We start from the raw sequence: 56741 nt of genomic DNA, 5'->3' as shown, positions 1-56741 counted from the left end.
ACTGGCGATCGACGATGGGTTTCGATTGTCGAATCAGCTGGTACAGGCGCTGCTCTGTCACTGCACCTTCGCCCTTTTCATTGACGTCGATGCCGTAAGCCGTGCCTGGTGGCTGTCCGTCGATCAGCACGCGAAATCTCACGGACGTTCCCGGCGATGTCGGACCCATGACCAGATGAAGGTCGCGTGCGTGGAAACGGTAGACGATGCGGCCGTCGGGCTTGTTCAGTACGGCGTTTTCTTTCCTTACCGTCCAATCGCCCGACAGCCCCCACTCATTCAGGCGTAACCGCGCCGGCAATTCGTAGGCATGCGGCTCGTCCAAGACCAGCTCGCCGCTGGATGCAAAATTCTGGGTGCGTTCATATCCGGAATAGTTCTCCGGAGACTTGAGGCTCTCCCAATCGGCCGCCGCTTCGATGCCGCGGGCATCCACCGATACAGGCTCACGATCGAATCCACCAGCGCCAGCCTCGGCCAGCAATTCCTGGATGACCATTTCCGATTGTTGGTATGACCCCTCGCCAAAATGATGATACCGGACACGTCCCCGCGAATCGATGAAATAGAGTGCCGGCCAATACTGGTTGCTGAAGGCCCGCCATATGAGATGGTCGTTGTCGACGGCGATCGGATAATCGATCCGCAGGTCTTTCGCCGCCCGGTGCACGTTGTTCAGGTCTTTTTCGAATGCGAACTCCGGGGCGTGGATTCCGATCACCACCAGACCATGCTTCCGGTATTTCTCGTCCCAGGCCTGAACGTAGGGAAGCGTGCGCAGCCAGTTGATGCAGGTGTAAGTCCAGAAATCGATGAGGACGACCTTGCCATGCACAGCCGACGCCGTCAGCGGCGGTGAATTTATCCACTCGTGCGCCGTTTCGAGCGAAGCAAGCTCCGATTTTTCCTCAAGCCGATAGGCAGAGAGTTCGTGAAGAAACGGAACCCGCATTGGTGTGGAGATTATGGACTGCGCCACGTTCGTGCCTCCTAGAAAACCGGCAATCGGAGCCCCGATTGCCATTGCGAGCGCCGCGGCGACCAGTACCTTGGTTGCTTTCATCAACGACGCCTTTTGGTTCGATCGATGTCGCCGCGCGGACGGTTCGAATGCGCACTGCGTGCCGAACCCTTCACAGCGGAAGCTCGTTGCCAGCCTGCTCAGCCACCATGTATTTCGCGTACCAGTCCGGCCAGTTCTCATCGCGCCGACCGCCGTTGCGCTTCTCGTGCTCGCCGTGGGCCTCCGACGCGCGTCGCAGCGCGGAAGCAAGATCCGCCTCGGAAGCGTAGGTCGTGGTGCTGGAGTCGATGCGACCGGGAAACCGGCTGGTGATTTCCTGAAGCAACCATTCGTTGCCGTCCGGATCTTTGAAGGTAGCGAATGAAGAGTAGCTGCGTCGCTGGGGATCGCGGCCTTTCACCGTTGGCTTGCCGGGGCCTTCGCGATGAAACGCCTCGCTGACCTCGACGCCGCGGCCGATAAGCTCGGCGCGAGCCGATTCAATGTCCGAAACGACAAGATAAAGTCCGCTTGCAGAGCCGGGCGCGACCGTCGTGATCCCGGTGCCGAAGTGTATCGAGGCCGGCGAGCCGGGAGGTGTGAACTGTATCCCACGGAACGTGTCTCCAACGACAAAGTCAGCGTCGAGTCTCCAGCCCAGCCCTTCGTAGAATTGCTTGGCGCGCTCTACATTCGAGACGGGAATGACAACAACTTCGAGCTTCATGTCGAGGATCGCGGCCGTTGTGTCTCAACTGCGATACTGCTGACGGTGCTAGTGATGTCCATATCTACCTCCTGCGTTAAGTTGCGTGAGAAGCTCGTCTCGCGTGCGGCTCGGGACAGAAGCCCGCTCCGCTCGTTTGAGATACATTTGTCGGAGCCGCCAGAACTCCATCATCAAGGCGTAGGACGTATTGCCATCGTGGCACCACGCAGCGTGTGTCGAATGCCGCGTGTTCTAGCCAGGTAAGCGCCGGCGACGCTGTCCGTTCAATCGAAGTACTCATGGCGGAAGCGGTTGGCCGGCGTGCTCCGCCACCATGTGCTCGGCGTACCACTCCGGCCAGTTCTCATCACGCTGGCCGCCTGTCCGCTGCTCGTGCCCGCCATGAGCCACAGATGCACGCCGAAGCGCGGCTGCGAGCTCGGCCGACGAGACAAATGTGGCGCCGTCAGCGTCGACGCGGCCTGGCGCTCGCGCAGTGACCTCCTGCAAGAGCCAGTTGTTTCCGGCCGGGTCGCTGAAGGAAGCCCACGAGGCGTAGCTGCGTCGTTCCGGATCGGGCCCGCTGACGCGCCCTTTGTCACCGGCATAGTGATACACTTCGCTTACGTCGACCCCGCGATCGGCGAGTTCGGCGCGTGCTGACTCGATGTCCGACACGACGAGTTCACCAGCGGTTTCGAGGATGTCGAGCTCGATACGAGCATAAGGACCCGGTGCAACGCCTGAGCCGAAGACAACCGAACACTGGGAGCCAGGAGGCGTAAACTGGATGATATGAAATTCGTCGCCTATGAGGTCGGCGTCCAGCCGCCAACCCAAGCCTGCATAGAACAGCTTGGCGCGGTCGACATCGGAAACTGGAATGACTACGACCTCGAGCTTCATATCGTGGGATCGTGGTTTTTGCGTCTCGACTGCGGTATTGCTGCGGGTAGTGGCAATCGTCATGTCTGCCTCCTCCGTTGAGTTTGATGGGAATGCTTCTTTGTGCCCTCCGGTCAGTTCAGTTTCTTCGCCGCAGCGACCTGAAGGCAGCGCGCAACTCGGCGGAGAAGAGCTCCGGCTGCTCCCACGCGGCGAAGTGGCCGCCCTTGTCGACCTCATGGAAGTAGATCAGGTTGGGGTAGGCGCGCCGGGCCCACGTCTCGGGGGCCTGATAGCCTTCTCCCGGAAAGACCGTGATGGCGACCGGCAGCGAGACTTCGTTGGTCTTTTCAGGGTCGGCAAAAACGGGACTGCGGCCGCCGCCGTACTCCCAGTAAATTCGCCCGGACGAGGTGGCGGTGTTCGTCAACCAGTACAGAGTTATGTCGTCCAGCACCTCGTCCGGCGACTTTTCAGGGTCGCTATCGTCGTAGGTCCAGCCTGAAAAGCCCGGATGCCCGAGCATCCACGCTGCGAGCCCCGCAGGGGAGTTATTGATGGCGTAGCCTATCGTCTGCGGTCGGGTGCCCATCATCGTGGCGTAGGATCTATTCCCCATCTTGGCGGCCATGCTGAGCGCGTCGAATGCCGTGCGCTCCTTACCCGTCAGGCCTGCCGGCACTGGTCCGCCGGTGGCGAGCACAGCGGCTATCTCAGGTGGTACGACAGCCGGCAGGTTGACATGGATGCCAAGAAGTCCTGCAGGGGCCAGGCGGCCCATTGCATTCGAAACGGGGGAGCCCCAGTCGCCGCCTTGGCCGACGTATTCTGTGTAGCCGAGGCGCTTCATCAGCTCTGCCCAGGCTCGCGCAATGCGCCCTGTACCCCAGCCGGTCTCGGTTGGCTTGCCGGAGAAGCCGAAACCCGGCAACGACGGCAGTACGAGGTCGAACGCGTCCTCAGGACTGCCGCCATGCGCGGTGGGATCGGTGAGCGGGCCGACGGTTTTGAGCAGTTCCAGCACCGAGCCAGGCCAGCCATGCGTCATGATCAGCGGCAGGGCATGGGGATGTTTCGAGCGAACGTGGATGAAGTAAATGTCCACGCCGTCGATCGTGGTCATGAACTGAGGCAGGGAATTCAGCTTCGCTTCCGCTGTCCGCCAGTTGTAGGCCGTGCCCCAATACTCGACGAGCGGCCTGATCTTCGCGAGCTGAATGCCCTGCGACTGGTCATCTACGGTCTCCCGGTCGGGCCACCGTGTTTCTGCGATACGGCCGCGAAGATCGTCGAGCGCTGTTTGCGGCACCTGAATTTTGAAGGGCCGGATCGAGCGATCCTCGACCGGATTTGCGAAGGCGGGCGCGGAGAGGGTGCAAAGCCCGAACACCAGCGCAGCCGCCAGTTGGTAGAGACTCATGGCTGCACCTTCTTGTCGGGAGTGTGGAACGTCATTGTTTGTTTAGTGAAGACATTGCCTTCGGGGTCCACCACCTCGATCAGGACCTTGTGCTGGCCGCCGGGCATGCCCACCAAGATGATGGTGTTGCTCTGACCGTAATCCGCCCACGCCCAAGGCAGGTCGTCGACAGTGACGTGCAGATGCCCGAGACGCGGAGACACGTTACTTGCGGCCGACCCACCCACAGGCAGGATGCGCAGATTCTCCACCCGGTACGGGATGAACACGACGCCGCCGGCCATTGGGCCCGGAAGCGGCGGCTCCACGATCAGCTTCGGCGCCGGCTCGTTGTCGAAGGGAACGACCGTGCTCTGGGCGAGCGCAGCGGTAGCGAGCACGGTGCAAGCCACAGCGGCGGCAAGCGTCTTGATGAGGGGGTTCATTGCAGTCGCTCCCTTCGGAAGTTCGCTACGCAGCTACCGCATGGCGGAAGATGACACACGTCCGGTGCGCCATCCTCCGCCAACACGTCAGGTCTGCAACGTCTTGAATGTTGCGCGCACCTCATCGGTGAAGATCTTCGGCTGTTCCCAGGCCGCGAAATGGCAGCCCTTGTCTGTGCGGCCGTAATGCAGAAGCTTCGGGAACGCGCGTTCAGTCCAGCTCTTCGGCGCTGTGTAGATCTCGCTGGGGTTCGCAGTGGCGCCGACAGGAATTGTGATGCCCTTGGCGTCGAAGAAGCCGGCCTTCGCCGTTTGCGAGTGTTCCCAATAGAGACGCGCCGACGAGATCGCCGTGTTGGTCAGCCAGTAGAACGTGATGTTGTCGAGGATGTCGTCGCGGGTAAGGCCCTCCGGCTCTCCGTCGAAGGAGCGGGCGATCAGCGCACAGCTGTCCGCATCGTGATCGAGGATCCACGCCGCCAGGCCGGCCGGTGAATCGACGATCCCGTAGAGCGTTTGCGGACGAAGCGCCATTTCGTTGGCGTAGCCCAGGCCGTTCTTGTAGAAAAACGCGACCTGCTCGTAGGCGCGCTTCTCGTCGGGACCGAGATCGGCAGGGGGCGGGCCGCCAGAGGCAAGCGCCTTCACGATCTCGGGCGGAATGGTCCCCGGCATGTTCGTGTGGATGGCGGCCAGTTCGGGAGGTGCGATCAGAGCCATCTGTTCGGTGATAAGTGCTCCCCAATCGCCACCCTGCGCGACATACCGGTCGTAGCCGAGGCGCTTCATCAGCACGATCCACGCCCGCGCGATGCGCGCTGGATCCCAACCTGTTTCGGTTGGCTTGCCGGAAAAACCGTAGCCCGGCATCGACGGGATCACCACGTCGAACGCGTCGGCCTCGGCACCGCCGTGCGCGGTGGGATTGGTGAAGGGATCGATGATCTTCAGGAGTTCGATGACCGAACCGGGCCAGCCATGCGTGATGATGACAGGCAGGGCGCCCTGATGCTTGGATTTCACGTGGATGAAGTGGATGTCGAGGCCGTCGATCTCGGTGACGAAATTCGGCAGCGCCTTCAACCGCGCCTCGCATCTACTCCAATCATATTCCGTTCCCCAGTACTTCATGAGCTTCTGCATCGTGGCGAGTTGCACGCCCTGCGTTGGCCCTACCGTCGCCGGGGTCGACCAGATCCGCCGGGAGGCTTCGTCGGATACGAGCTCGCGCTCGGGCCAGCGCGTAGCGACGATGCGCCGGCGAAGCTCGGTGAGCTCTTCCTGCGGGAAACTAACGGTGAAGGGGCGGATGCCATCGCTGGTTGATGCGGCGGCCTTTTGTGACGGGAGCAGGCTCGCGGCGCCTGCGGCGGCGATGCCGACCGCGGCAGCGCCCAAAAATCGCCGGCGATCCTGGTCGATTGTTTCGGAGGTTCTGGTCGTGTCCATGTGACTCTCCTAGGGTTGATGGATGCGATTTGCGCTGCTTGACGTACCCCCGGGAGATGGGATTAGCCCGTTATGCGTCGTGAGCTCTTGTTAGTCGCTGCCCCCCTGCCGCTTTTTTGAGCAGATAGGAGGCGCCAGACAGTGGAGACTCCCTATGGTGCGGGAGCGCTCCTTGACCTAAAGTAAAGCGCTGGGTGCAGGCGGCTCCCAAAAGCAGAGACGCCATGACGACAACGGCAAGTCAGGCCAAAGACAGATTGTCGTTTGGCCCTTTCTATTTGGCTGCGGGTGAAAGGCTCCTGACAAGAGAAGGCGCTCCCGTAGAGTTGGGCTCGCGCGCCCTTGAAATTCTCATCGTCCTGACTTCCGCGCCGAATGAAGTCGTCAGCAAGAAGGATCTGATGGCGCGCGTTTGGCCGGATGTGGTTGTCGAGGAAGGCAGCCTGCGGTTCCACATGACGGGACTGCGCAAGGCGCTGGGCGACGGAAAGGATGGCGCGCGTTACATCGCGACGCTTCCGGGGCGCGGCTATTGCTTCGTTGCACCGGTCTCGCGATTAGGCAGCCCACACGATGAAGCCCCGTTCGTCGCCGCCGGGTTTCCGCATGCGAATCTTCCAAACCGCTTGAGCAGAATGGTCGGGCGGGATGAGGACGTTCTCAAGCTGTCGGCGCAGCTGAATGCTTCGCGGTTCGTCACCATCGTTGGCGCCGGCGGTGTCGGCAAAACCACCGTCGCGATCGCAATCGGACATCATCTGATCGACGCATTTTATGGGGCAGTTCTGTTCGTCGATCTGGGAATGATCGGTGATCCCGGTCTGGTGACGACAGCCGTCGCCTCGATGCTTGGGCTATCCGTTCAAACAGAAGATGCCACGCCCAATCTGATCGCTTACTTGCGCAACAAGCGGATTCTCTTGATCCTCGATACCTGTGAGCATCTCTTGGATGCGGTGGCGCCTTTGGCAGCAAGCATTGTCGATGCGGCGTCACAGGTCCACATCCTGGCGACGAGCCGCGAGGTGCTTCGGGTCGAAGGCGAGCATATCTATCGGTTGGATGCGCTTGCCTATCCGCCCGACGAACCTGGCCTGACTGCGGCCGTTGTCCAGACCTTCCCGGCCACCCAACTGTTCGTCGAACGAGCGGTGGCAGGCGGCGCTCGTTTGGACATCAGCGATGCGGAGGCCCTGCTCATCGCAAGCATCTGTCGAAAGCTCGACGGAGTGGCGCTCTCCATCGAACTGGCGGCCAGGCGCGTCGAATCCTATGGGCTGCAACAGACCGCCGCACTTCTTGATCAACGCCTGACACTGCTGTGGCTCGGTTCGCGGACCGCGCCGCCGCGTCAGCAAACCCTGCAGGCGACGCTGGACTGGAGCTTTGGGCTCCTGACCGACCTTGAGCGCGTGGTGTTGCGCAGGCTCGCCGTATTCGTCGGTCATTTCACGCTCGATGCCGCGCTGGAGGTGGTGACGAGCACGCCCCTCGATCGATCGACCGTCCTGGGCGCCATGGACAGTCTCGTCGCCAAATCGATTGTGGCGACGCGTCCGGCCGGAGCGATGATGCGCTACCGGCTCCTCGATACCACGCGCGCCTACGTTCTCGATATCCGGATCGATGATGCCGAGGCTGCCGATCTGGCAGTGCGCCACGCCGCCTACTATCGGAGATGGCTGGAGCAAACAGGGATCGGATGGCCAAAACTGGGGACCGGTGAGGAACGGGCTCCTCACTTCGCCGCCATCAACAATGTTCGGGCTGCCCTGGAATGGTGCTTCGGCAACAACAAAAACACCGACATCGGCATCGGACTCGCCATCGCTGCCGCGCCGGTTTTCCTGGCGATGTCCTTGTTGCCGGAATGTCATCGCTGGTCCGAAAGAGCAATATTGGCTTTCGACGGTGCCGCCCTTGGCGGACTTGACGAGATGCATCTTCAGGCAGCTCTCGGCGTATCCTTCATGTTCATGCGGGGAGGACGCGACAGGGCGCGTGTAGCCCTGCAGAGAAGCCTAGCGATCGCCGAGGAGCGCGGCGATCCGCTGGATCAGGTGCGCCTGTTAGGTCCGCTCAATATGTTCCATCTGCGGACGGGCAATTTCGTAACCGCCCTCGAATTTGCAAGACGTTGTTCAGCCACAGCCGCCGGTCTGGAGGATTCGGTCGCGATCGCGCTTGCACACTCGATCCTGGGCATCTCGCTTCACCTGCGGGGTGACCTAGCGGAAGCGCGCGCCGAGCTGGAGGCGGCGCTCGACCGTGGGCCGCGCTCTCAGCGGACCACGACGATCTATCTGGGCTTCGAAGGCAAAATCCTGGCCAGGGCAATTCTGGCGAGGAACCTTTGGCTGCAAGGCCATCCGGATCAAGCCATGGCACATGCTCGGCAGGCAGTCGAAGAGGCTGCCGCCATGGATCATTCTCTAACGCTGGCGATCGCGTTGATCTGGGCGATATCGGTCTTCCTGTGGACGGGCGACCTGAAGAGCGCCGAGGCGTACATCGACATGCTCATCGCCCGCGCGGAATCCCATTCCATGACTCCTTACCTGCTGGTCGGTCGGGGATTCAAAAGCGAAGTCGCGATCCGTCAGGGCGATGCAAAAGGCGGTGTCGAGGACCTGCAGACGTCTCTTCAGAAGCTGCACGCGGCACCTTACGAATTGCTCACGACTCCGCTCAACCTCTCGCTGGTCAGGGGATTGTCCGCGATCGGTCAGGTCGATGAAGCAACTGCGCTGATCGACGAGTCGCTTGGCCTCGTCGAAAAGAACGGCGACCAATTGTACCTCCCGGAGTTGCTGCGGATGAAGGGAAGCCTCCTTCTCCAGTCGCAACGCAACCGCGACGAAGCTGCCGCCTACCTCATGCAGGCACTGGAGTTGAGCCGCAGTCAGCACGCGCGGGCATGGGAGTTGCGAACCGCAATCGACATGACGACGCTGATGGCCCAGCTCGGGGAGATCAATAGCGCTCGCGAACTCTTGCAACCGGTTGCGGCGCATTTTGTGGAGGGCCTGAATACGGCGGATGTCAAGGCTGCCGAACACCTGCTGGCGACGCTCAGGTAGAAGCTTCAATGCCACCGCCCCCATTGGTGTCGTCCGCTGTCGGCGCATTTCGACGGTGGCTCAGAAAATCGAATTCGTGATGGCCTTCACCGGCCCGCCTGAGCGATCAGCTACGTCGTGCAAACGCGCCAATGCTGTTAAGCAGCGGCTGTTGGTCGCCGACCCAGAACCAGTGATCGTTGCCGGCAACCTCAATGAACTTCGCGCCTGGGATGTTGGCCGCGAGGAAGCGCCCGGCTTCGATGCGAACGGCGCGGTCGCCGGAGCGGTGCAGAACCATCGTCCTTGCCGAAACCTTTGCAAGGAAATGACGGACATCGGTATCACGCAGCGCTTCCAGGAGGCCCGCGACCGCGCCGGGACTGGAGGCTGCCCTGAGCAACCCAGCCCACCAGGTCTGCGCCTGGCGGTCTGCGGCCAGGCTGGGGGCGAAAGTTTCGATTTCCGCCGGGCCACCCCAACTGGCGAGCAGTCGTTGCTTCCACAGATCGTATTGCGCGACGGTCAGGGCAAAAGGATAGTCGGGTGCGCGGCTGCCTTTCGCAAGGGAACCCCACAGAACAAGACCGATCAGGCGATCGGGGTGGTTTACGGCAAAACGGACACAACCCGGCCCACCTTCTGACGCGCCGATGAGCAAGGCCCTACGGCTACTGGCCGCGTTCATGACCGCCAGAATATCCTGCGCCGTCGCTTCGACGGTCGGGCGGGCACCGACACGATCGGAAAGTCCCATTCCTCGCCGGTCGAAAAGGATCAGGCGGCCGAGATGCGAAACCGCGGTGATCCAGGCGCGGCAGCTTCTGTCTTCCCAGATCCGCTCGACATGCGAAATGAAGCCCGGAACAAGCACGATATCCATCGGACCGCTGCCAACGATCTGGTAGGCGATATGGATGCCGTCCACCTCGACATAGCGCGTTCTGGGCACGTCCGGGGCGGCATCGTGAGATGGCTCACGCAGCAGGGCAAGCGTGGCTGGGTCCGGCGCTATGCCGAGTTCTTCCCGCAGCAACCGAACACAGGTGTCCCTTTGGCGCTCGGCTGCCGCCCTGTCCCCGGCCGCCAGGTGGGCACGGATCAGGTGACGGTGCGCACTTTCACTCAAAGGGTCCAGTCCCGTCAGGCGCGTCGCATGCACGACCGCGCTGCGAGGCTCACCGGCGGCGATCTTCGCTTCGATGAGCCGCTCCAGCGCCTGCACGAGCCGGCTGCGCAGGGCCTCGCGCCTGAAGAAGACCCATTCCTCGAATTCCGGACAATCAGGGACGGAGAAGCCGGCGAGATAGTCGCCCTTTAGCATGTCGGCTGCCTCGTCGAGAGGACCGACATTGCAGGCATGCTCGAAGACCTTGGAGTCGACCTCAACGGACAGCGCCGGGTGCAGGCTCAGGGATGTTCCGCTGGTAGCGATAACCTCACTACCGAACGCGATGCGGATTTTATACAGCGTGCGCCGAAGGCGTGCGCGTGCGGCTTCCTCGTCGGTTTCGGGCCACAGAAGCGTGGCTGCGACCTCACGCGCCACGGGCCCGGTGGCCTCGGCGAGGTAGACCAAAAGCGCTGCCGCCTTGCGCAACGCAAGTTCCACCCGCCGCCCGTTCAGACGGAACTCAGGAAAACCCAGAAGTCGGAACTCCAATCGCTCCATCGATCCGTATGCGGCCGCGCGGGGACGTTGAGGGGACGCCGGCCTTCTATCCACCCCAGGAGGTCGGGCCGATTGGGCCCAATCAGGAGACTTCCCTTGGAGCGAGAAATGTTACCGGTCAATACTCTCACCCATCATCGCACGTCCGAGGCTGTTGCCAGGGACGGCATCTCTATCGCCTACCAGGACCTCGGTCGCGGCGAGCGCTCGTACTGCTGCATGGCGTGACCGAAAACAGCGAGTCCTGGTACGAGGCGGGTTACGTCGACCAGCTGCTGCGGCGCGGGCGCCGGCTGATCCTCATCGATTGCCGCGGCCATGGCCGGAGCGGAAAGCCTCACAACCCGATTGCCTATTCCGGGCTCAGGCGGGCAGCAGATGTCGTTGCCGTGCTCGACAGAGCCGGCGTCCAGCATGCTGCACTGATGGGACATTCAATGGGCGGCGTGGTCGCGCTGGCCGTGGCTCTCTACCACCCGGACCGCGTCAGCGCGCTGATCGTCAATGGCGCGCATCCGTACGCGGAGGATCTCACCTCCCTCCGAGCGGCGCTCAAGAATGACTTCGAGACCTGGCTCGCCTCCTTGACGCAACTGGCCCCCGACCTTTCGCAGGCCGCAAGCCGGCGGATCCGGGCCAACGATCTCACCGCTGTTCGAGCAAGCCTTGCCAAGGACAGGCTAGATTTCTCGGCCGCCTTCGCGGGGCTGGGGATACCGGTGTTGGCAATCAGCGGCACGCTTGATCCCCGTTGCGACCCCGTCCGGAATTTCGCGGAACTGGCGGGCGGCGAGTTTCTGCCGCTCGCGGGCAAGAACCATGTCACCGCCTTCCTCGATGTCGACACCGTGGCGCCGGTGGTCGACGCTTTTCTGGACCGTGTCGGTGCTCAGAGCACAAGGCAAGGAGGATAGGTCATGTGCCAAACCTGTCTCTCCTGGTATGCACGCTGCATTGCTCCCTACGTCGTCCACGCCGGCTGTTCGGCCAACACATTCGCACACATGCGAAGGCGAATGATCCCGCGGGCAGAGGGCATTGTCGTCGAAGTCGGCTTCGGGTCCGGCCTGAACCTTCCCTATTACGACGCTGCCAGGGTCGAGCGGCTGATCGGCGTCGATCCCGACGGCACGATGCTCGGCCTGGCCGCACCGAAGAGCCGCTCCTTGCCGTTCGATGTCGAATGCCTCCGGGCCAGCGGCGAAAGCCTACCGCTGGCCGATGCTTTCGCCGACACGGTTGTCGTCACCTATGCCTTTTGTACCATTCCGGACCCTGAGATGGCGCTGACCGAAATCCGACGCATCCTGAAGCCGACGGGCCGGCTGATCTTTATCGAGCATGGTCAGGCCGAGGAGCCGCGTTGCCGCAGATGGCAGGAGCGCCTGAACAGGCTGTGGGGGCGGATCGCCGGCGGCTGCCACCTCAATCGCGATCCGTTGCTCTTGATCCGCGGGGCGGGCTTCAGTCTCGTTGAAGAGGAGCGCGGGCGGTTCTCGCTGCCCTTCTGGCAATTGGGAAGCCACTACGCCGGCGTCGCGGCACCCCCGACAGGTTGACGGCCTTCTGCAAAACCTGCACGTCCGAAAATGCGCACGATGCTCGCATGGCTCTTCCGCCACGCACCCCGCGGCTCAGAAAATCGAATTCGTGATGGCCTTCACCGGCCCGAGCAGGACCGATCCGTCCGGCACGCCGGCGTCGATCGGAATAGCCCGGCGGTTGGCCGTTGCCACCATTGGCTGGCTGACATCGCTGGTCACGATCACCGGTGTCTTCGAAGGCACGCGGTCGTAGAGATCGATGATGTCCTGGTTCATCAGGCGCACGCAGCCTGACGAGACCGACTTGCCGATTGACTTCCATTCAGGCGAGCCGTGTAGGCGGTAGAGCGTGTCGACGTCGCCTTGGAAGAGGTAGAGAGCGCGCGCCCCGAGCGGATTCTTCAGCCCGCCCGGCATGCCGCCATTTTCGGCGCTGTATGGCTTCAGTTCCGGCTGCCGGGCGACCATTTCATCCGGCGGCGTCCATTTCGGCCATTTCTGCTTCCACTGGACGACGGCGTCGCCGGACCATTCGAAGCCGGCGCGGCCGAGGCCAACGCCGTAGCGGATCGCCTGGCCGCCCTGGCGCACGAGATACAGATGGTGCCCGGTCGTGTCGACGATGATGGTGCCGGGTTTCTGTCCCGTCGGATCGGGGACGATCTGGCGCAGGAACTGCGGATCGATCCTCTCGAACGGTATTGGCGGAAGGTCGAAGCCGCCGTCGCTGACGGCCGCGTACATCGTCGCATAGTCGGGCAGCGGCGGCTCGACATAGGTTGGCGGCGGTGGCGGCTCGACCGGTTCCGGCCCGGTGGTGGCGCATGCGGAAACCGCGATCGAAGCGGCGCCCAATGCAGCGGCGTTGAGAAAGCCGCGACGGCTCAGGCGAAAGGATTCGATTTCGGCTATGGACATGGTTGCCTTCTTTAGGTGTCAAATCGCAACAAAGGTTGAAACGCCGACTGCTGCGTGGGTGTCTGACAACACCCGGCGCGATAGGCGGTTCCGATTCTGGCCCGAACGTGGACAAACAAAGGCGAAGCTGTGACTGCGCCGCCACTGTGGCGTCAGAGACACAGCTTTGCAACCTAGCTGCCGGGCACCAATGCTTCGAGCGATGGCAGGATCAGGGCCGGTGGAAAGTCCCGGTACTCTTCCAGCTGGTTGGAACGGTTGATCCAGACCGTGCGAAAGCCGAATTTGGTCGCACCGGCGATGTCCCAGCGATTGGAGGACTGGAAGGAAACCGCGTTGGGATAGAGGCGCCAGCCGGTGGTGACCATGTCGTAGACCGCCGGATCGGTCTTGAAGCGCCTGACCGTATCGACCGAATAGATGTCGTCCAGAACCTGATCGAGCGCGGCGGACTTGACCGCTGCCTGCAGCATCTCGGGCGAGCCGTTGGACAGGATCGCCAGTTTCGCTCCCGAAGCCTTGAGCGCCTTGAGCACGGCCGGCACTTCGGGATAGCAATCCAGCCGCCAGTAGGCGTCCAGCAGTTTGGCCTTGAGGCCAGGATCGGCCGAGGGAACCTTGCGCAAGGCGAAATCGAGCGCCTGTTCCGTCAGTTGCCAGAAATCGGCATAGGCGCCCATCAGTGTACGCACCCAGGAGTATTCGAGCTGTTTGGCGCGCCAGATTTCGGACAACAATTGGCCGTCCGGGCCAATCTGGTCGGCATGACGGCGCACGGCGGCATGGACGTCGAACAGCGTGCCGTAGGCATCGAAAACATAGGCGGCGTATTGCATGGCAACAGTTTTGAGGCGAGGCACGACAAGGTGCAAGCTTTGATTGCACCGCGCTCGCCGCTGGCCTCAACAAAACTCCGCAATGCCGGTTGACGGCGCCCGCCAAAGCATCTTCCAATGGCTGTCACACGAGATTGATCGGGACGGGACAACGCGATGACACTGGCGGCTGAGGCACTATCTGCGACATGGACTTTCGTCGATGGTGATTGGCACGAGGGCAATGTCGCCATTCTGGGGCCGCGCAGCCACGCCATGTGGCTTGGCACCAGCGTGTTCGACGGCGGCCGCTGGTTCGAAGGCGTTGCCCCCGACCTCGACCGCCATGCCGCCAGGGTGAATTCCTCTGCGATTGCGCTCGGCCTCAAGCCGTCGATGACCGCCGACAAGATCGTCGGGCTTACCTGGGACGGGTTGAAGAAGTTCGATGGCAAGACAGCCGTCTACATCAGGCCGATGTACTGGGCCGAGCATGGCGGCTATATGGGCGTGCCGGCCGATCCTGCCTCGACCCGTTTTTGCCTTTGCCTCTATGAGTCGCCGATGATCCCGCCGACCGGCTTTTCGGTGACCGTATCGCCGTTCCGGCGCCCGACCATCGAAACCATGCCGACCAATGCCAAGGCCGGCTGCCTTTATCCCAACAACGGCCGTGCCATTCTCGAAGCCAAGATGCGCGGGTTCGACAACGCGCTGGTGCTCGACATGCTGGGCAACGTCGCCGAGACCGGAACCTCGAACATCTTCCTGGTCAAGGATGGCCATGTCCTGACGCCGGCCCCGAACGGCACCTTCCTGTCCGGCATCACCCGCTCCCGCACCATGACGCTGCTCGGCGAGTATGGCTTCAAGACTACCGAAAAGACCCTGTCGATACGGGATTTCCTGGAAGCGGACGAAATCTTTTCGACCGGAAACCATTCCAAGGTGGTGCCGATCACGCGCATCGAGGAGCGCAACCTGCAACCCGGGCCGGTGGCCAAGAAGGCGCGCGAACTCTATTGGGATTGGGCGCATTCGACGTCGGCTGGCTGACGCGTCCGGCCTGGCTTTTTGTCGCTGCGCGGTTCGTCGTCGGAAAACCGTGTGACAGTTTTCCGCTACCCGCCTAGAAAGGGAACCGGCGCTTCATTCCGGAGTTGTCCGAGCTCAATCCAGACCTATCTTAGTCCGGTATCGACACCGGATTTTCCACGAGGGAGTACTACCCATGGCTTTTGAATTGCCCGCTTTGCCTTACGACTATGAGGCCTTGCAGCCTTACATGTCGAAAGAGACGCTGGAATATCACCACGACAAGCACCACAAGGCCTATGTCGACAACGGCAACAAGCTGGCCGCGGAAGCCGGAATGGGCGATCTGTCGGTGGAAGAGGTGGTCAAGCAGTCGTTCGGCAAGAATGCCGGCCTCTTCAACAATGCCGCCCAGCACTACAACCACATCCATTTCTGGAAATGGATGAAGAAAGGCGGCGGCGGCAACAAATTGCCCGGCGCCCTGCAGAAGGCAGTCGACAGCGATCTTGGCGGCTACGACAAGTTCAAGGCCGATTTCATCGCCGCCGGCACGACGCAGTTCGGCTCCGGCTGGGCCTGGGTTTCGGTCAAGGACGGCAAGCTGGCGATCTCCAAGACGCCGAATGGCGAAAACCCGCTCGTCCATGGCGCGTCGCCGATCCTCGGCGTCGATGTCTGGGAGCATTCCTACTACATCGACTATCGCAACGCCCGGCCGAAATATCTCGAGGCGTTCGTCGACAGCCTGATCAACTGGGATCACGTGCTCGAGCTCTACGAAAAGGCCTGATGCATGTCGCCCAAAAGTGCACAGCGGTTTTGGGACCACAAGGTGCACGAAAACAAGGGGCCAACCGCATCGTTCGGGTCCCTTTTGGCGCGACGCATTTGATGTCCTGATCGATCTGCAGAAAAGCCCCGGCACCCCGGGGCTTTTCTTTTGCTGTGGCGCAGCAAATTCATCCGAGGCGAAGGGAATATTCCGCCAGTCGCATCCGTTAACGTCCTGTCCCGAAATGCCCTCATCCCCAAAATTCCTTCATCATGGAGCCAATTGAATGAGAAAGCTTGTCATCGCCATCTCAATGCTCGCCCTCGCGGCGTCGGCGGCCTTTGCCGACCCGATCCTCGATCGGCAGGCTCTGATGAAGGAGCGTGGAAAGATCGTCGGCGGCATTTCCAAGGTGGTAAAGGGCGAGGAGCCTTTTGATGCCGCGGCTGTGCTGACGGCTCTGCAGGCACTGCAAGCGAATGCCGAGAAGGTCGATGTCGACGCGCTGTTCCCGGCCGGCAGCGACACGGGCGACACCACGGCTGCGCCGAAGATCTGGGAAGACATGGCCGGCTTCAAGGCGGCCAACGACAAATTTATCGCCGACGTCAAGGCAGCGACCGCTGCCCCTCCCGCAGACGTCGACACGTTGAAGGCGCAATTTGACACCATCGCGTCCAACTGCGGCACCTGCCACCAGACCTATCGAGTGAAAAAGGGCTGATAGCGGGCCATGCCCTGGCTGAAAAAGCTCGTCGGCACCCTCGTCGTTCTGGGCGGCGTCGGCGCGGTTGCCGGGTGGGTCCTGTCGGCGCCGGTGAGGCTCGACAGCGAGACCCTGGCTAAGCTCGGCCCCGGCGACGTGGCCAGGGGCAAGCGCATTTTCTATGCCGGCGGTTGCACCTCGTGCCATGCAAAGCCGGGGTCGCAAGGCGATGCCCGGCTTCAGCTGGTGGGTGGCCTCGCGCTCAAGACGCCGTTCGGCACCTTCGTGCCGCCCAACATTTCGCAGGACCCCAAGGACGGCATCGGCGCGTGGTCGGTCGAGGACCTCGCCAATGCCATGCTGAAAGGGGTGTCGCCGTCGGGCGAGCATTTTTATCCGGCGTTTCCCTATGCGTCCTACGCACGCATGAAACCGGCTGACATCGCCGACCTCTATGCCTTCCTGAAAACGCTGCCGGCCGTCGCCGGCAAGGCGCCCGGCAATTCGCTGACGTTCCCGTTCAACATCCGCCGCGGCATCGGCCTTTGGAAACGGCTTTATCTCGGCGATCAGCCGGTCGTTTCGCTTCCCGAAGGCACGCCTGATCCAGTGATGGCTGGTCGTTACCTGGTCGAAGGGCCGGGTCACTGCGGCGAATGCCACACGCCGCGCGACTTTGCGGGCGGGACGAAGAAGAACGAGTGGCTGGCGGGCGCCGTGGCCGCCGAAGGCAGCGGCATCGTGCCCAACATCACACCGGGCGAGGGCGGCATCGGCAACTGGTCCGAAGCCGACATCGCCAATTACCTCGAGACCGGCTTCACGCCCGATTTCGATGCTGTCGGCGGCGCGATGGTCGACGTGCAGAAGAACATGGCCGAACTGACCGCGGGGGATCGTGCGGCGATTGCCGCCTACCTCAAGGCGATCCCGCCGCATCCAAACGGCTATCCGGCGCGCAAGAAGACCGCGAACTGACGCATGCCGCCCAAACTGCTCAGCGGTTTGGGTCAACGACGTGCATAAAAACAACAGTTGAAGCGCCGCGCGCGGCTCTCGTCAGGTGCGACGCTTTCAGTTGTCGGACGCCGGGTGGCGGTCGCCCAGAAAGTCGAAGCCCGTCTCGAAGAAATGGTTGTAGTTGCAGGTCAGCTCCTCGCCGGGTGCGATGTCGCGCAGCGCAAAGCTCTCCTCGGGCGAGGAGACGTCGCAATTCGGCTCGTCGGCATGGTTCATGTAGCGCGCATCGTCGGCTTCGAAGACGATGAAGTTCGGGTCGCGCCTGTCGGGATAGGAATAGCGGTCGAGATAGCTCTTCACCGACCCGCTCTCGCGCTCATAGGTCTCGACCTTGATGAGCCGGTCGAACCTCGGATCCAGCTTCCAGATCCGCGTGCCGCGGGGAATGCGGTTCCTGGCAAAGACGCCGATGCCCTGGATGGGCGATTTGTCGAGATAGACGTCGACGAGCAGCATAATGGACCTTTACGCGATTGGGGCTGTAGTGGCCTCACAGAAGCCGTGCACTGGGTAGCGCGCAGCCATTGCAATTGCGAGCGGAAAATCCGCTTCACATGGCTGGAACAGAAGCGTCATAAGGGACCATGCGCAAATCAAAAAATGATGACCGTGAGCGGCCGGCGGCGCAGTGCCGACACCTCGCTTCGCGTCAGCGTTGCTGCAGTGCCAGACGGACGCCCAAGGCACAGTAGATGCCGCCGACAATCTTGCCTTGCCACTTTGGCACCCTCGGATTTCGGCGCAGGAAAGTGCCAAGCCGACCGGCGCTCACTGCAAAGACGACCGTGCTGAGAAGACCCAGCATGACGAAGATGACCCCTAGTGTGGTCAACTGAAGCATCACCGACCCATTTTCAGGCCGCACGAACTGAGGCAGGAACGCAAGGAAGAAAAGCGCGGTCTTGGGGTTGAGCACTTCGGTCAGGATAGCCTGTCGAAACGCCTTGCCGGCGGAGATGGCAAGCGCGCCGGCAGCCGGGTTGGCCGGTGTTTTCTCGATGATCGCGCGAATGCCGAGATAAACGAGATAGGCGGCGCCAATGTACTTTACGATGCTGAACAGCGCCGCCGAAGTGGCGATGATCGCCGATATGCCGACCATGGCCATGACGGTGTGAACCACGTCGCCGGCTGCGATCCCGGCACCGGTCGCTATGCCCACCTTCGTTCCGGAACTCGTTGCCCGCGCGACGGTAAGGAGGGTGGCTGGGCCTGGAATGAAGACAAAGCCGAGCACAACCGCGATGTAGGTTGTCAATGTTGACAGATCGATCATTGGCGGATCCCTCCTGCAAGCTGCGCCTTGCCCATCACCTTCAGTGCGAAGGAATAAGTATAGGCGATCTCCTCCAGTCGCGAAAACCGGCCGGAAGCGCCGGCGTGGCCCGAATCCATGTTGATCTTGAACAGCACGGGATTGTCGCCGCTCTTGCGGTCGCGCAGCCGTGCCACCCATTTGGCCGGTTCCCAATAGGTGACGCGCGGATCGGTGAGGCCGGCCAGCGCCAGGATTGGCGGATAATCCAGCGCGGCGACATTGTCATAGGGCGAGTAGGCGGCGATGGTTCGGTAGTCGTCGGCGGACGCTATCGGGTTGCCCCATTCCGGCCATTCCGGCGGCGTCAGCGGCAGGCTGGCGTCGAGCATCGTGGTGAGCACGTCGACGAAGGGCACCTCGGCGACGATGCCGCCAAAACACTCCGGCGCCATGTTGGCGATGGCGCCCATAAGCATGCCGCCGGCCGAGCCTCCTTGCGCGACGATGCGGTCATGCGTTGTGTAGCGCTCGGCAACGAGGTGGCGCGCACAGGCGATGAAATCCGTGAACGTATTCATCTTGTGCGCCCGCTTGCCGTCATCGTACCAGCCATAGCCCTTGTCCTTGCCGCCGCGGACATGAGCGATGGCAAAGACAAAGCCGCGGTCGACCAATGAGAACCAGTTGGTGTTGAATGCGGCCGGCACCGTGATGCCATAGGAGCCGTAGCCGTAAAGCAGGCAAGGTGCGGATCCATCCAGCGGCGTGTCGCGGTGGTGGAGAAGCGAGATCGGCACCAGTTCGCCATCGGCGGCGGGCGCCATCAGCCGCCTGGTGACGTAGTGATCCTGGTCATGGCCGGAGGGCACTTCCTGGGTCTTGAGCAGCACCCGCTCGCGCGTGCGCATGTTGTAATCAAACACTTGGGCCGGCGTCGTCATCGACGAATAGGAAAAGCGCATGATCTCGGTGTCGTACTCATAAGAGCCCGACAGGCCGAGCGAGAAGGCCTCCTCGTCGAGGGACAAAAGATGCTCCTCGCCGCTGCTGCGGTCGCGCACGACGATGCGCGGCAGGCCTTCCCAGCGTTCGAGCCGGACCATGTGGTCCTTGAAGCCGATCACCGACAGGATCAGCCGGCCAGGTTCATGCGGCACCAGTTCCTGCCAGTTGGCGCGCACCGGATCGCTCGCCGGCGCGGTCATGATCTTGAAATCCTTGGCGCCATCGGCATTGGTCAGGATGAAGAAGATGTCGCCGCCTTCTTCCAGATCATACTGAAGGCCGGTCTCGCGCGGCGAGACCAGCTTCGGTTCCGCAAACGGGTCGCTGGCGGGCATCAGGCGGTATTCCGAGGTCTCGTGATCGTTGATGCCGATCATGATCCATTCGTTGTTGCGCGTGCCGTCGACATTCATGAAGAAGCCGGGATCGCTTTCCTCATAGATCAGCCGGTCGCTTTCAGGGCTTTGCCCAAGCGCATGGAACAGCACCTTGGACGGGCGGTGGTTGGGATCGAGACGCGTGTAGAAGAAGCCGTCATCGCCGGCGTTCCAGACGCCTGAACCGCCCGTGTCGGGAATCCGGTCGGCGAGCTCCCTGCCATCGTCAAGGTCGCGCACGCGAAGCGTGTAGAATTCGGAGCCCTTGTCGTCGAATGCCCACAAGAGCTTGCGGTGGTCGGCCGAATGGTCGACGCCGCCAAGACGGAAATAGGCCTTGCCCGTCGCTTCCGCATCGCCATCAAGCAGGATCTGCTCGGCGCCGCCGTCGCGCGGCATGCGGAAATAACGCGGCTGCTCGCCGCCAAGCTTGAAGGATGAGCCATAGGCATAAGGTCCGTCCTTCATCGGCACGGAGGAATCGTCTTCCTTGATGCGGCCCTTCATTTCCTTGAAAAGCTGCTTCTGCAACTCGGCCGTGTCGGCCATCAGCTTCGACTGATAGGCGTTCTCGGCCTCGAGCTCGGCGCGGATCCCCGCATCGAGCAATGACGGATCCCGGAACATCTCCTGCCAGTTGTCGGCCCGCAGCCAGGCATAGTCGTCGGTTCGCGTGATGCCGTGATGCGTGTCGGAAACAGGCCGTTTCTCGGGCGCTGGCGGGCTGACGTGCGGAAATGCGGAAGTGCTGGTCATGCGTCTCGCTTTGCCGATATCTTGAATGGGGAAGCATCTTGAATGGGGAACTATCTTGAATAGCGAATGAACACGCCCATCAGGTCGGGTTCAAGAGTCGCAGCTTAAGGGTCGTGTCGGCTCCAGATGATGGGCCGGGAGGAGAGATGATGAATATATATCCTCGGATTGCAGCAGCTTTCGCCGTTGCTTCGCTAACTCTGGCTTCTACCGGCCAGTCTCATGCGACCGTATTCGCGGCTTGGCAAGTGGCCAATGTGCCGTTCGGTGACACGCTCAATGTGCGCAAATACCCTTCGGGCACATCCCAGAAACAGGCGGCGTATCCGAACGGAACTGTTCTGCAGATGACCGGACGATGCACCGGCGGGATAAGCCTGCTCGACATCGCCAATCAACCGGCGTGGAAGCAGGAACAGTCGCTATCGCTGGTGCGAAGTTTGGCATGACCCGGCCCAGAACGGCAACTTCGTCACTGGCTGGGCCTATGGCAAATACATCACGCCGCATTGACTGACCTGGCAGCGACTGATCCAAGCCAGTTCACATGACCGGCATGTCGCCTGGTTGCTTGCGCAGGACATGCGGCAACCTGTGGTTTTGTGGACAGGTATGGGCAACCAAGCTTGCCCGTGCGATTGCCAAGCAAAATCAAGCATTGAAACCTGCTTTGTGAGTTATCGCGAATGTAACGACGAACTGACGTTGCGTCAGCGGTTGCTGGTTGGCGGGCGAAATATCGAAAAATTACAAAATGCACGAAAGGTTGAAGCTAATCCGGGAACAATTGATCAACATTGTTCAATATAGCGCAAAGACCGAATTGACTTACTTGATCAGCAGGGTCATTGATGTGCACGCGACACGAATCGCAGAAGCTCTACCTGCATAAAATTCGCGCGATGCCCTGCCTGAAAAAAAAGGGCGCACACTGACGTAACTCTTGTTGGGGCCTGATGACCATGGATATTGTCGAAACACCTTCCAGAAACAGCGATGCGCTGATCGAATTGACCGCCGATGTGGTGGCCGCCTATGTCAGCAACAATCCGGTGCCGGTCGGCGAATTGCCGAACCTGATATCCGATGTCCATGCCGCGCTCGGGCGCGTGGGTGGAACTGCCGAACAGCCGCCTGCCGACAAGCAAAAGCCGGCAGTCAACCCGAAGCGCTCGGTTCATGACGACTACATCGTTTGCCTTGAAGACGGCAAGAAGTTCAAGTCGCTGAAGCGTCATCTGATGACCCACTACGACCTGACGCCGGATCAGTACCGCGAAAAGTGGAACCTCGACCCGAGCTATCCGATGGTTGCACCCAACTATGCTGCTGCGCGGTCCCAGCTTGCCAAGAAGATGGGTCTCGGCCGCAAGCGCAAGGCGCGGTAATCGCTGCTCGCCAGATCGGATCGACAGCAACGGCGCCTTCGGGCGCCGTTTGATTTTGTGTGAAAGGGTTTTCCATCCGGAATTGCGTCAAGATGACGAAGTAGAGCGCTTCTATGCTCCGTAGAACGATGAACCGCTCCGGCTGTCAGGCGGTCTGCCTCAGCGCCGCCTCGGCATCGCGCTTGATGCGATTGACCATGGAGCGAAGGCCGTTGGCGCGCTGCGGCGACAGATGTTCGTCGAGGCCGAGCTCTTTCAACGTTCCTTCCGCGTCGGTCTTCTGGATATCGCTGGCGGTCCTGCCGGAAAACAGCGCCAGCATGATTGCGACCAGCCCGCGCACGATATGGGCGTCCGAATCGCCGGTGAAGGTGATGACCGGATCGGCTCCCGGTCCGCGTTCGGTGGTCAGCCAGACCTGGCTGACGCAGCCCGGCACCTTGTTGGCGGCGTTGCGTTCATCGTCCAGAAATGGCGGCAGTGCCTCGCCGAGGTCGATGACATAACGATAGCGGTCTTCCCATTCATCGAGGAACGAGAAGTCGTCGCGGATCGTCTGGATCGTGGTCGTCATGGTCCGGATATAGTCACGCGGCGGCGCCGCGTCACGAAAAAAACAAGGACACCGCGGGCGTCGAGAGGGCAGACGGCCCGCGGTGCGCCGTCGAGACGGCTAATTCTGGACCGGCAGGTTGACTGTCTCGGGCAAGACGATTTCCTCCGGCACGCTGCCGGTCATCGTCGACGTGTCAGGGCCCGCGGTGGACTTGTCGTCCAGCATCGCGGCCGCGATCTTGGCGGTCTCCTTGGCGCGGGCGGTGATGGTGTGCATGGCCGACTTGCCGGTTTCGCAGACGTCGGGTTTGCGTTCGCAAATGCCGGCGATGTCGCCAACCGCTTCACGCGCCGCAAACAGGGCCTGGATCGGCCCGACGCTCTCGCGGCCCGATTCGTCGGGACCGACAGTCAGTGGCAGCGCCAGCAGCACCAGCGAGAACCAGAAAGCCATTCTTATCAGGAAGACCATTCCCTTGCCTCTCGTCGTGACCGGATCATGCATCCATATGGCATGACCTCTTTTGTAGGCATTATGTTGGCACACAGGCGCAAAGGACGGCTTGCAGGTTCGCCGAGAATTTTCCGCAAATTTTAGGCAAATTCGAAATGAACCGTTGTGCAAACGGTTTGTTTCAAATCCGAACGATTTTCCTTAAGTCCGGATAACCATCTATCTATCTGTCTTGAATGCGTTTTTCGTGAAACCCGGGAGTCCAGGCGCCGGGTGGATACACCCCTTGGGCGTGGGCGCCGGATAACCCTCCGTTTACTATGGCTACATTTGCCGGGGCTTTCGGCCGCCCGCATCCCAATATTTGCCGCAGGCCGGGTCTTGGTCGGCGCTGCCTTATCCATTCCTTAAACGCTGGATGCGAGTTTCGGAGTCAACCAAAACAATCTGCAAAAGCAGAGCTGTCCACGACGAGTACGGGTGCGTTGAGTTGAGTTCGATCAAGGCCAGATACGTTGAATTGCCTGGCGCGATGGCCGCTGGTTGCGAACGTATGGTACACCCGTCCATCCTTGGGCAGAACGATCGCGAGCGCCAGCGCCGCTTCATCGGCGTCTTGCTGGCTGCTCCTTTTTTTGCCGCCGGCGCCGCGGTCACGCTGGTCACGTCGGGCATGGGCGCCGCCGTCACCGTGGCCGCCATCTTCGCGGCCTTTGGTCTGTGCTGGTTCGTCGCCCTGCTGGTGGCGGCGACCGGCAAGATGGCCATCGCTGCTCAGGTCGCCTTGGCGATGGCCGGCATTGCGCTTGGCGGTCTCATCGCCGCCGCCGGCGGGCTGAGCTCTCCCGTCGCCATGCTCGTTGTGGCGCTGCCGTTCGAAGCCTGGTGGATCGGCGCCTCGCGGCGTGCGGCATTGTGGGGAGCCGCGTCGGCCGCTGTGGCCATCCTGGCGCAGCCTCTGGCAGGAATTCTGTTGCCGTTCGCCGGAGCACAGATTGCCGCGTGGCACTGGCTGGTGCCGTTGGCCTGGGCCCTCACATTGATCCCGCGCGCGTCGGCGTTTCAAAACACGACCGGTGCGGCCGACGTCACCGACACGGCAGACCGTCTTGAAGACATCATAGATGCGGTGGTCTTGCGCGTCGCCCGCCATGGCGAGGTTCTGGACGCTTCGGCTAAGGCGCGCACGCTTTTGAAGCTGCCGCCCGAGCTGCTGTCCGGAAACGGCTTCTTCGATCGCGTCCATCTGTCGGATCGCGTCTGCTATCTCAGCGCCTTGGCCGACATGCGCGATGGCGCGCTGTCACGCCGGCTCGAATTGCGCATCAGGCTGCCTCAGAACGGCAATGGCCAGGCGGCCGACAATTACCGGCCGTTCTCACTCGATCTGGTGCGAGGTGAAGAACAGGGCGACGTCTTCACGCTTGTCCTGTGCGAGAACGACGACATTGCCCGGCTGCGCGAAAATCTCGCGGCGGCCAATGAGGCGGCGGCCTCGGCCGAAGTCGCCAAGGGACGCTTCCTGGCGGTGGTCAGCCACGAACTGCGCACGCCGTTGAATGCCATCATCGGCTTCTCGGACATGCTGCTGCACGAGATGTTCGGCGCCTTCAAGGATCCGCGCCAGAAGGAGTATGTCGGCCTGGTGAGGGATTCGGGCCAGCATCTGCTGGCCGTCGTGACCTCGATACTCGACGTGTCCAGGATCGAGTCGGGCGTCTATGCGACCGAGCCGGAGCCGTTCCGGTTCGCGGAAGCGGTCGACATGTGTCAGTCCATGCTGCGGCTGCAGGCGCAGGCGAAGAACATCGATCTGCAGACGCAGATCGCGCCGGACGCCGGCGATATCAATGCCGACCGGCGTGCCGTGCAGCAGATGCTCATCAACCTTGTTTCCAATGCGATCAAGTTCACCCCCGATGGTGGCGATGTGGTCGTCGGCGCCAAGCGGATCGGTTCGCGCCTGCACTTCTGGGTCAGGGACACCGGCATCGGCATCGCCGAGGAGGATTTTGCCAATCTCGGCAAGCCCTTCATGCAGATCCAGAACGACTATACCCGCCGGTTCGAGGGGACTGGCCTCGGCCTTTCGCTGGTCAAGGGCCTGGTGGCCCTGCACGAAGGCACGATGTCCATCGAAAGCATGCCGGGCGAGGGCACCACGGTGACCATCAGCCTGCCGGTGAACGGACCGAAGGGACACCAGGCGGAGAAGGCCGGAGTGCTGACGATGCCGGTGGCCATGGCGAAAGGGGACAGAAATGGCTCGCTCCGCAAAACGGCCTAAGGCGGTCAAACGCCGCAGCAACGCCTTTCAGGACGGCGCCGTCGCCGTCGGCGGCGCGATCTCGCGCAATCCCGTCCTGGTCGGCGGGTCGACGGCATTCCTGGTGACGCTGTTCTACGTTTCCGCCAATGCCTTGTGGTACCAGCCTTTCCCGCATGCGGGCGCGTTCTTCGCGACCCGCAGCATGGAGGGCTTCCGGCACCCGGCGTCCGACGAACCGGAGACGACGTTCAACATCGTGCGGCCATCCGGCACGCCGGCACCGATCAAGGGCGATCCTGTGGTCGAGCAGGTGCAGGGCATATTGAAGGATCTCGATTTCTATTCCGGAACGGTCGATGGCATTTCCGGGCCCAACACGCGCAAGGCCATCCAGGCCTATCAGCAGAAGGTCGGGCTCAACGCGTCCGGCGAGATCGACGCGCTTCTGCTGGACCAATTGGGCGCGACGCCGAAAACAGCGGCCGTCATACCGAGACCGCAGCCGCGTCCGGATACGCCGGCCGCCGTTCCGGTGTCGTTGCAGACAAATTCTGGGCAGACCAATTCCGGGCAGACGAACACTGGTCAGGCGAATGCCGATCAGACGCAGGCACCCGATGCCCGCATCGTCAAGATCCAGGCCGGGCTCAAGGCATTCGGCAATGACGACATGCAGCTGGACGGCGTCGTCGGCACGCGCACCAAGGCGGCGATCAGGGAATTCCAGTCGCTGTTCGGGCTGCCGCAGACCGGCGAGCCCGATGAGCTCGTTTACGTCAAGATGCGCGAGATCGGCCTCACCAACTAAGGGCTGGAAGACGGCTCGCAGAGCGGCGGAAATATCGATAGATAGCCGCACGCCTTCTGGAGTTCTCTCATGCGCGTCACATCGGATCTGTGGGTATCGGCCCTGTTGCGCCGGGTTTTCGGCGCCGGTGGATTTGCCGCAGTCGTCAAGCGCGGCGCAACCGAAGCCGGCGCTGTCTTCGTGCTGGCGCGCGGCAGGTTGGGAGACATTGCCCTGTTCGGGCCGGCACCGCAGACAAGCTACGATTCGGCGAAGCCCGACGATCGCTTCTTCAGCCTTCTCGGTGCCGGCGATGATGCCGCCGTGCTCGAAGCACGGCTGGAACGGGAAAAGAAATTCGATCCCGACATCTGGGTGGTCGAGATCGAGGCCGGCGCCGTTCCTGTCGAGCAGCTTATTTCCGTGAAGATGCCCTGAGGCCGGACGAAGCCGCCGTATCGTCGCTGTTCGATGCCCTGCGGCTATCGCGGTTTGCCGGTGCCGCGTCGCGAACCGCTCTCGAAAGTGTCTCGGCTTTCCAGAGCCGCACCTTGTCCTGGGCCGCATCGCGATGCAGCAGGCGGTAGCGGTCGAGGAAGGCGCGGATGGCCTGCGGATGGGGGAATTGGCTGGGATAGACCGCAACCGTGATCAGGAATGCCCGGTCCTCGCTGAGGTCGAGCGAGCGCAGTGCTGCAAGCAGCGAGGCATAATTCTGGTTGCCGGTGAGCGATCGCGCGATCGAGAAATCGATATCGAGTGCGTCGGCGAGCGCGGTCTGGAAGAACGCCGCGTTTCCCGTCAGCGCCGTCTCGCGCAGTTTGACATAGGTATCCGCGCCCGTGAACGGATCGGCGTTCGTCGCCGCGGCCTCGTCGCCCTTGCGCATCATGGTGCGGAGCCTGCGCCGTGCGTTTTCAGCGGCAATGCCGGCCGCCCGTTCTCTGGCGGGCTCTTCGGCGACGGATTCCGTGCTTGCCAATGGAATCTTGTCCGCTGTCGTCGTTACGGCCCTGGCCGCGACGATGGTGTTCGCGTCGGGTTCCCGCACGCGTACCAGGGTTGGCCTTTCGAGCGCCCTGATCAGGTCGGCGATGGTCGGGTTCAAGTCCTTGCGGCGCGCAATGGCGCGTGCATGCGGAAGGCCGTGCCGCCCGATCAGCGCGATGAGGTCGATGTTACTGACCGCGCGGGAGCGAATGAGCAGCGGCGCGGCAATGTCGACCGGCTCCTCGCAAAGACGGCGCACCAATGCGGCGGGGGCATATTCGCATTCGGACAGGGCGGCCGCCACGTAGCGGCGTGATTCGACGGACACATTGTCGAACAGCGGCAGCGTCAGGTCTTCGAGTTGGCCGATCTCTCGGCGTGACGGGCGGGTGAGCGAGCAGAACGCCGACACCGCGGCGCGGAACAGCCTTTCAGCTTTGCCCGAGTCCGTCCGTATCGCGATTTGCCTGAAGTCCGAAGATGACACGAAGGATACGCCCGCACTCGACACAAACTCGACCACGCTCGACCGGGACTGTGTCGGTTTCGCGTTTGCCGCGGGTCAGAACGCCCTGACCTCGAGACAAAGATCAAGTTAGCGACGATCCGTTAGCGCTCCGTTAACCCTCTGCCGTCCTAATGATATTTGGAGGCGTTGCGTTGTGCTCCGGGGAAACCGAGAGGAATGCGCGAATCATGGGCATGGTACTGTCTTTCGTGCCGCGTACGGCACCAAGCAATCGGACAAAGCAACCCGCCGAAATTCCGGCGGCGGTGATCATCTTCCCCGGCATCCGCTACGAGCGGTCGCATGCCGGCGAAGTGCGGCCGGTCGATCCCGACAAGCCGGGATCGCCAGGGACGAAGCCGGTTCCTCACCACTAGAAGTCCTGCAACTCGCAGGAACTCCTTTCGAGGAAGCTTGATACGATCGGCTTCCAGCTGTCATCGGGCACGAAGGTGCGGATGACGAAGATGCCTTCCTCGATCGGCGCCTCGACGAAGATTGCTCCCTGAAGGTCCTCGGGAAGGTCCTTGCGCACGTCGATCATCTGTGCCGGTGTCAGCACGACGGCATCCAGCACGCCGTCGTTGGCGGTGTGGTCGTTGAAGGAATAGATGTTGTGGCCGCTGCGGTCGTAGACCGACACCGACCAGAACGGCACATGTCCCGGTGCTTTGATGCGAACCACTCCTTCGCCCAGATCGAACCGGCACGCCGTCGCGTAGAACAACGGGTCGACGGACTTCACCACTGGCGCGCCACCGGCCTCCGCATCGAGACGGGTCATCCTGTAGAGGTCCGAGGCCATGGACAGCCGCGACCAGGCGTCGCGTTCGGAAAATTCAGGCACCAGGAGCAGCACGACGATGTGCACGATGCCGGCGCCGACCAGGCCGAGCAGGACAGCATGCAGAAGCTTGCGCATCGCCGCATAAGAGCTACGCATTGCAGCCGACCTTCAGGATCCGCGGTAGCGAAACGTCCGACAGGCCGGTGCTGCTGGCGATTGGCGTGTCGTAGAATGTCAGCACGAAATACATCGTGCCGAAGCCGCCGGTCAGCAGCCAGTTGCCCGGCATCGGGTGATCGCTGGCGGAAATGATGACCGAATTGTCGGGTTGTCGTACCACCTCATAGGATTGCAGCGCCGCAAGGCGTGATTTACCGGTTTCGACCACGCCGAGCGACTGATCGGTGGCATAGAGCGTCCAGAACCGTGCCGTCGGAAATCCACCCTCGATCGTATAAGTGCATTCGCGCTTGAGTTCGCCGCCGCCAGCGTCGCGCTCGGCGACGAAGGACAGCCCTTCGGCACGGCCGAGCGCAAGCACGCCCTCGCGCGCCACGCGGGCCTTCGAATAGGGGTCGGCGGCTGGCGTGCCGATATCGGGAAAGGCCGTCCATTGGCCGATCCGGATGGCGCCGACACCATCCTGGGCTTTCAGCGCATACCAGACGCTGCCGCCACCGCCGCCGATGGCTATGACAAGCGAAAGCAGCGTCAGGAGTGCATTCTTGAGCATGAAGGGCCGGGGACACGAAGAGTTGCCGCTCGGGGATATCGCGGCGCGGGGTCCCGTGGCAAGCGGGCCGATGGATTTGGCCGCCCAAGCCAGTCGCAAACACCCACTCAGTCGGAAAGAATCACGATGCCGACAGCTTTTCCGGCGGTTGAGGCGCGGCGAGGGCCGGCGCTGACTGGAACTGCTTGGTCATGTCTCTCAACGTCTGCGTGGTCCGGCTGGACAACACCGGCGGCCGTTCGGCCGCCGCATCGGCTGCCGCCTGATCGTCGCTCTTCTTCTGCGCCTCCTCGGCCTTGGCTGCGATCTCTTCATCGACAAAAGGTTTGTCGATGCCGGGGATCGGCTTGAGGTCGATGTTTTGATGGGCATAGACCATGAGACGCTGCCAAACCATTGCCGGCAGCGAGCCGCCCGTCATGTTCTTGGTCGGCGTGAAATCGTCGTTGCCCAGCCACACGGCCGCCGTGTAGTTGCCGGTGAAGCCGACAAACCAGGCGTCGCGGTAGGATTGCGTCGTCCCGGTCTTGCCGGCGACGACGATGTTTGGAATTTGCGCGCGGCGCGCCGTGCCCATCACCGGCACCGCCGCCAGCATGGTGTTCATGGATTTGAGCGCCTGCTCGGACAGCACCCGGTGCGGCGGCGGCGCATCCTTGGCGAAATCATAGACCACCTCGCCAGTGCGTGTGACGAGCTGCGTGATGCCGTGCCGGGAGCCGACGAAGCCGTTCTGGGCGAACACGCTGTAGCCCGTCGCCTGATCCATCACCGTCATGCCCGAGGTGCCGAGCACCATCGTCTTGTGCGCTTCGAGCGGCGATTCCACGCCCATTGCCTCGGCCATTGCCTTGATCGGCGGGATGCCGAGATAGTCCTTGGCCAGTCGCACCGGCACGGTGTTGATCGACTTGGCCATCGCCATGATCAGCGTGATCTTGCCCGCCGATTCGCCGCTGTAATTGTGCGGCGACCAAGTGCCCCAGCTGATCGGGCCGCCGGAAATGATGGAGTTGGGCGTGAAGCCGTGCTCCATCGCCGTTGCATAGACATAGGGTTTGAACGACGAGCCGGTCTGGCGCAGCGCCTTGGTGGCGCGGTTGAACTGGCTGGCGCCATAGTCGCGGCCACCGACGATGGCTCTGACGGCGCCGTTGGTCTCGATGACGACGACAGCACCCTCGGTGACGTTGTACTCCTTGCCGAACTGGCGCAGGTGAAACTCCACCGATTCTTCCGCCGCCTTCTGGATGTTGGCGTCGAAGGTGGTGTGGGCAACCAGCGAGTGCTGGCCTGGCTTGGCGATCTTCTTGACCTCGTCGAACGCCCAGTCGAGGTAATAATCCGGGCTTTTCTGTTCGCCGCGATCGACGACGTCGGCAGGGTGCAGCCTTGCCTGCAGCACTTGACCCTCGGTCATGAAACCGGAATCGACAAGGTTGGACAGCACCACATTGGCGCGCGCGCGCGCCGCCGGCAGATTGATGTGCGGTGCATATTTGGTCGGCGCCTTGAACAGGCCGGCCAGCATCGCCGCCTCGGCGAGGTTCAGGTCCTTGACGCTCTTGCCGAAATAGAAGTCGGCGGCCGCCTCGATGCCGAACGTGCCGCCGCCCATATAGGCGCGGTCGAGATAGAGCTGCAGGATTTCCTTCTTCGACAGATTGGCCTCGAGCCACAGCGACAGGAAGGCTTCCTTGATCTTGCGCTCCAGGGTGCGCTCGTTGGTGAGGAACAGGTTCTTGGCCAGCTGCTGGGTGATGCTCGAGCCGCCCTGGACGACGGAGTTCGCCCGCACATTCTCGAAGATGGCGCGTGAAAGGCCAAGCACGTCGATGCCGTAATGATCGAAGAAGCGGCGATCCTCGGTGGCGAGCACCGCCTTGATGACGTGATCGGGCATCTCGTCGACCGGCACCGAATCGCGCTGGATGATGCCGCGCTGCCCGATCTCGTTGCCGTAGCGGTCGAGGAAGGTGACGGCGAAGTCGCCCTGGGCGCGCCAGTCGCCAGCCGTATCCTGGAAAGCCGGAACGGCCAGCGCCAGCATCACCACAATGCCACCGGCACCCAGCGTAAAACCTTCGCTCAACAATTCGATGATGCCGCGGCGCCAGCCGTTGACGCGGAAGCGCCGGGAGAAGATCGTCGCCGCTTCCCAGAACTGGCGCGCCTTGAAACCGATCTCGTAGAGCGAGGAATCGAGCCATGCATCGAGCGCCAGCAGCCGGGCGGCGATCGGACCTCTTCTCTTGTGCGGTTCAGGACTGGCCATTCGGAAATCCGGCTCGGCGATGGCGCGACCTGAAGACCGCAAACCGGCAATTTCAGGGCGACCCACCGTGGGAGACTATTCCTCCATTTCTCCAGTTCTCACAAGGGCGGCGAAGACACAGTGCCGGGGTTTGTTGCAGAGGCGCGAGCCGCCTTAGGGACTGTTTCGAAATTCGCTCTGGCGAGTCATATGGTGGTGGTTTCGAGAACCGTAGCGCAGCGGACATTTGGTCCGTGAGCAACGGAAGCGCAGAAAACGCCAACAGATGGCCACCAGGGTAGAATTTCCAAACAGTCTCCTCAGGCCGGCTCGTGCTTCAGCGCCTGCGCCATGCAGTGGATGCCGCTGCCGGTCTTTGAGATCTCGCTCGTGTCGACGATCGCCAGTTCGAAGCGGTGTGCCTCGAACTGGCAGGTCAGCGTCTGGCTCGACGTCAAAGCGATCTGCGATTGAACGCTTCAAGCGGCTCGCAGGTTCTCTTTCGGGCGCAAATTCTGGTTCATGCGGAACAGGTTCAGTGGGTCGTAGCGCTGCTTGATTTCCAGAAGCCGCCGATGGTTGCCACCATAGGCCGCTTCGACCCGGTCAACCTCGTCCTCCGGCATGAAGTTCACATAGACGGTGCCGGCCGCATAAGGCTTGGCCGCCTCGTAGATCGCACGAGCCCAGTCGGTGCAGGCCTTGTCCATCGCCGGTTCGCGCCAGCGGGCGTGAACGTTCATGACGAAATGCGAACTGCGCTGTGGAAACGCCGTAGCATCCGCCTTGACGCGACCTGCCGCGCCGCCGACATGGCCGACAAATATCTCGCACTCGGGTCCCGGCAGCTTGGCTATTGCCCCCGTGACGACCGCAGCCGCCTCCTCGGAAAACTCGGTGAAGTCATGGCTCTTCCAGTAGTTGCGGGCGCCGGGCGCGAGTAGCGGGTCGAATGCTTGCTGCCAGCCGGTGAACGGGCTGGGGCCGACGACATCGGCAATCGGCGTGCCGATGGCTCGAAGCTTATGCGTCGCCTTTTCGCCTGCGGCGATGTCGCCGCAATAGCACATGGCCAGAACCAGCACCTCCTTGCCATGCCATTCGGCCGGCAGGAAGGGCAGCGGCGGCGCCTGCCGCATGACCACCCAGCAGGTCAACTCGTCAGGAGCGGTTTCGAGCGCCTTGCGATACTCCTGCAGCACCTTTTCGGCATCGGCGAAGGGATGGACGACAAGCCCCGCCAGCACCTGCGGTCCAAGCTCATGGAGCTGGAACTCGAATGCCGTGACGACGCCGAAATTGCCGCCGCCGCCTCGCAGCGCCCAGAACAAGTCCGGATTTTCGGTCTGGCTGGCCCGGAGCAGTTTGCCGTCGGCGGTGACCACATCTGCGGAGGCAAGATTGTCGATGGTCAGGCCGAATTTGCGGGTTATCCAGCCGAAGCCGCCACCCAGTGTCAGGCCGGATATGCCGGTGGTCGAGTTGATGCCGGTCGGCACCACCAGGCCGAAGGCCTGCGTTTCCTTGTCGACATCGGCAAGCGTCGCGCCAGGCCCGACCCATGCCCGCCGCGCAGCGACATCGACCCGCACCGACTTCATCAACGACAGATCAATCACCAGGCCACCATCGCAGACCGCACTTCCGGCAATGTTGTGGCCGCCGCCACGCACGGAGACGAGAAGTCTGTTCTCCCTGGCGAAATTCACGGCACTGATGACGTCGGAAGCGCCCACGCAGCACACGATCAGCCCAGGCCGTCGGTCGACCGTGGCATTCCAGACAGTCCGTGCTTCGTCGTAAGCGGCATCGCCTCCGCTCAGCACTGTGCCGCGCAATTGTGCCGAAAATGCTTCCAAGGCAGCGGCGTCGATTGTCGTTTTGCCGCGTTCAAGCGTGGTGAGGCTCATGGTGTTCATGGTTTCCTCCCGATTTGCAGATGAGCCGTCCCCCTCCCCAAAAAACATTTTTACTGTGCGCTTATATTAGATATCGTGCAAGTTTCGCATTGGCCAGCGTTGCGGCGCCCAAGTGGGCGTCCGCAGCCGATGTAGTGATTGCATTGGCTTGGGCACATGTTTCTGCCAGCCGGCGATCTCAGCCGGTTTTCACGCCCAACCTTGCATCCTCGGCCGGCAGGATGCCAATCATGCTGATGCGAATGTGAACGAAGCAGCGCAGCGCTATTCCACTCCTCAGGCCGGTTCGCGCTTCAGCGCTTGCGCCATGCAGTGGATGCCGCCGCCGGTCTTCGAGATCTCGCTCATGTCGACCGCCGCGACCTCGAAACCGCGTGCCTTGAGCTGGCCGATCAGCGCCTGGCTGGAGGTCGGCGCGATCACCCGGTCCTTGCCCAGCGACATGAAGTTGCAGCCGAGCGCCATCGTATCCTGGAACGGCACGTCGATAATCTCGTGACCCTTGCCCTTCAGCCAGTCGACGATGCCGGGTTCGGTGCAGGCGAGGCAGACGGCCGTCAGTTTCTCGGCGATCGGCACCACCATCAGGTCGATATGGACATAGTACTCGTCGATGAAAGCGATGCGGGTTTCCCAGCCTTCCTTGTCGAACCAGGCCTGCACCTGCCGCGCGCCTTCTTCCTGCGTGCGGGCGCCGCCGCAGCCGATCAATACGACGCCCTCTTCGATGACGTTGAAGTCGCCACCCTCGAACGTGCCCGCTGTGACCATGTCGTAGATTGGGATGCCGAGTTTTTCGTAGGTGCGGATCGCCGCGTAGTTCTCGCCGCGCCGCCACCAGTTGGCCATTGCGGTGATGAAGGCGCCGTAAGGCGTCATGACACTGGAATCGCGGGAATAGACCTGCATCGGCAGTTCCGGCGTCGGCTCGTGCCAGTGGATGTTGACGCCGAAATGCTCATAGGCGGCGACAAGGTCCTTGTGCTGCGCCTGCGCGATCTGGACGTTGCAAGGCGCCTCGCGCAGATGCTTGCGCGACAGCGAGCTGGTCGACAGGTGGCGCAGGAAATTGGGCGAACCAAGCAGCACGTCGGTCAAGACATCGGTTTCGTTGGCAAAGCCCCAGGCGGTCAGCGGCTTGGTGCCGCCGGCAGGGTTGCGGCGCTGCAGCGAAAACGGCTCGGCGACGATGCGGTCATGAACGGTCATGGGGTTCTCCTCGTGCTTTGATCATGCGTTTGACTTGGGCTGGCTGCCCGGTATCCACCAGTCTCGTCCGCGCGGGGTGGTGACATATTCCGGCCACCGAAATCCAATCGGCGGCTCGTAGTCGCAGAGCGGCGCGATCCAGGTCGAGCCGCCGATTCCACCGCCGGTGCGGGCGACGAATTCGTTCATCGCCGCATCGCGGGCGGCCTGGTCTTCGAGCAGCCGAAGGGCGGCGAGCGCGATGGTCTTCGATGCGCAGGTGACCATCGGGTCGATGGTGGCGGGAATGCCGCCCAGAGCGTTCATCACCCATGACGGATAGGGGTAGCCGGTTTCCGAGCGCAGCGCCGGGCGGGCGACATAGAAGCGCGCCGTCGGCGCATGCCAGCTCATGTCGGTGTAATCGTCGGAGGTCGAATTCACCTGCGAGGGCGGCAGATCGCGGCGCAGGATCGCTTCCGCCGCCTGCGGCTCGATCAGGCGCTCAAGGTCTTCGATGAACGGCTCGTCACTCGCCATGCGCCCGGCATTGACCTGCATGTCGCGCGCGATTGCCTTGGCATCCTCGTCCCAGCGCGGCGGCCCGACGGTCAACAGCGCTTCATAGGCGATTTCGGCCATGGTGTGATTGGCCAGCCCCGGCCGCGACTTCGACACCCAATGCCGCTCATGGCGGCAGCCGCTCATGCTGGCAGCGGCCTCGGCATTGCGGTCGAGCACGGCGGCGACCTGTTCGGCCATCGCCAGCGTCGGCACGCGGATCATATACTGGATCTCGGCCAGCTCGGCCGGCAGGTTGTCGGCGGTCGCCTGGCCGGCGGTGAGGATCGCCTCGCTGATCGACCAGCCGCCCTGGTGCGGCAGCATGGAATCGCGCAGCGCCTTGGACGCCATATACATCATCATGAGCGCGTCGTTGGCGCCGGGCGCGCGCACCGCCGAATGCGCCTGCGGAATGGGCGCCGCGCCGCCCGTCGCGCTCGCCCAGCGCTCCGGTTGGTCGCAGATGAAGCGATAGATCATGGCGTAGGCCGCACCGCAATGCGTGTCCCAGCGCGCCGTGTTGCAGAGCGGCAGCATGTAGAACGGATGGAAGGAGATCATGCCGGCAAGGCCGTCATAATAGCCCTTGGCGGCATGGATCGGCTTTGACCCGCGCACCTTTTCCGCCGGCTCGCCGGTAAAGCGCAGCGTGCCTGGTATCCCGTGACGCTGCATCGCCGCCTTGGTCGCCAGCAGCCCGCCGAGGCTCGAAATGCCGAGCCCGGAATGCGGGTCGGTATGACCGCCGGCATGTTCGGAGAGGCCTGGGCGCGGACGCTTGACCGTCGCGGCATCCTGGCAATTGCCCGGCACCGCGTCGTATTCGGCATACATGCCGATGGTCGGGCCGGGACCGTTGGTCCAATGGGCACAGAAGGCGGTGGGCATGCCGCCGGAACCCTCTTCGACGGAAAAGCCTTCGCGCTTCAGCCGCTCCACGTACCAGGCGGCGGATTGATACTCGCGCCATGCGGTCTCGCCGAAGTCGAAAATGGTGCGCGTCCACGCCGACAGCAACGGCTGGATGTCGTCGAGACAGGCAAGGGCGGTTGTTTGCGCCGAGGTGGCCACGGGTTCCTCCATGAGACGAGAAGAAAGCAGTGAAGCGGTTCGCTAGAAAGTGATATGTTTTCCCGGCTCATGCAAATTCGGTTCACCTGAGGCCTCTTGCGCATACCATCCACCCAGGCGCTGCGCGCGCTCGATAGCTTCGCTCGTCACGGCAGCGTCTGGCGCGCCGCCGACGAGTTGCATCTGACCCGCAGCGCGGTCAGCCATCAGCTTCGCCTGCTTGAACGCGACCTTGGCTTCGATCTGCTCGAACGCATCGGCAAGGGCGTGGCGCTGACGCCGCGTGGCCAGCGCTATGCCAGCGACGTGCGCAAAGCGTTGACCGTGCTGGGCGATGCGGTGACGCGCCATGCCGGCACAGGCGTCGGCGGCTCGTTCAGCATCAGCTGCACGCCGGGCTTCGCCTCGCTGTTCCTGTGCACCCATATCGGCGAGTTCAGGCAGATGTACCCCGATGTCGCGCTGCGCATCCTGACGCCGCGTCGGCTGGATGACGTCAGCAATGCCGACGCCGACGCCTTCATCGCCTTTGGCGTTGGCAATTGGCCGAACCGGGCCGCCGAACTGTTGTGCGAGATTTCCTTTACGCCGCTCTGCAGTCCGATGCTCCTCAACAAGGTCGGCGGATTCTCCAAGCCCGCCGATGTGCTGCGCGCCACTCTCCTGCATCTCGGCGACACCGAGGATTGGGCGCGCTGGCTGGCTCTATCCAAGGTCGAGAACCCCGACCCGGAAGGCGGTATCTTCTTTTCCGACATGAATCTCGTCTTCTCGGCCGCGATCGCCGGCCAGGGAATGGCCATGGGCGACGAACTGACCAGCGGCAAGGCCCTGGCCGAAGGCAGGCTCGTGCGTCCCTTCGACATCGCGATCAAATCGCCGCGCTCCTACTTCCTCGTCTCAGAACACGCCAAGGCGACGCATCCGGTGCTTGACGCGTTTGCCGGATGGCTGCGATCGAAACTCGCGGAGAGCATTGCCAAGGTCATGGCCGACCACGGGCGCCACCGATTGGACAGATGAATGGAATTTGCCGATCCGGCGAAAACTATTTGGTTGCGGTGAGGCCGCACGCTGCCCTACGATTTCTTTTGGAATTGAGGAAACAGGCAGGATGCAGCAACCCGGCCGGGCCGCAGAGATCAAGGCAATCGGAATCGGCAAGAGCTTTGGCTCGTTCCGTGCGCTGGACAATCTGACGCTCGATATTGGCCGTGGCGAGTTCCTGACCCTGCTCGGGCCGTCTGGTTCGGGCAAGACCACCTTCCTGATGATCCTGGCCGGCTTCGTGCAACCGACCGAGGGCCGGCTGTTCAGCGACGGCGTCGACATCACCGACCGACCGGCCGAACAGCGCGCAGCCGGCATGGTGTTCCAGGGCTATGCGCTGTTCCCGCATATGAGCGTGGAAGCCAACATCGCCTTCCCACTCAAGGTGCGCAAGAAATCGGCGGCCGACATCAAGCGCCGAGTCGGCGAGATGATCGAGCGCGTGGGCCTCAAGGGCCACGAGAAGAAGCTACCGGCGCAACTTTCAGGCGGTCAGCAGCAGCGCGTCGCGCTCGCCCGCGCGCTGGTGTTCGAGCCGGGCGTGCTGTTGCTCGACGAGCCGTTTTCCGCGCTCGACAAGGGCCTGCGCGGCCAGATGCAGGCCGAGATGAAGCGGCTGCACCAGGAGACCGGCACCACCTTCGTCTTCGTCACCCACGACCAGAGCGAGGCGCTGGCGCTGTCGTCGCGCGTCGCCATCTTCAATCATGGCAAACTGCTGCAGGTCGGAGCGCCCGACGAGGTCTACGACAGGCCAGACAACCGCTTCGTCGCCGAGTTCCTCGGCGAGATCAACATGCTGCCGCTGAAGGGGGTGCGCCCGGCCGACAATGGCTCGACCGGCCTCTGCGAAGACCGCGCGGTCTCCATGCGCTGCAAGGCTGAGACGGTGAGCGGCGATGCAATCCTGGCGATCCGGCCCGAATACATGTCGATATCAGGCGAGGCGACAGCCGGCGAGAACGGCATCGCCGCGACCGCGACCAACTCCACCTATCTTGGCGCGGCAACGCGGCTTGACCTGACGACGCGGCAAGGCGCGAAGGTCACGGTCTCGGTGCCCAACGAGATAGCTGCCGCCGCCTTGAGCAAGGGCAACTCCGTCTGGCTCACCTGGCCTGCGGAAAAGGGTTTCCTCCTTCCGCATGGAGGACAATGACGAACGGTGTGGCGAGATATCAGCGCCACCGCTTTCCGGTACTATCAACGACAAAAAAGGGGAACTGACATGACAAATGACACCAAGAAACAAGCCATCGAGAGCCTGTCCGCAAGGGCAGGGCGCGGCGAGATTTCGCGCCGGCAATTCGCACAGCTGGCGGCAATCGTGCTGGCCGGCACGCCGATGCTGTTGCGCTCGACCGGAGCCTTCGCCGCTGCGAAGGAACTGGTGCTGGTCAACTGGGGCGGCGACGCCATCACGGCCTATGATGCCGCCTATGGCCAGGCCTTCACCAAGGACACCGGCATCACTGTCAAGATGGACGGCTCCGGCCCGACAGAAGGCGCGATCGCCGCGCAGTTCAAGAGCGGCGCGCCGACCTGGGATCTCGTCGACGTCGATCCGTTCTCGGCCATCACGCTCGGCGCGCAAGGCATGCTCGAGCCGATCGACTACAACATCGTCGACAAGAAGAAGATGCGGCCCGGCTTCGGCTGGGACTACGCCGCCTCGACCTATTTCTTCTCCTATGTCATCGCCTATGATTCCGAGAAATACGGCAAGGACGCCCCGACCGGCATGGCCGATTTCTTCGACGTGAAGAAATTTCCCGGCAAGCGCTCGCTCTACAAATGGGGCGTGTCGAGCTGGGAGGCAGCGCTTCTGGCCGACGGCATCGCGCCCGCGTCGCTCTATCCGCTCGACCTGAAGCGCGCGCATGACAAGATCGCCGCCTTCAAGGAGAACGTCGTTGCCTATTGGGGCGGCGGCGCCGAAAGCCAGAGCGTGCTGCTCAATGGCGAGGCCTCGATGGCGATCGTCTGGTCGACCCGCGCCTCGCTGATCGAGCAGGATTCCGGCGGCAAGATCAAGTTCATCTGGGACCAGGGACTGATCTCGCCCGGCGCGCTCGCCGTGCTCAAGGGCAATCCCGGCGGCAAGGACGCGGCGATGAAGTTCATCGCCAGCGCCCAGGACCCGCAAAAGCAGCTGGTCATGTTCGACAAGCTCGGCCAGGGTCCAGCAAACCCGGCCGCCGACGCGCTGATCCCCGCCGACAAGAAGCGCATCAACCCGGTCGACCCCGAGAACATGAAGAAGCAGATCGCGCTCGATATGGACTGGTACGCCAAGAACTACGGGCCGGCACTCGACGAATACACCAAGATCATCTCCGCCTGACCGAGGCAGGGATTATCGGGTCGACATGAGAGCATATCTCTCCGACAGGATGGGCGCGGCGCTGTTGATGGCGCCGCTGCTCCTGTTTCTTGTGCTGGCTTATGCATGGCCGTTCCTCGGTGTCGTCAAATGGAGCTTTACGCTGCCGACGCCGGGGCTCGGCCAGTATGAGGCGCTGCTCACCGACGATCTGGTGCAGTCGGTGTTCATCCGCACGCTGCGCATCGCGGCGGTCGTCACCGTGGTCTCGGTGGCGGCTGCCTATGCCATCACCGTCGTCTGGGTGCGCGGAACCCCGGCTCAGCGCCTGGTTGCCGAGTTCTGCATTCTCGTTCCCTTCTGGATCTCGGTACTGACCCGCGCCTTCGGCTGGGTGGCGCTTTTGTCCAATCGCGGCCTGATCAACACCTGGCTGCAGGCGATCGGCTTCATTTCCGAACCGCTGGCGCTCGTGCGCAACGAATTCGGCGTCATCGTCGGCATGACGCATTTCCTCATTCCTTTCGCCGTCTTTCCGCTGGCGTCTGCCATGCGCAGCCTTGACGACCGCGTGCTGCTGGCCGCGCGCGGGCTCGGCTCCAGCCGCATGCGCACCTTCTGGTCGGTCTTCGTGCCCATGACCCGCTCCGGCATCATCGGTGCGGCCCTCATCGTCTTCGTGTTTTCGCTCGGCTTCTTCGTGACGCCGGCGATCCTCGGCGGCGGCCGCAGCGTCATGGTCGCCGAGCTGATCTATCTGAGGATATTCCAGAGCCCGGACTGGGGGCTGGGCGCGGCGATCAGCGTCGTGCTGGTGCTGTTCGTCGGCGCGCTGATGGCGCTCTTGTTCCGTTATGTCAGACCGAAGCAATTGATCTGATGCCGACTTATCGCCCCGGTCCCGTCTCCCTGATCATCGCAGCCTTCGTGGCGCTGTTCCTGCTGATGCCCTTGCTCGCCGTCATCCCGGTGTCGCTGACGCCGAGCCGCATGCTGGCGATGCCATCCGGCGAACTGTCGCTGCGCCACTACAGGGCGCTGATCGAGGATCCGCGCTGGATCGACTCGATCCTGCTCAGCATCCGCATCGGCATCGTCAGCAGCGCCTTTTCCACCGTGCTGGCACTGTGCTTCAGCCTCGGCGTGTGGATGTTCCAGCCGCGTTTCACCGCGGCGCTCGTCGGCTTCGTGCTGCTGCCCATGGTCGTACCGCCGGTGGTCTCGGCCATCACGCTCTACTTCCTCCTCACCTCGCTCTCCGGCTTCAGCTCGCTCTTCGGCTACGACACCTGGCTTGGCGTTGCCATGGCGCACTCGGTGATGACGGTGCCTTTCGCCACCGTGCTGATGCTGGTGTCGCTCAGCCAGCTCGACCGGCGCATCGATCTCGCCGCGCGCGGCCTTGGCGCCTCGGTATGGGAGCGCGCCACCCGCATCATCATGCCCAACATCAAGTTCGGCATCATCACCGCGGCACTTTTGTCCTTCGTGCTGTCCTGGGAAGAGATCGGCGTCACGCTGTTCATCACCTCGGTCAACGCCATCACGCTGCCCAGGCTGATGTGGATGGGGCTGCGCGACAACATCGATCCGGCGATCGCCGCGCTTTCCGTGATTCTGATCATCATCACGGTGCTGGTGCTTGCGCTGCGCAGTTTCGTGGTTAGGTTGCGCGGCGTCCGCTGATTGGCAAGCCGGACAGAATCCGGATACCCTTGAGGGGCAATCCCGGCACATGATCCGCAAGCCGCTACGATGAGGGAAAACGATGACCGCGTCCGGCGACTTGCAGCAGGCCTTGTTCCAGAGATTGAGGAGCGATGGATCGCTGTCGGCGCTGCTGGGCGGCGCCGGGCTGCTCGAACACGCGGCCGACAATGCCGCCTTTCCCCACGTAACATGTGGCCAGACCAGCGCCTTCGACTGGGATACCGGGGTCCAGAACGATGCCGATCAACTGGTCACGCTGCACGTCTGGTCGAAGACACATGGCGAGGCCGAAACGCGTGCCATCATGGACAGCATCAAGGCGCGCCTCGCCGACGCGGTGCTGATCATCGGCCCGCGTGGACAGACACGCCTCGTGCTGGAATTCGCCGAGGCCCGCTATGACGAGGACCTGCTCGTGCATCATGGTTTGCTGCGTTTTCGCGCCATAACGCAGGATAGTGACTGATGCGCTTTCAATATGGTCCAAACGGGGTCTAGACTGACACTTCAGGGATTTCGTCGGGTGGGCGGCGAAATCCGATCGGTCGTCTCGCGTTTCAGGGGGTAGCGGGCATGGTCTTGGTGGCGTTCACTGTTCATTTCACGTTCAGCACCGATGCGTTACAACGCCAGCCATGAAAACGCTTCGCTCCCACTTCCGAACCGCGACACTGGCGCTCTGTGCTGCCGGGCTGTTTGCGTCGCAGGCGATGGCGACACCGGTCATCACGCCTGACCAGGGCGGCCCGATCGTTTTGGCGGCTTCCGATTGCTACGCCATCGGCCAGCAGGTGGCCGCGCAGAATGGCGGAACGCTGGCCAAGGCCTCGCAATCGACCCGCGGCGGCCAGCCGGTCTGCGTCATCGTCGTGCTCGTCCCGGGCAAGGACGGGCAGCGTCCGCGCCGCTCCGAAATCATCGTGCCGCAGAACTGATCAATCTTTCATCTTACAGGCCTTCGTTTCCCAGGCCGCCGGAATCGGCCTATATCTGCCCCCAGCTCATCAACAGGTATCGATTTTCGCATGCGCGTACTCGTCGTCGAGGATGACAAGGATCTCAACCGGCAGATATCGGACGCGCTGGTCGATGCCGGCTATGTCGTCGACCGCGCCTTCGATGGCGAGGAGGGGCATTTCCTCGGCGACACCGAGCCCTACGATGCCGTCGTGCTCGACATCGGCCTGCCGCAGATGGATGGCATCAGCGTGGTCGAGCGGTGGCGTCGCGGCGGCCGCAAGATGCCGGTGCTGATCCTGACGGCGCGCGATCGCTGGAGCGACAAGGTCTCCGGCATCGACGCCGGCGCCGACGACTATGTCACCAAGCCGTTCCACATCGAGGAGGTGCTGGCGAGGCTCAGGGCCCTGATCCGGCGCGCCGCCGGCCATGCCTCGTCCGAACTGACCTGCGGGCCGCTACGCCTCGACACCAAGGCGTCGAAGGCCGATGTCGACGGCGTGCCGCTGAAACTGACCTCGCACGAGTTTCGCCTGCTTGCCTATCTGATGCATCATATGGGCGAGGTGGTCTCGCGGACCGAACTGGTCGAACATCTCTACGACCAGGATTTCGACCGCGATTCCAACACCATCGAGGTCTTTGTCGGGCGACTGCGCAAGAAGATGGGCATCGACATGATCGAAACCGTGCGCGGCATGGGCTACCGCATGCGTGAGCCGGAGGCGTAACTCGGAACCGCTCAAACAAACCGCAAGGACGCCGCTTTCGCTGCGTTTGTGGCCGCGTTCGCTGACGTTCCGTGTGATCGCCTTTTCCACGGTGTGGGCGATCGTGACCCTTGTCATCATCTTCACCCTGATCACCACGCTCTATCGCCAAGCCAGCGAGCGCGGCTTCGACAGCCTGCTTTCGGCGCATCTGTTCAACCTGATCGGCTCCATCGGCATTTCCGACAGCGGTGCGCTCACCGGCGCTCCCGATCTCGGTGACCTGCGGTTCTCGGAGCCGAATTCGGGCTGGTACTGGTCGGTGGAACCTGCTTCGGAAGGCGTGCACGGAGATCTTCACTCATCGTCGATGACCAAGACGATCCCATCGCCCGATGTCGCCGATGTGCCCTTCAATTCCAGTTTCCAGCGCAGCTATGCGACCGAAGGCATCAACGGCGAGCAGCTCGAAGTGTTCGAGAGCGAATTCGTTCTCGACTCCAAGAACCGCGCTGCGCGCTTCCGCGTCATGGGCAACCAGAGCGAACTCGAACAGGAAATCTCGACCTTCCAGCGCCGCCTGCTGACCTATCTCAGCCTGTTCGGTGTTGGCATGATCGCGATCAACGCGATCGCCATCCTGCTCGGCCTGCAGCCGCTGCGCCGGGTCAGGAATGCACTTGCCATGGTGCGCGAGGGCACTGCGCACAGGCTCGACGGCCAGTTTCCGGCCGAGATCGAACCGCTTGCCAACGAAACCAATGCGTTGATCGAAAACAACAGGCGTATCGTCGAGCGGTCGCGAACCCAGGTCGGCAATCTCGCCCACTCGCTGAAGACGCCGCTGGCGGTGCTGCTCAACGAGGGCCGGGCGCTTGGCGGCGCCAAGGGGCAGTTGATTGCCGAACAGGCCGCTTCCATGCAGAAGCAGGTCGATCACTATCTGCAGCGAGCCCGTGTCGCGGCGCAGCGCGACAGCGTCGTCTACCGCACGCCGGTGGCGCCCCTGGTGCAGCGCATGGTGCGGGTTTTGCAGAAACTCAACCCGCAGACCAACCTGTCGCTGGCGCTGCCGGCGACCGACATCGTCTTTGCCGGCGAGCGCGAAGACCTTGAGGAATTGCTCGGCAATCTGCTCGAAAACGCGATGAAATGGGCCAAGAGCGCGGTGTTGGTATCGGTCGTGCCTTTGACCGGCAAGGACGAGGCGGCCAGCCTGTTTGAGATCAGCATCGAGGATGACGGCCCGGGCATTCCCGAGGACAAGGCGCGCGAGGCGATGAAGCGTGGACGGCGCCTCGATGAGACAAAGCCCGGAACAGGTCTGGGGCTGGCCATTGTCGCCGACCTCGTCAACGAGTATGGAGGCGTTCTGGCGCTCGAACGGTCCGGCATGGGCGGATTGAAGGCGGTGGTGCGATTGCGGAGCCTTCAATGATGCCTTCCCGGATCAATCCGAGTTCGACGGACAGTATTTACTATGGCGGCATGTCGATTGATCCCAGCGGCCAAATTTCCGACAAATATCAATACTATGGCCACGCCGACTTCTTCGATGACGCGGCCCCCGGCTCATCCATGACAGGCTCCAACTCAAGAAAACCGGTTGTTGGCATGAAGATTCGCGTCGCGCTTGTTTCCGCATTGCTGGCCGTTTCCGGCTGCACCACCCTGAGCGGCAAGGGCCCCTCGGTTGCGCCGACGCCGGCCTCGACGCCTCCGTCCAGCGGCAAGGTCACCACGACGATCATTTCGGCAATGGACGGCGGCCTGGTCGGCGGCTCGATCGGCAACGGCCTGAGCGAGACCGAGAAGCGCAGCGCGCTCGAGGCGGAATACAAGGCGCTCGAATATACGACCAGTGGCCAGAAGGTGGCGTGGAAGGGCGACCAGGCTTCGCACTATGGCGAGGTGGTTCCGGGCCAGCCCTACCGCGTCGGTTCGCAGGACTGCCGCCAGTACACGCAGACGGTGTTTGCCGGCGGAGCCGGCGTCACGGCGCGCGGTACCGCTTGCCGCAACGCCGACGGTAGCTGGACGCCGCTGACCTGACGAACCGGATCCGGCTGATGTCCGGCCGGTTGATGTCGATCAAGGACATGCGGCGCGCCTGCCGTCAAAGCGTCGCAGGATGCATCTGTTGGCAGGGCATGGCTCTGCCTTTATTGGAAGAACCATGCTGTTCTGGGTCATAGCCGCAATTCTCACGCTGGGTGCGAGCCTGGCGGTGCTGCTGCCGCTGGCCGCCAGCTCGAACGGCGCGTCGTCGACCGGCGATCACGATCTGGAAGTCTATCGCGATCAGTTGTCCGAACTCGACCGCGACGCCGCGCGTGGCTTGATCCAGCCGGCCGAAGCGACTGAAGCGCGCGCCGAGATCGCGCGCCGCATCCTCCGCCTCGACAATGCGGCAGCGGCCGGCAAGGCATCCGTCAGGCAGGCCTCGGTCGCGGCGAGGCTGGTGGCGACCGCGGCCGTTCTGGCGGTCCCGCTGGTCAGCTGGGGGCTCTACAGCCAGCTCGGGTCTCCCGACCTGCCGTCGCAACCGCTCAGTGAACGATTGGCCAAGAATCCGGCCGACAGTTCGGTGGACGAGTTGGTGGCGCGGGCCGAGGCCCATCTTGCCGCCAATCCATCCGATGGCAGAGGGTGGGATGTGCTCGCCCCCGTCTATCTGCGCATGCAGCGCTTTTCCGATGCTGCGGCGGCCTATCGCAACGCCATTCGCCTCGACGGCGACAGCGCGGTCCGCCGGGCCGGTCTTGGCGAGGCGATCGCCAATGCGGCAGGCGGCATTGTCTCGGCCGATGCCCAGGATGCCTTTGAGGCCGCACTGAAGCTCGATCCGGCCAATGCGAAAGCCAGCTTCTACCTGGCCATGGCGCTGGCGCAGGAGGGCCGCGCCAAGGAGGCGGTCGCGTCCTGGCAGGCGATGCTGGGCAGGCTGCCACCGGATTCGCCATGGCGCGGCGCGGTTGAGCAGGCGCTGGCCAAATCCGGCAGCCCCGAAGTCGCCTCCGGCGGCGCCACCAACGGCCCCAATGCCGGCGATGTCGACGCCGCTTCCTCCATGTCTCCCGCCGACAGGGAAGCCATGATCAACACCATGGTCGCTGGTCTCGACGACAAACTGCGGCAGAATCCGCGTGACCCGGAAGGATGGATGCGGCTCGTTCGTTCGTATGTCGTGCTCGGCAAGGCCGACCAGGCGCGTGACGCGCTGGGTCGCGCTATTGCCGTCTTCGGAGCCGACAGTGACGAAGCCAAGAAATTCACCGCCTTTGCCGCCTCGCTTGGCCTGACGGCGACGGAGTAGGACTGACATGACGCGCAAGCAGAAACGATTGTCGGTGATCGCGGGCGGGCTGGCCTTCCTGGGCGCCGCCACCGGGCTGACCTTCTATGCGCTTGGCCAGAAGGCGTCCTATTTCTACATGCCGGCCGACCTCACCACCGCCAGTGTCCAGCCCGGCCAGCGCATCAGGCTGGGCGGACTGGTCGAAAAAGGCACGATCCAGCGCGGGCAGGGGGCGACGGTCGCCTTTTCGGTCACCGACACGCACAAATCGGTCAAAGTCACCTACACCGGCATCCTGCCCGACCTTTTCCGCGAAGAGCAGGGCGTCATCACCGAGGGCAGTTTCGGCCCTGACGGCACCTTCGTTGCCGACAGCGTGCTGGCCAAGCATGATGAGCGCTACATGCCCAAGGAGGTGGCCGACGGCCTGAAGGCCAAGGGCGTCTGGCAGGAGAGCAAGAGTGAGTAAGCAGGTTCCGCAAAGGGATCCCACGGTTTTGCGGCAAGAACCTGCGGCAAAACAAAAGTCTGGGCGCAACCATGGTTGAAACCGGACATTTCGCGCTGGTCCTGGCGTTTGCGCTTTCGCTGGTGCAGACGATCGTGCCGTTGTTTGGCGCACGCCTGAACAACCAGCGCCTGATGGCTGTCGGCGGTCCGGTCGCGGTGACAGGCTTTGCCTTGACGGCGCTGTCCTTCGTAGCGCTCGCGAGCGCCTATGCGAGTTCCGATTTCTCGGTGGCGAGCGTGTGGGAAAACTCGCATTCGCTGCAGCCGCTGATCTACAAGATCACCGGAACCTGGGGCAATCACGAAGGCTCGATGCTGCTCTGGGTGCTGATCCTGACCTTCTTCGGCGCGCTTGTCGCCGCCTTCGGATCAAACCTGCCGGCGACGCTGCGCGCCAATGTGCTGGCCGTGCAAGGCGCCATCGGCGCCGCCTTCTTCCTGTTCATCCTGGCGACATCCAATCCGTTCATCCGGCTCAATCCGGCGCCGATCGAAGGCCGCGATCTCAACCCGATCCTGCAGGACCTCGGCCTCGCCATCCACCCGCCGTTTCTCTATCTCGGCTATGTCGGCTTCTCGATCTGCTTTTCCTTCTCGGTCGCCGCCCTCATCGAAGGGCGCATCGACGCGTCCTGGGCGCGTTGGGTGCGGCCGTGGACCCTGGTCGCCTGGATGTTCCTGACCGGCGGCATCGCCATGGGCTCGTACTGGGCCTATTACGAGCTCGGCTGGGGTGGCTTCTGGTTCTGGGACCCGGTCGAGAACGCCTCCTTCATGCCGTGGTTGGCCGGCACCGCGCTGCTGCATTCGGCCATCGTCATGGAAAAGCGGTCGGCGCTGAAGATCTGGACGCTGCTGCTTGCCATCCTGACCTTTTCGCTGTCGCTGCTCGGCACCTTCCTGGTCCGCTCGGGCGTGCTGACCTCCGTCCACGCCTTCGCCACCGATCCGACACGCGGCGTCTTCATCCTGTGCATCCTGACGCTGTTCATCGGCGGTTCGCTGGCGCTGTTCGCGGTGCGTGCCTCCCGGTTGACGGCCGGCGGCCTGTTTCACCCGATTTCGCGCGAAGGTGCGCTCGTCCTCAACAATCTGTTCCTGACCACGGCGACCGCGACTGTGCTCGTCGGCACGCTCTATCCGCTCGCCGTTGAGGCTTTCTCGGCCGACAAGATCTCGGTCGGCGCGCCGTTCTTCAACCTGACCTTCGGCCCGCTGATGGTGCCGCTGCTGGTGATGGTTCCGTTCGGGCCGCTGCTGGCCTGGAAGCGCGGCGATGTCTTCGCCGTCGCCCAACGCCTGATGGTGGCCTTTGCCGCCGCCCTTCTGGCGACGCTGGTCACCGCTCTGTTCATCGACGGCGCCTCGGTGTTCGCCGCACTTGGCGTCGGCCTCGCCGTCTGGCTGATCCTTGGCGCGCTCACCGATCTCGCGGTCAAGTCAGGCTTCGGCAACGTTGCTGCCGGGAACGTGGTCAGGCGCCTGCTCGGCTTGCCACGATCTGTCTTCGGCACTGCCTTTGCGCATCTTGGCCTTGGCCTTACCACGCTCGGCATCGTCGGCACGCTTTGCTTCGGCACGGAAAAAATCCTGTCGATGCATGCCGGCGAAACCGTCGAACTGTCCGGCCACACGCTGCGTTTCGTCGGGCTCTACCCTGCCCAGGGTCCGAACTACAGCGAGGATCGCGGCCGCTTCGAGCTGATCGGCGTCAGCGGCAGCGCGCTTGGCGAAATCAGCTCCGCCAAGCGTTTCTATCCGGTGCGGCAGATGACGACGACGGAGTCGGGCATCAGGACGATGGGCCTCTCCCAGCTCTACATCTCGCTCGGCGACGAGGGCAAAGACGGCTCCGTCGTGGTGCGCCTGTGGTGGAAGCCGCTGGTGACGCTGATCTGGGGCGGCGGCCTGGTGATGATGGCAGGCGCGGCCATGTCGCTGATGGACAGGCGCCTGCGTGTCGGCGCGCCGTCGCGCCGGCGCAAGCAGGCCAGTGCCGTGCCGTCCGCGGGCCTGCCATGAGCGCACGGCTTTCGCTGACCTCGATCGTGCTGCTGCTGGCGCTGCTTTTCGCCGGCGCGGCACAGGCGGTGAAGCCAGACGAGATGCTGGCCGATCCGGCGCTCGAGGCGAGGGCGCGGGCGCTATCCGAAGGCCTGCGCTGCATGGTCTGCCAGAACCAGTCGATCGACGAATCCGACGCCGATCTGGCCCGCGATCTGCGCATCCTTGTGCGCCAGCGCCTCGTTGCCGGCGATACCGATCAGCAGGTGATGGACTATGTCGTGTCGCGCTACGGCGAGTTCGTCCTGCTGAAGCCGCGCTTCGAGCTGCGCAATGCCTTGCTGTGGGGTACGCCGGTCATCCTGCTGCTCGTTGGCGGCATTTTCATTGTGATGACCGCGCGGTCGCGTCGCACGCTGGCAACAAAATCCCTGTCCGCCGAAGAGCAGGCATTGTTGGACGCCATTTTGCGCCGCGACTGACGGTCGCGATCGTCGCCAAACATTACCAAAATTTCATGCGTCGGAAATAGCGCTGTAATGTGCGCCTCTCTAATTCTCTTTCCCGAGGATGCCGATCAAGGGCGTCCATTTGAAAGAGGATACGAGACCCCATGAATATTGCCCCCAATTCATATTCCGTCACCCGCAAGCGTCTGATGGCCGCCGTCGCATCCATCGCCGTTGCCGGCGCGATCGGCATCGGTGCGCTGACGACTGGAACAGGGCCCGTTCTGGCCGATGCCGTGCGTGTCGAGGCGCCGCAGGTGCCGGGCTTCGCCGACGTCGTCGAGCGCGTTTCTCCGGCCGTGGTCAGCGTCAAGGTCAAGGCCAAGATCAGCCCGGCGGCCGATGACGGCTCCGATCAGTCCGACGATCCGGACGGCATGAACAACCTGCCCAACAATCCGCAGTTGCGCCGCTTCTTCAAGGAATTCCGTGGTTTTGGCGATCAGAACGGCGAGGGTGGCGGTAATCGCCGCTTCAGCCACCGCGACCACAACAACGACCAGCCGCGACCGGTTGCTCAGGGTTCCGGCTTCTTCATCTCCGATGATGGCTATCTGGTCACCAACAACCACGTCGTCGAGGAAGGCTCGGCCTTCACCGTGGTGATGAATGACGGCAAGGAACTCGACGCCAAGCTGATCGGCACCGACCCACGCACTGATCTCGCCGTGCTCAAGGTCGACGGCGTCGGCAAGTTCACCTATGTCGACTTCGCGGACGACTCCAAGGTTCGCGTCGGTGACTGGGTGGTGGCCGTCGGCAATCCGTTCGGCCTCGGTGGCACGGTTACCGCCGGCATCGTCTCGGCCCGTGGCCGCGACATCGGCGCTGGCCCTTACGACGACTTCCTCCAGATCGACGCCTCGGTCAATCGCGGCAATTCGGGCGGCCCGACCTTCAACCTCAACGGTCAGGTCGTCGGCATCAACACCGCGATCTTCTCGCCGTCAGGTGGCAGCGTCGGCATCGCCTTCGACATTCCGGCTTCGACCGCCAAGCAGGTCGTTCAGGACCTGATGAAGAGCGGTTCCGTGCAGCGTGGCTGGCTCGGTGTCGAAATCCAGCCGGTCACCTCCGACATCGCCGAATCGCTGGGCCTGAAGTCGCAGAATGGGGCCCTGGTTTCCAGCGCCCAGGACGAGGGTCCCGGCAAGAAGGCCGGCATCATTGCTGGTGACGTGATCACCCAGGTCGACGGCAAGGACGTCGCTTCGCCGAAGGAACTGGCCCGGCTGATCGGCGCCTACTCGCCCGGCAAGTCGGTCGACGTCACCGTGTGGCGTGATGGCAAGAGCCAGACGGTCAAGGTCGATCTCGGCAAACTGCCTTCGAGCGACAAGCAGGCATCGGCCGACCAGCAGCAGCCCGCCGCTCCGGCCAAGCCCGACTCGCTGGCCGATCTCGGCCTGACCGTCACCAAGTCCGAAAACGGCAAGGGGCTTGTGGTGACCGATGTCGATCCCGACAGCGATGCCGCCGACCGCGGCATCCAGCCGGGCGACATCATCACATCGGTCAATTCGACCGAAGTGAACGCCACCGACGACGTCACCAAGGCGATGACCGAGGCAGTCAGGTCCGGCCGCAAGGCCGTGCTGATGCAGATCACCCGCGACGACAACAATCGTTTCGTCGCGCTGCCCGTCGCCAAGGGCTGAGGCACGACGCCGGAGCGTTCTTGTCTTCTCCCTGCGGATGAGGGCGCTCCGGCGGCAGGTTCGACTTTTCCAGTGCGGCGGTTTCAACACCCCCGAGCCGCCGTACGGGAAAGCATGGAGGAGAGCGCGTTAGTCAGTCATCGCGCTCTCCCCGGCGGCAGCGGGCTTCCCATCGCCCGCTGCCGCACCCTCAAGGCATGTCGTCAAAAAGCGTTTCAGCGGTCTTGGCGCAACGAGGTCGGGACAAGGATTTTTTTCGCGCGCGGCTTCGGATGATCTTGATCGCGATGCGCTTTGGCAAAGGCCACAATGCAGATGTCTGCCACTCAACCTTCCAGCGAAATCGCGTATAACGGTCCTATGAAGATTCTCGTCATAGAAGACGATCGCGAGGCTGCGGATTACTTGCAGAAAGCCTTCACCGAGGCCGGTCACACTGCCCATGTTGCCGGAGACGGCGAAACCGGCTTTGCGCTCGCCGACGCCGGCGACTACGACGTGATGGTGATCGACCGGATGATGCCGCGCCGCGACGGCCTGTCGGTCATTGCCGGCCTGAGGTCCAGGGGCAACACGACGCCGGTGCTGATCCTGTCGGCGCTCGGCGAGGTCGACGACCGGGTCACCGGCCTGCGCGCCGGCGGCGACGACTATCTGACCAAGCCCTATGCCTTCTCGGAGCTTCTGGCCCGTGTCGAGGTGCTGAACCGCCGCGCCAGCGCCAAGGAAGCGGAAACCGTCTACCGCGTCGGCGATCTGGAACTCGACAGGCTGTCGCACTCGGTCCGCCGCGCGGCGCGCGAGATCACGCTGCAGCCGCGCGAATTCCGCCTGCTGGAATATCTGATGCGCCATGCCGGCCAGGTGGTGACGCGCACCATGCTGCTCGAAAATGTCTGGGACTATCATTTCGATCCGCAGACCAATGTCATCGACGTCCATGTTTCGCGGCTGCGCGGCAAGATCGAGAAGGGCTTCGACAAGTCCATACTGCATACGGTTCGCGGCGCCGGTTACATGCTGAAGAGCGGCTAGCAGCAGCATGGCCCTATCCGTGCCAGCCATCATGAAGACGACGGCAGCGCGGCTTTCGGCGCTCTATCTCCTGCTCTTCGCGCTCTGCGCCGTGCTGCTCGTCTTCTACATGACCTCGCTGTCGGCGCGCATGCTGACCGCGCAGACGCAGGAGACCATCAACGACGAAGTGCTCGGCCTCGCTCGCGCCTATCAGCGTGGCGGCCTGCCGATCCTGGTGCGCGTCGTCGAGCAGCGCTCGCGCCAGCCCGGCGCCAACCTCTATCTGATCGCCGACGCCAACGGCCAGATACTGACAGGCAACGTGCAGAGCCTGGAGCCGGGCGTGCTCGAGACCGAAGGCTGGACCAACAGCCCGTTCTCCTATCAGCGCTTTGGTGAGGGAGAGCTCGAGCGGCAGCGCAATCTGCCGGCGGACCAGAGCACCACTCAATCCGACCCGAACGAAGCGCAGGCGCAGGGCGAAAAGGGCCACAACGCCATTGCGCTGGTGCTTCGGCTGCCCAACCAGATGATCATGCTGGTCGGCCGCGACCTCGGCGAGCCAGAGCGGTTCCGCGCCGTCATTCGCCGCGCCCTGATGCTGGCGCTCGGCATGATGGGGCTTGGGGGACTGCTGATCTGGTTCTTTGTCGGTCGCGCCGCGCTGAAGCGCATCGACGGCGTGTCGGAAGCCAGCCGCCGCATCATGGGCGGCGATCTTTCCGGCCGGTTGCCGGTCACCGGCGCTGGTGACGAGTTCGACCGGCTCTCCGAAAACCTCAATTCCATGCTGGCCAGGATCGCCACGCTCAACGAAGGCCTGAAACAGGTTTCCGACAACATCGCGCATGATTTGAAGACGCCGCTGACCCGGCTGCGCAACCGGGCCGAGGCGACGCTTTCGGGCAAGCACAAGACCACCGACTACCGCCAGGCGCTGGAAGGCACGATTGCCGAGTCCGACCAGCTGATAAAAACCTTCAACGCCATCCTGATGATCTCCCGGCTGGAGGCTGGCTACTCCTCCGAAAACACCAACCGCGTCGATCTTGCGGAAGCCGTGCGCGATGTCGTCGAGCTCTACGAACCGGTGGCGGAGGAGGCAGGCGTCTCGCTGGAGACAGACGTGCGGGAGACGGTCTTCGTCAACGGCAACCGCGAATTGATCGGCCAGGCACTGTCGAACATCGTCGACAACGCCATCAAATATTCGACCGACTCCAACGCCCAACCGGCCGTGCGCGTGGCTGTTGAGCGGATCGGTACCGAAGTTCGACTGTCGGTCGCCGACAATGGCCACGGCATTCCCGACGATGGCGACCGTGCCCGCGCGACCGAGCGTTTCGTGCGGCTGGAGAAAAGCCGTTCGCAGCCAGGTTCCGGTCTTGGCCTGAGCCTCGCCAAGGCGGTCATGACATTCCACAACGGCCGGCTTGATCTCTTGCCTGGCAATCCCGGATTATCCGTGGTCATGAGTTTCCCCTCGCGGGAGGATCACTGATGAGCGCGGCTGCGAAGCAGGTGGAGACGGATTGGCTGCTGAAGCCGGCCGCCAGGCTTGTTCCGCTCGACGAAAACCGGGCGCGGCAAGAGCTGGCCGAGATCGCTTCCGCGGCGCGGGAAGAAGGGCTGGCGCGGTTGGCCAAATTCCTGGCCGGCACGGGGACAGGCCAGGATTTCCTGGCAGCCGTCTTCGATCTGTCGCCGTTCCTGCGCGATATCGCGCGTCGCCGGCCGCAGATTTTGGACGGCCTGTTCGAACAGACGGTCGAGGCGCGGCTGAAAGCGATCGGCGCCGCCATCGGCCAGGCGCATTTGGTCGAGGCAGTCTCGGAATCCGGCCTGATGATGGAACTGCGCCAGTGGAAGGCCGAGGCGCATTTCCTGATCGCTTTGGCCGATCTTGCCGGCGAAGCCGAAACGGCACTGACGGTGCGGCGGCTAAGCGATCTGGCCGACGCTTGCACCCGCGCTGCCGTCGACTTCCTGCTGCGCGACGCGCATGGCCAGGGCAAGCTCAAGCTGCCGGATATCGACGATCCGTCGAGGCAATCGGGCTGGATCCTGCTCGGCATGGGCAAGCTTGGCGCGCACGAGCTGAATTTTTCCTCCGACATCGATCTCGTCGTCTTCTTCGATCCGGAGGCGCCCGCCGTCGTTGATCCACTTGATGCCACCGAGCTGTTTTCGCGCCTGACGCGTCGCCTGGTGCGCATCCTGCAGGACCGCACCGAGCACGCTTATGTCTTCCGCACTGATCTCAGGTTGCGCCCCGATCCCGGTTCGACACCGCTGGCGATCCCTGTCGAGGCAGCGCTGCGCTATTATGAGGCGCGCGGCCAGAACTGGGAGCGCGCCGCGATGATCAAGGCGCGTCCAGTCGCCGGCGACCTCGCCGCCGGCGCTGCCTTCCTCAAGGAGTTGCAGCCATACATCTGGCGCAAATACATGGACTACGCGGCGATTGCCGATGTCCATTCGATCAAGCGCCAGATCCACGCCCACAAGGGCCATGGCGAGATCGCCGTGAAGGGCCACAACGTCAAGCTCGGGCGCGGCGGCATCCGCGAGATCGAGTTCTTCGTCCAGACCCAGCAGCTCATCGCCGGCGGACGTTTCCCGGAACTGCGCGGGCGAGAGACCGTGCCGATGCTCGGCCAGCTTGCGGCGCGCAGCTGGATTACATCAGACGCCCGCGATGCGCTGGCTCGTCAGTACTGGTTCCTGCGGCGTGTCGAACATGCCGTGCAGATGGTTGCCGACGAGCAGACGCACACGCTGCCGGAAGACGACGAAGGGCTGGAGCGCATCGCCCACATGCTCGGCTTTGCCGATGCGGCCGACTTTTCCCAGGCCTTTCGTGCCTCGCTGCAACAGGTCGAGCGCCATTACGCCGCCCTGTTTGAAACCGCGCCGGAGCTTTCGACAGGCATCGGCAATCTGGTCTTCACCGGCGATGTCGACGATCCCGACACGCTGCGGACCTTGCACGGCCTCGGCTTTCAGCGGCCGAGCGACATCTGCCGGGTCATCCGCGGCTGGCATTTCGGCCGCTATCGCGTCACCCAGTCGGCGGAAGCGCGCGAGCGGCTGACGGAATTGACGCCGGCGCTGCTGCGGTCCTTCGGCCAGACGCGCCGGGCCGACGAAGCCTTGATACGCTTCGACGAGTTTCTCGCTGGCCTGCCTGCCGGTATCCAGCTGTTCTCCTTGCTGCAGTCCAATCCGGCCCTGTTGAAGCTCATGGCGACGATCATGGGTGCCGCACCCCGGCTGGCGGCGATCATCACGCGCCGACCGCATGTCTTCGATGGCTTGCTCGACCCGGCCTTGCTGACCGAATTGCCGGACCGTGCCTACCTGTCGGCGCGGCTTTCCGCCTTTGTCGAGGGCGACAGGCTTTATGAGGACGTGCTCGACCGGCTGCGCATTTTTGCCTCCGAGCAAAAGTTCCTGATCGGTGTCCGCTTGCTGGCCGGCTCGATCGATCCGGCTCGGGCCGGCCGCGCCTTTTCCGATCTTGCGGATCTCACCATCGAGGCGGCGTTACAGGCGGTGACCGCCGAATTCGCGGCACGCCACGGCACGATTGCCGGCGGCGTGGTTTCGCTGCTCGGCATGGGTAAGCTCGGCAGCCGCGAGCTGACCGCCGGATCGGACGTCGACCTCATCCTGCTCTACGACCACGCGCCGGATGCCGAGGAATCCGATGGCGACAAGCCGCTGGCGCCTTCGCATTACTACACCCGCATGACGCAGCGGCTGATCGCGGCCGTGTCCGCGCCAACCGCGGAAGGCGTGCTCTACGAACTCGACCTGCGCCTGCGGCCATCCGGCAACAAGGGGCCTGTGGCCACCCATGTCGATGCCTTCAAGAAGTACCAGCGCCAGGAGGCCTGGACGTGGGAGCACATGGCGCTGTCGCGGGCGCGTGCCATTGCCGGCGACGCCGGCCTGTGCGGCGAGGTTGAGGCGGAAGTGGCGGCAGTGCTTGGCCAGCCGCGCGAGGCGAAAAAGGTGATGGCCGAGGCCTCGGATATGCGCGCCATGATCGAAAAGGAAAAGCCGCCGCGCGACCTATGGGACATCAAGCTGATTCCCGGCGGCCTGATCGATCTCGAATTCATCGCCCAGGTGGCGGTGCTCACCGGGCAGGTCGAAGCCGGACCGCGTGCCCCGGCCGTGCCAATTGCACGTGCCCCGGCCGTTGCACGTGCCCCGGCCGTTAGACGTGCCACCGGCACGGCCGAAATCCTGTCGCGCCTGGCGCCGGGCTTTGCCGATGTTGGGGTCCGGCAGGAACTTGGCGATGCCTACGCGCTCTATCTGGCGCTGACCCAGATGACGCGGCTGTGCCTCACCGGAGCCTTCGAGCGCGACGATGTCCCGCCGGGGCTTTCGGATCTGCTTCTGGCGGTGACCGACCTGCCGGATTTCGGTGTGCTGGAAGCGCACCTCAAGGAGACGTCGCAAAAGGTCAGGAAGGACTTTGATCTTTTGCTTCGTGCCGGACGACCGTGAAGCGGTTCGTCCGGCCGCATCGGGGGTGGCGATGCAACAGGAGAAGACCATGAGAACGACGACCAAACTTGCCCTAAGGCTTGTTGAGATTCATCGTGAGTTTATGACGGCAGCAGCAAGATTGATGAAGGCTGCGAAGCTCTGGTCGGTTTTGTCAGCTCGCATGGCGATAC

The 56741-nt window shown here is 63.0% G+C and carries 52 protein-coding genes and 1 pseudogene (1 of these 53 running past the window's edge); 31 read left to right on the top strand and 22 right to left on the bottom strand.

The window, feature by feature from the left end:
- The 6 genes from AC07FD_RS02875 to AC07FD_RS02850 form a co-directional block, all read right to left on the bottom strand.
- Nucleotides 1–1063 carry the 5' portion of a redoxin domain-containing protein gene (locus AC07FD_RS02875; protein WP_478348561.1) on the bottom strand. It extends 56 nt beyond the left edge of the window, so the window shows 1063 of its 1119 coding nt (coding positions 1–1063); it begins with the start codon at nucleotides 1061–1063; its stop codon lies off the left edge, out of view.
- 70 nt (nucleotides 1064–1133) lie between these two features.
- Nucleotides 1134–1730, bottom strand: coding sequence for a VOC family protein (locus AC07FD_RS02870; protein WP_478348560.1), 597 nt, complete (start codon nucleotides 1728–1730; stop codon nucleotides 1134–1136).
- A gap of 279 nt (nucleotides 1731–2009) precedes the next feature.
- The gene (locus AC07FD_RS02865; RefSeq protein ID WP_478348559.1) at nucleotides 2010–2681 is read right to left on the bottom strand and encodes a VOC family protein; all 672 of its coding nucleotides are present in this window, start codon (nucleotides 2679–2681) and stop codon (nucleotides 2010–2012) included.
- Nucleotides 2682–2736: 55 nt separating this feature from the next.
- Nucleotides 2737–4017: an epoxide hydrolase family protein gene (locus AC07FD_RS02860; protein WP_478348558.1), complete on the bottom strand. Its 1281-nt coding sequence runs from the start codon at nucleotides 4015–4017 to the stop codon at nucleotides 2737–2739.
- Complete coding sequence (locus tag AC07FD_RS02855) at nucleotides 4014–4442, bottom strand: DUF6130 family protein (protein ID WP_478348557.1); 429 nt, start codon at nucleotides 4440–4442, stop codon at nucleotides 4014–4016. The genes AC07FD_RS02860 and AC07FD_RS02855 overlap by 4 nt, the downstream gene beginning before the upstream one ends.
- 87 nt (nucleotides 4443–4529) lie before the next feature.
- Nucleotides 4530–5891 carry an epoxide hydrolase family protein gene (locus AC07FD_RS02850; protein ID WP_478348556.1) on the bottom strand — a complete coding sequence of 454 codons (1362 nt, stop codon included), beginning with the start codon at nucleotides 5889–5891 and terminating at the stop codon, nucleotides 4530–4532.
- A 224-nt stretch (nucleotides 5892–6115) separates the two neighbouring features.
- Between AC07FD_RS02850 and AC07FD_RS02845 the strand changes: the two genes are divergently transcribed.
- Nucleotides 6116–8971 carry an ATP-binding protein gene (locus AC07FD_RS02845; RefSeq protein ID WP_478348555.1) on the top strand — a complete coding sequence of 952 codons (2856 nt, stop codon included), beginning with the start codon at nucleotides 6116–6118 and terminating at the stop codon, nucleotides 8969–8971.
- A gap of 106 nt (nucleotides 8972–9077) precedes the next feature.
- On the opposite strand, the gene AC07FD_RS02840 is transcribed toward AC07FD_RS02845, so the two are convergent.
- Entirely contained in the window at nucleotides 9078–10622 is a 1545-nt protein-coding gene (locus AC07FD_RS02840) for a bifunctional AfsR/SARP family transcriptional regulator/alpha/beta hydrolase (RefSeq protein WP_478348554.1), read from the bottom strand.
- Nucleotides 10623–10846: 224 nt separating this feature from the next.
- Here AC07FD_RS02840 and AC07FD_RS02835 point away from each other — a divergent pair, with 224 nt between their 5' ends.
- Nucleotides 10847–11536, top strand: a complete 690-nt coding sequence (locus tag AC07FD_RS02835; protein ID WP_478348553.1) for an alpha/beta fold hydrolase — start codon at nucleotides 10847–10849, stop codon at nucleotides 11534–11536.
- 102 nt (nucleotides 11537–11638) lie between these two features.
- Complete coding sequence (locus tag AC07FD_RS02830) at nucleotides 11639–12181, top strand: class I SAM-dependent methyltransferase (RefSeq protein WP_478348552.1); 543 nt, start codon at nucleotides 11639–11641, stop codon at nucleotides 12179–12181.
- Between the two features lie 75 nt (nucleotides 12182–12256).
- On the opposite strand, the gene AC07FD_RS02825 is transcribed toward AC07FD_RS02830, so the two are convergent.
- Nucleotides 12257–13084, bottom strand: coding sequence for a L,D-transpeptidase (locus tag AC07FD_RS02825; RefSeq protein WP_095089863.1), 828 nt, complete (start codon nucleotides 13082–13084; stop codon nucleotides 12257–12259).
- 173 nt (nucleotides 13085–13257) lie between these two features.
- Nucleotides 13258–13920, bottom strand: a complete 663-nt coding sequence (locus AC07FD_RS02820; RefSeq protein ID WP_478348924.1) for a haloacid dehalogenase type II — start codon at nucleotides 13918–13920, stop codon at nucleotides 13258–13260.
- Between the two features lie 156 nt (nucleotides 13921–14076).
- On the opposite strand from AC07FD_RS02820, the gene AC07FD_RS02815 reads away from it, so the two are divergent.
- The 4 genes from AC07FD_RS02815 (at nucleotide 14077) to AC07FD_RS02800 (ending at nucleotide 17393) form a co-directional block, all read left to right on the top strand.
- Nucleotides 14077–14955 (top strand): branched-chain amino acid aminotransferase, encoded by an 879-nt coding sequence (locus AC07FD_RS02815; RefSeq protein WP_095089867.1) that lies wholly within the window; start codon nucleotides 14077–14079, stop codon nucleotides 14953–14955.
- 175 nt (nucleotides 14956–15130) lie between these two features.
- On the top strand, nucleotides 15131–15727 hold the full coding sequence (locus AC07FD_RS02810) for a superoxide dismutase (protein WP_095089869.1): 597 nt from the start codon (nucleotides 15131–15133) through the stop codon (nucleotides 15725–15727).
- Between the two features lie 268 nt (nucleotides 15728–15995).
- Nucleotides 15996–16433 (top strand): c-type cytochrome, encoded by a 438-nt coding sequence (locus tag AC07FD_RS02805; protein ID WP_478348551.1) that lies wholly within the window; start codon nucleotides 15996–15998, stop codon nucleotides 16431–16433.
- Between the two features lie 9 nt (nucleotides 16434–16442).
- A complete protein-coding gene (locus AC07FD_RS02800) occupies nucleotides 16443–17393 on the top strand; it encodes a cytochrome c (protein ID WP_478348550.1) in 951 nt (316 codons plus the stop codon).
- A gap of 96 nt (nucleotides 17394–17489) precedes the next feature.
- Here AC07FD_RS02800 and AC07FD_RS02795 read toward each other — a convergent pair whose 3' ends face one another.
- From AC07FD_RS02795 to AC07FD_RS02785, 3 genes are all read right to left on the bottom strand, one after another.
- A complete protein-coding gene (locus AC07FD_RS02795; RefSeq protein WP_095089877.1) occupies nucleotides 17490–17891 on the bottom strand; it encodes an SET domain-containing protein in 402 nt (133 codons plus the stop codon).
- 193 nt (nucleotides 17892–18084) lie between these two features.
- The gene (locus AC07FD_RS02790; protein ID WP_478348549.1) at nucleotides 18085–18711 is read right to left on the bottom strand and encodes a LysE family translocator; all 627 of its coding nucleotides are present in this window, start codon (nucleotides 18709–18711) and stop codon (nucleotides 18085–18087) included.
- Nucleotides 18708–20831 (bottom strand): S9 family peptidase, encoded by a 2124-nt coding sequence (locus AC07FD_RS02785; protein WP_478348548.1) that lies wholly within the window; start codon nucleotides 20829–20831, stop codon nucleotides 18708–18710. Before AC07FD_RS02785 ends, AC07FD_RS02790 begins: the two co-directional genes overlap by 4 nt.
- Nucleotides 20832–20980: 149 nt before the next feature.
- Between AC07FD_RS02785 and AC07FD_RS02780 the strand changes: the two are divergent.
- Together AC07FD_RS02780 and AC07FD_RS02775 are read left to right on the top strand one after the other, a co-directional pair.
- Nucleotides 20981–21344 (top strand): annotated as a pseudogene (locus AC07FD_RS02780) (SH3 domain-containing protein).
- A gap of 449 nt (nucleotides 21345–21793) precedes the next feature.
- Complete coding sequence (locus tag AC07FD_RS02775; protein WP_095089970.1) at nucleotides 21794–22219, top strand: Ros/MucR family transcriptional regulator; 426 nt, start codon at nucleotides 21794–21796, stop codon at nucleotides 22217–22219.
- 145 nt (nucleotides 22220–22364) lie between these two features.
- Here the strand turns inward: AC07FD_RS02775 and AC07FD_RS02770 are convergent, their stop codons facing one another.
- Together AC07FD_RS02770 and AC07FD_RS02765 are read right to left on the bottom strand one after the other, a co-directional pair.
- Complete coding sequence (locus tag AC07FD_RS02770) at nucleotides 22365–22793, bottom strand: SufE family protein (RefSeq protein WP_478348547.1); 429 nt, start codon at nucleotides 22791–22793, stop codon at nucleotides 22365–22367.
- A gap of 99 nt (nucleotides 22794–22892) precedes the next feature.
- A complete protein-coding gene (locus AC07FD_RS02765; protein WP_478348546.1) occupies nucleotides 22893–23246 on the bottom strand; it encodes a DUF5330 domain-containing protein in 354 nt (117 codons plus the stop codon).
- 535 nt (nucleotides 23247–23781) lie between these two features.
- Between AC07FD_RS02765 and AC07FD_RS02760 the strand changes: the two genes are divergently transcribed.
- The 3 genes from AC07FD_RS02760 to AC07FD_RS02750 all read left to right on the top strand — a co-directional run bounded on the left by AC07FD_RS02760 (nucleotide 23782) and on the right by AC07FD_RS02750 (nucleotide 26722).
- Nucleotides 23782–25515 (top strand): sensor histidine kinase, encoded by a 1734-nt coding sequence (locus AC07FD_RS02760; RefSeq protein WP_478348545.1) that lies wholly within the window; start codon nucleotides 23782–23784, stop codon nucleotides 25513–25515.
- The gene (locus AC07FD_RS02755) at nucleotides 25490–26305 is read left to right on the top strand and encodes a peptidoglycan-binding domain-containing protein (RefSeq protein ID WP_478348544.1); all 816 of its coding nucleotides are present in this window, start codon (nucleotides 25490–25492) and stop codon (nucleotides 26303–26305) included. Before AC07FD_RS02760 ends, AC07FD_RS02755 begins: the two co-directional genes overlap by 26 nt.
- Nucleotides 26306–26374: 69 nt before the next feature.
- Nucleotides 26375–26722, top strand: coding sequence for a DUF1491 family protein (locus AC07FD_RS02750; RefSeq protein WP_478348543.1), 348 nt, complete (start codon nucleotides 26375–26377; stop codon nucleotides 26720–26722).
- Here the strand turns inward: AC07FD_RS02750 and AC07FD_RS02745 are convergent.
- Nucleotides 26700–27761: a hypothetical protein gene (locus AC07FD_RS02745; RefSeq protein ID WP_478348542.1), complete on the bottom strand. Its 1062-nt coding sequence runs from the start codon at nucleotides 27759–27761 to the stop codon at nucleotides 26700–26702. The genes AC07FD_RS02750 and AC07FD_RS02745 overlap by 23 nt on opposite strands.
- Nucleotides 27762–27970: 209 nt before the next feature.
- Between AC07FD_RS02745 and AC07FD_RS02740 the strand changes: the two genes are divergently transcribed.
- Complete coding sequence (locus AC07FD_RS02740; RefSeq protein ID WP_246461176.1) at nucleotides 27971–28159, top strand: hypothetical protein; 189 nt, start codon at nucleotides 27971–27973, stop codon at nucleotides 28157–28159.
- On the opposite strand, the gene AC07FD_RS02735 is transcribed toward AC07FD_RS02740, so the two are convergent.
- The 7 genes from AC07FD_RS02735 to AC07FD_RS02705 all read right to left on the bottom strand — a co-directional run bounded on the left by AC07FD_RS02735 (nucleotide 28156) and on the right by AC07FD_RS02705 (nucleotide 36310).
- A complete protein-coding gene (locus AC07FD_RS02735; RefSeq protein ID WP_478348541.1) occupies nucleotides 28156–28725 on the bottom strand; it encodes a DUF1254 domain-containing protein in 570 nt (189 codons plus the stop codon). The two genes, AC07FD_RS02740 and AC07FD_RS02735, sit on opposite strands and share 4 nt — an antisense overlap.
- Nucleotides 28718–29302 (bottom strand): DUF1214 domain-containing protein, encoded by a 585-nt coding sequence (locus tag AC07FD_RS02730; RefSeq protein ID WP_478348540.1) that lies wholly within the window; start codon nucleotides 29300–29302, stop codon nucleotides 28718–28720. Before AC07FD_RS02730 ends, AC07FD_RS02735 begins: the two co-directional genes overlap by 8 nt.
- Before the next feature lie 121 nt (nucleotides 29303–29423).
- Complete coding sequence (locus AC07FD_RS02725; RefSeq protein WP_478348539.1) at nucleotides 29424–31577, bottom strand: transglycosylase domain-containing protein; 2154 nt, start codon at nucleotides 31575–31577, stop codon at nucleotides 29424–29426.
- A 299-nt stretch (nucleotides 31578–31876) separates the two neighbouring features.
- On the bottom strand, nucleotides 31877–32014 hold the full coding sequence (locus AC07FD_RS02720; RefSeq protein WP_478348538.1) for a hypothetical protein: 138 nt from the start codon (nucleotides 32012–32014) through the stop codon (nucleotides 31877–31879).
- A 21-nt stretch (nucleotides 32015–32035) separates the two neighbouring features.
- Entirely contained in the window at nucleotides 32036–33475 is a 1440-nt protein-coding gene (locus AC07FD_RS02715; protein WP_478348537.1) for an FAD-binding oxidoreductase, read from the bottom strand.
- 276 nt (nucleotides 33476–33751) lie between these two features.
- The gene (locus AC07FD_RS02710; protein ID WP_095089911.1) at nucleotides 33752–34684 is read right to left on the bottom strand and encodes a dimethylarginine dimethylaminohydrolase family protein; all 933 of its coding nucleotides are present in this window, start codon (nucleotides 34682–34684) and stop codon (nucleotides 33752–33754) included.
- Nucleotides 34685–34705: 21 nt separating this feature from the next.
- Complete coding sequence (locus AC07FD_RS02705) at nucleotides 34706–36310, bottom strand: zinc-binding metallopeptidase family protein (RefSeq protein WP_478348536.1); 1605 nt, start codon at nucleotides 36308–36310, stop codon at nucleotides 34706–34708.
- Nucleotides 36311–36394: 84 nt separating this feature from the next.
- Between AC07FD_RS02705 and AC07FD_RS02700 the strand changes: the two genes are divergently transcribed.
- From AC07FD_RS02700 to AC07FD_RS02615, 18 genes are all read left to right on the top strand, one after another.
- On the top strand, nucleotides 36395–37321 hold the full coding sequence (locus AC07FD_RS02700) for a LysR substrate-binding domain-containing protein (RefSeq protein WP_095089913.1): 927 nt from the start codon (nucleotides 36395–36397) through the stop codon (nucleotides 37319–37321).
- A gap of 91 nt (nucleotides 37322–37412) precedes the next feature.
- A complete protein-coding gene (locus AC07FD_RS02695; protein ID WP_478348535.1) occupies nucleotides 37413–38507 on the top strand; it encodes an ABC transporter ATP-binding protein in 1095 nt (364 codons plus the stop codon).
- Nucleotides 38508–38576: 69 nt separating this feature from the next.
- Complete coding sequence (locus AC07FD_RS02690) at nucleotides 38577–39692, top strand: ABC transporter substrate-binding protein (RefSeq protein ID WP_478348534.1); 1116 nt, start codon at nucleotides 38577–38579, stop codon at nucleotides 39690–39692.
- Nucleotides 39693–39717: 25 nt separating this feature from the next.
- A complete protein-coding gene (locus tag AC07FD_RS02685) occupies nucleotides 39718–40551 on the top strand; it encodes an ABC transporter permease (RefSeq protein WP_095089919.1) in 834 nt (277 codons plus the stop codon).
- Entirely contained in the window at nucleotides 40551–41357 is an 807-nt protein-coding gene (locus tag AC07FD_RS02680) for an ABC transporter permease (protein ID WP_478348533.1), read from the top strand. Before AC07FD_RS02685 ends, AC07FD_RS02680 begins: the two co-directional genes overlap by 1 nt.
- 82 nt (nucleotides 41358–41439) lie before the next feature.
- The gene (locus AC07FD_RS02675) at nucleotides 41440–41847 is read left to right on the top strand and encodes a DUF3168 domain-containing protein (RefSeq protein WP_478348532.1); all 408 of its coding nucleotides are present in this window, start codon (nucleotides 41440–41442) and stop codon (nucleotides 41845–41847) included.
- Between the two features lie 169 nt (nucleotides 41848–42016).
- On the top strand, nucleotides 42017–42316 hold the full coding sequence (locus tag AC07FD_RS02670; RefSeq protein WP_478348531.1) for a hypothetical protein: 300 nt from the start codon (nucleotides 42017–42019) through the stop codon (nucleotides 42314–42316).
- A gap of 90 nt (nucleotides 42317–42406) precedes the next feature.
- Nucleotides 42407–43072 carry a response regulator transcription factor gene (locus AC07FD_RS02665; RefSeq protein WP_023812809.1) on the top strand — a complete coding sequence of 222 codons (666 nt, stop codon included), beginning with the start codon at nucleotides 42407–42409 and terminating at the stop codon, nucleotides 43070–43072.
- Complete coding sequence (locus tag AC07FD_RS02660; protein WP_478348530.1) at nucleotides 43056–44489, top strand: ATP-binding protein; 1434 nt, start codon at nucleotides 43056–43058, stop codon at nucleotides 44487–44489. The genes AC07FD_RS02665 and AC07FD_RS02660 overlap by 17 nt, the downstream gene beginning before the upstream one ends.
- A complete protein-coding gene (locus AC07FD_RS02655; protein WP_478348529.1) occupies nucleotides 44486–45103 on the top strand; it encodes a hypothetical protein in 618 nt (205 codons plus the stop codon). Before AC07FD_RS02660 ends, AC07FD_RS02655 begins: the two co-directional genes overlap by 4 nt.
- A 124-nt stretch (nucleotides 45104–45227) precedes the next feature.
- On the top strand, nucleotides 45228–46367 hold the full coding sequence (ccmI, locus tag AC07FD_RS02650; protein WP_457150985.1) for a c-type cytochrome biogenesis protein CcmI: 1140 nt from the start codon (nucleotides 45228–45230) through the stop codon (nucleotides 46365–46367).
- Nucleotides 46368–46374: 7 nt separating this feature from the next.
- Nucleotides 46375–46818, top strand: a complete 444-nt coding sequence (ccmE, locus tag AC07FD_RS02645) for a cytochrome c maturation protein CcmE (RefSeq protein ID WP_095089931.1) — start codon at nucleotides 46375–46377, stop codon at nucleotides 46816–46818.
- A gap of 71 nt (nucleotides 46819–46889) precedes the next feature.
- A complete protein-coding gene (locus AC07FD_RS02640; RefSeq protein WP_478348528.1) occupies nucleotides 46890–48881 on the top strand; it encodes a heme lyase CcmF/NrfE family subunit in 1992 nt (663 codons plus the stop codon).
- The gene (locus AC07FD_RS02635) at nucleotides 48878–49345 is read left to right on the top strand and encodes a cytochrome c-type biogenesis protein (RefSeq protein ID WP_478348527.1); all 468 of its coding nucleotides are present in this window, start codon (nucleotides 48878–48880) and stop codon (nucleotides 49343–49345) included. The genes AC07FD_RS02640 and AC07FD_RS02635 overlap by 4 nt, the downstream gene beginning before the upstream one ends.
- Before the next feature lie 131 nt (nucleotides 49346–49476).
- On the top strand, nucleotides 49477–51030 hold the full coding sequence (locus tag AC07FD_RS02630) for a Do family serine endopeptidase (RefSeq protein WP_478348526.1): 1554 nt from the start codon (nucleotides 49477–49479) through the stop codon (nucleotides 51028–51030).
- 360 nt (nucleotides 51031–51390) lie between these two features.
- Nucleotides 51391–52065 (top strand): response regulator transcription factor, encoded by a 675-nt coding sequence (locus AC07FD_RS02625; RefSeq protein ID WP_379106045.1) that lies wholly within the window; start codon nucleotides 51391–51393, stop codon nucleotides 52063–52065.
- A gap of 7 nt (nucleotides 52066–52072) precedes the next feature.
- On the top strand, nucleotides 52073–53548 hold the full coding sequence (locus AC07FD_RS02620) for a sensor histidine kinase (RefSeq protein WP_478348525.1): 1476 nt from the start codon (nucleotides 52073–52075) through the stop codon (nucleotides 53546–53548).
- On the top strand, nucleotides 53548–56568 hold the full coding sequence (locus AC07FD_RS02615; protein ID WP_478348524.1) for a bifunctional [glutamine synthetase] adenylyltransferase/[glutamine synthetase]-adenylyl-L-tyrosine phosphorylase: 3021 nt from the start codon (nucleotides 53548–53550) through the stop codon (nucleotides 56566–56568). Before AC07FD_RS02620 ends, AC07FD_RS02615 begins: the two co-directional genes overlap by 1 nt.
- Nucleotides 56569–56741: the final 173 nt, after the last annotated feature.

It is taken from the genome of Mesorhizobium waitakense (assembly GCF_056431085.1).
This window is presented reverse-complemented; position numbering and strand designations above follow the sequence as displayed.

Bases quoted from the DNA above. Each gene is read 5' to 3' on its own strand.
- AC07FD_RS02870 (WP_478348560.1), bottom strand. From the start codon at position 1,730: ATGAAGCTCGAAGTTGTTGTCATTCCCGTCTCGAATGTAGAGCGCGCC.
- AC07FD_RS02865 (WP_478348559.1), bottom strand. From the start codon at position 2,681: ATGACGATTGCCACTACCCGCAGCAATACCGCAGTCGAGACGCAAAAA.
- AC07FD_RS02860 (WP_478348558.1), bottom strand. From the start codon at position 4,017: ATGAGTCTCTACCAACTGGCGGCTGCGCTGGTGTTCGGGCTTTGCACC.
- AC07FD_RS02855 (WP_478348557.1), bottom strand. From the start codon at position 4,442: ATGAACCCCCTCATCAAGACGCTTGCCGCCGCTGTGGCTTGCACCGTG.
- AC07FD_RS02850 (WP_478348556.1), bottom strand. From the start codon at position 5,891: ATGGACACGACCAGAACCTCCGAAACAATCGACCAGGATCGCCGGCGA.
- AC07FD_RS02845 (WP_478348555.1), top strand. From the start codon at position 6,116: ATGACGACAACGGCAAGTCAGGCCAAAGACAGATTGTCGTTTGGCCCT.
- AC07FD_RS02840 (WP_478348554.1), bottom strand. From the start codon at position 10,622: ATGGAGCGATTGGAGTTCCGACTTCTGGGTTTTCCTGAGTTCCGTCTG.
- AC07FD_RS02830 (WP_478348552.1), top strand. From the start codon at position 11,639: ATGATCCCGCGGGCAGAGGGCATTGTCGTCGAAGTCGGCTTCGGGTCC.
- AC07FD_RS02825 (WP_095089863.1), bottom strand. From the start codon at position 13,084: ATGTCCATAGCCGAAATCGAATCCTTTCGCCTGAGCCGTCGCGGCTTT.
- AC07FD_RS02820 (WP_478348924.1), bottom strand. From the start codon at position 13,920: ATGCAATACGCCGCCTATGTTTTCGATGCCTACGGCACGCTGTTCGAC.
- AC07FD_RS02815 (WP_095089867.1), top strand. From the start codon at position 14,077: ATGACACTGGCGGCTGAGGCACTATCTGCGACATGGACTTTCGTCGAT.
- AC07FD_RS02810 (WP_095089869.1), top strand. From the start codon at position 15,131: ATGGCTTTTGAATTGCCCGCTTTGCCTTACGACTATGAGGCCTTGCAG.
- AC07FD_RS02805 (WP_478348551.1), top strand. From the start codon at position 15,996: ATGAGAAAGCTTGTCATCGCCATCTCAATGCTCGCCCTCGCGGCGTCG.
- AC07FD_RS02800 (WP_478348550.1), top strand. From the start codon at position 16,443: ATGCCCTGGCTGAAAAAGCTCGTCGGCACCCTCGTCGTTCTGGGCGGC.
- AC07FD_RS02795 (WP_095089877.1), bottom strand. From the start codon at position 17,891: ATGCTGCTCGTCGACGTCTATCTCGACAAATCGCCCATCCAGGGCATC.
- AC07FD_RS02790 (WP_478348549.1), bottom strand. From the start codon at position 18,711: ATGATCGATCTGTCAACATTGACAACCTACATCGCGGTTGTGCTCGGC.
- AC07FD_RS02785 (WP_478348548.1), bottom strand. From the start codon at position 20,831: ATGACCAGCACTTCCGCATTTCCGCACGTCAGCCCGCCAGCGCCCGAG.
- AC07FD_RS02775 (WP_095089970.1), top strand. From the start codon at position 21,794: ATGGATATTGTCGAAACACCTTCCAGAAACAGCGATGCGCTGATCGAA.
- AC07FD_RS02770 (WP_478348547.1), bottom strand. From the start codon at position 22,793: ATGACGACCACGATCCAGACGATCCGCGACGACTTCTCGTTCCTCGAT.
- AC07FD_RS02765 (WP_478348546.1), bottom strand. From the start codon at position 23,246: ATGGTCTTCCTGATAAGAATGGCTTTCTGGTTCTCGCTGGTGCTGCTG.
- AC07FD_RS02760 (WP_478348545.1), top strand. From the start codon at position 23,782: ATGGTACACCCGTCCATCCTTGGGCAGAACGATCGCGAGCGCCAGCGC.
- AC07FD_RS02755 (WP_478348544.1), top strand. From the start codon at position 25,490: ATGGCTCGCTCCGCAAAACGGCCTAAGGCGGTCAAACGCCGCAGCAAC.
- AC07FD_RS02750 (WP_478348543.1), top strand. From the start codon at position 26,375: ATGCGCGTCACATCGGATCTGTGGGTATCGGCCCTGTTGCGCCGGGTT.
- AC07FD_RS02740 (WP_246461176.1), top strand. From the start codon at position 27,971: ATGGGCATGGTACTGTCTTTCGTGCCGCGTACGGCACCAAGCAATCGG.
- AC07FD_RS02735 (WP_478348541.1), bottom strand. From the start codon at position 28,725: ATGCGTAGCTCTTATGCGGCGATGCGCAAGCTTCTGCATGCTGTCCTG.
- AC07FD_RS02730 (WP_478348540.1), bottom strand. From the start codon at position 29,302: ATGCTCAAGAATGCACTCCTGACGCTGCTTTCGCTTGTCATAGCCATC.
- AC07FD_RS02725 (WP_478348539.1), bottom strand. From the start codon at position 31,577: ATGGCCAGTCCTGAACCGCACAAGAGAAGAGGTCCGATCGCCGCCCGG.
- AC07FD_RS02715 (WP_478348537.1), bottom strand. From the start codon at position 33,475: ATGAACACCATGAGCCTCACCACGCTTGAACGCGGCAAAACGACAATC.
- AC07FD_RS02710 (WP_095089911.1), bottom strand. From the start codon at position 34,684: ATGACCGTTCATGACCGCATCGTCGCCGAGCCGTTTTCGCTGCAGCGC.
- AC07FD_RS02705 (WP_478348536.1), bottom strand. From the start codon at position 36,310: ATGGAGGAACCCGTGGCCACCTCGGCGCAAACAACCGCCCTTGCCTGT.
- AC07FD_RS02695 (WP_478348535.1), top strand. From the start codon at position 37,413: ATGCAGCAACCCGGCCGGGCCGCAGAGATCAAGGCAATCGGAATCGGC.
- AC07FD_RS02690 (WP_478348534.1), top strand. From the start codon at position 38,577: ATGACAAATGACACCAAGAAACAAGCCATCGAGAGCCTGTCCGCAAGG.
- AC07FD_RS02685 (WP_095089919.1), top strand. From the start codon at position 39,718: ATGAGAGCATATCTCTCCGACAGGATGGGCGCGGCGCTGTTGATGGCG.
- AC07FD_RS02680 (WP_478348533.1), top strand. From the start codon at position 40,551: ATGCCGACTTATCGCCCCGGTCCCGTCTCCCTGATCATCGCAGCCTTC.
- AC07FD_RS02675 (WP_478348532.1), top strand. From the start codon at position 41,440: ATGACCGCGTCCGGCGACTTGCAGCAGGCCTTGTTCCAGAGATTGAGG.
- AC07FD_RS02670 (WP_478348531.1), top strand. From the start codon at position 42,017: ATGAAAACGCTTCGCTCCCACTTCCGAACCGCGACACTGGCGCTCTGT.
- AC07FD_RS02665 (WP_023812809.1), top strand. From the start codon at position 42,407: ATGCGCGTACTCGTCGTCGAGGATGACAAGGATCTCAACCGGCAGATA.
- AC07FD_RS02655 (WP_478348529.1), top strand. From the start codon at position 44,486: ATGATGCCTTCCCGGATCAATCCGAGTTCGACGGACAGTATTTACTAT.
- ccmI (WP_457150985.1), top strand. From the start codon at position 45,228: ATGCTGTTCTGGGTCATAGCCGCAATTCTCACGCTGGGTGCGAGCCTG.
- ccmE (WP_095089931.1), top strand. From the start codon at position 46,375: ATGACGCGCAAGCAGAAACGATTGTCGGTGATCGCGGGCGGGCTGGCC.
- AC07FD_RS02640 (WP_478348528.1), top strand. From the start codon at position 46,890: ATGGTTGAAACCGGACATTTCGCGCTGGTCCTGGCGTTTGCGCTTTCG.
- AC07FD_RS02635 (WP_478348527.1), top strand. From the start codon at position 48,878: ATGAGCGCACGGCTTTCGCTGACCTCGATCGTGCTGCTGCTGGCGCTG.
- AC07FD_RS02630 (WP_478348526.1), top strand. From the start codon at position 49,477: ATGAATATTGCCCCCAATTCATATTCCGTCACCCGCAAGCGTCTGATG.
- AC07FD_RS02625 (WP_379106045.1), top strand. From the start codon at position 51,391: ATGAAGATTCTCGTCATAGAAGACGATCGCGAGGCTGCGGATTACTTG.
- AC07FD_RS02620 (WP_478348525.1), top strand. From the start codon at position 52,073: ATGGCCCTATCCGTGCCAGCCATCATGAAGACGACGGCAGCGCGGCTT.
- AC07FD_RS02615 (WP_478348524.1), top strand. From the start codon at position 53,548: ATGAGCGCGGCTGCGAAGCAGGTGGAGACGGATTGGCTGCTGAAGCCG.